Here is a 55,683-nt window from a genome sequence, read left to right as displayed (position 1 = left end):
ACCGCTGTGGCGGGATTGACGCCGAACCACAGCAGGATAGGAGTCATCAACGACCCGCCACCGACGCCGGTCATGCCGACAATAAAACCGACTACCAAGCCTGCAACGACTAACCCGAGGTTTCCAAAGTCCATAAATCGCCCAAACAAACCGCAGGAAAAAACTGGTCCGCAGCATAGCGATTTTTCTTATAACTACTTATATCAATGCGGACTATGGTTATATCGATTCGGCAATGATGTTGAATGGCGGACCGCTATCGCGAGCAATCTTTGCTCCCACAGGGGTGCGACGCAGGCAGCCGCGGCAGGCAAGCGTTGCGCCCACAGAATGAGTTCGGATCATTGCAGGTCAGTGCGACCGCCGCCCCGGCTTGAAGCTGTATTGGCTATTAACAAAAACCGTAGCAAACGCCACCAGCGACAAAATCAGCAACGCCCAGGGAAACGCCATCGCGCCCACCCGGTCCAGCAGCAGACCACCGAACAGTCCGCCCCCGGCAATGGCCACGTTCCAGGAAGTCGTCAGCATCGCCTGCACCACATCAACGTTCTCGCCCGCAGAATCTGCAGCCGCCGTCAGCAGCAACGTTGCCGACCCGCCAAATGACAGCCCCCACACCGCCATGCAGCCATACACCACCCAGGGCGACGACGCAGCCATGGCCAGCACCAGCGCGGTAAGCGAAAAAACCGCGAGGCTGATCAGTGCCAACCGGCGCAACCAACGGTCCACCAGCAGGCCAATCACCCAGATACCCACCAGCGAACTGACACCGAACACCAGCAGCACCAGGTCCACCCGTTCACCCAGGCCCGCCTGGGTCAGGAACGGATCGATATAGGTGTACAGAATGTTATGCCCCAGCATCCACGTCAGCACCACAAACAACACAGGACGCACGCCCTTCATGCTGAACACCTTGGCCAGGGGCAGGCGCTCGGTGTCGGGCTGGCCGGGACGGTCAGGCACGGCGACCATGATCCAGGCCGCCAGCAGCAACGCCAGGGCCGACATGATGCCGAACGAGGCGCGCCAGCCGATCAGGTTACCCAGCCAGGTCCCGGCAGGTGTGCCGAGCGACAACGCGACCGGGGTGCCAAGCATCGCGATCGCCAGCGCCCGACCTTGCAGGCGCGGGGTGACCAGCCCCCGGGCGTAACCGGCCATGATGCCCCACGCCAGGCCCGCCGCCATGCCCGCCAGGAAGCGCGACACCAGGGTCAGCCCGTAGTGACTGGAGAACGTCGTGACGGTGTTGAACAACAGAAATCCGCACACTGTCATCATCAGCACTCGCCGACGCCGCCAGCCGCGAGTCGCCACAGTCAGCGGAATGGCCGCCACGATCGAGCCCAGGGCATAAAGCGTTACCAACTGGCCGGCCCACACTTCGCTGACCTGCAACCCGGCGCCGATCTGCGTCAGCAACCCGGCCGGCAGGGTTTCGGTGAGCACGGCGATAAAACCGGTCATGGCGAACGCCAGCAGCGCAGCGTAAGGCAGCTTCTCGCTCTGGGCAGAGTGTTCGGTGCGCGTACGTTCGACGGCGGCCTGGTCTGTCATGACGGTTGCAGCTCCCTTTCAAGCGACATCGATTGTATACAACTTAACACTGTAACTGACTCGGATCACTGCACCGGTAAAAAATTCAGAAACAGCAGGCTCTGCGCGTAGTTCAGGCCGATCCGTCGATATCGCTCATCGAGCATCTGGGTCAACAGGTCCAGGCGCGCAACGATCTTGCCGAATTCCACGGCGAAACTCAGGTTGCTGCCTTCCTCCGAGATCTCGTTGGAAAACAGCAAGGGTCCACCCTGGGGGTTCTGCCGCTGACTGAGGATCCAGGTGGCTTTCTCGATGTTGCGCGCGGCGTTGTTGACGAAGGTCGGATTGATCGCATCCGTCATGTAGAACTCCAGCCGGTCACCGTGGGCAGTCACCAGCATGCTGCCGATGGCATAGATGAACGCACCGACCCGGTCGCCGAGGAACTCCGGACTCATGGCATAGCTCAGCGCCGCCAGGTCCTTTCTGCCCCCCAGGGTGGGCAGCGGTTGCTGCTGCTCGATCGCCATGCGCACCTGTTTTTCTGCGATTCGAGCGTCGAGAAAGCCGGACTTTTTCAGCTCGTCGGGGTTGCGCAGGTACAGCTTGTTCATCAGCAGGTAGAGGCTGTCGAGGTTGTCGCGCATGGTCAGGGTGGCCATGCGGTCGACGCTGGTCTGGAGAAATTCCTGGGGTTTGCCTTCGCGAAACTGGCTGATGACGTCCCGTCCCTGCTGCTGGCTGCAACCGGTGACGAACAGCAGCGCCATGCAGGCGAGTAGCCGGCGTTGGCCGCGGATGTGCGCGGTGATGAGGGACAACAATTGGGCCATGAATTTTGCGACTTGGGCATTGGCCGGCGGTGGGGATCGCCGCGGGCAGGCCATGGATAGAGCCGCGAATGCCGAAAAAGTGCAGTGCCGACGGTCCGTAAACCTGCACGAAGGATGCGCCACTCAACAACGTCCACTGGCTGCGGTAGCCTGGAGCCTTGCAGCAATGAACCTCATGCCGTTCATGCTGCCGAACGTACACCAGCGGATTTTTCAGGAGGTTTGAATGCGCACTTTGCAATTGGCCGGCGTCGAGGTACCGGTCATCGGCCAGGGCACCTGGCGCATGGGCGAGGATTCATCGCAATACGCCAGCGAAGTCGCGGCCTTGCGCCAAGGCATCGAGCTGGGCATGACCCTGATCGACAGCGCCGAAATGTACGCCGAAGGCGCAGCAGAGGAAGTGGTGGGCGAGGCGATCGCGGGTCAGCGTGACAAGGTCTTCCTGGTCAGCAAAGTGTACCCGCACAATGCCAGTCGCCAGGGCGTTCCCTTGGCGTGCGAGCGCAGCCTGAAGCGGCTGCGCACCGATTACATCGATCTGTATCTGCTGCATTGGCGCGGCCAGTATCCGCTGGAGGAAACTGTCGACGCCTTCGAGCGCTTGCGCGAGGCCGGCAAGATCGGCCGCTGGGGGGTGTCCAATTTTGATCTGGATGACCTGCACGAACTGGCTGCACCGGCCTGCGCCACCAATCAGGTGCTGTACAACCTGGAAGCGCGCGGCATCGAATTCGACCTGCTACCGTGGTGCCAGCAACAGAGGCTGCCCGTCATGGCCTACTGTCCCATTGGCCAAGGTGGGCATATGCTGGCCCACGCCACCCTCGGACAAGTGGCAGCCCGTCACGCCGCGACACCGGCGCAGGTGGCACTGGCATGGATTCTGCGGCAGGACGGGGTAATCGCCATCCCCAAGGCGGTCCGGCCCGAGCACGTCAAACTCAATGCCCAAGCACACGACATACGGCTTGAACCCGGGGATCTGGAGGCGCTGGACCAAGTGTTTCGTGCGCCACAACGCAAACAGCGACTGGCCATGGTCTAGGCCATCGGTTTCATCAGAGGGCTTCTACATGAGAAGCACCGACCCGCTGGACTCCTTTAACCTGGACCGCTTCCTCCAGGCGCAGGACCCGGTGTTCGACTACGTCCTCGAGGAACTGGCTGCCGGCTGCAAGCGCCGGCACTGGATGTGGTTCATCTTCCCGCAGATCGCCGGACTGGGTGGCAGCGAAATGTCGCGGCGCTTCGCTATCCAGTCGGCCGCAGAAGCGATGGCCTATCTGGATCATGCAGTGCTGGGTGCACGGCTGCGGACCTGTACTCAATTGGTGCTCAACATCAAGCATCGGTCCATCGGTGACATTTTCGGTCACCCCGACAACCTGAAGTTTCACTCCTCCATGACCCTGTTTACGCAGTTCAGCCCCGGGGACAGTCTGTTCCATCAGGCCCTGGACCGTTACTACCACGGCATTCCGGACGAGTGGACCCTGTCGCTACTGGACTCAAAAGAGCCCCAGTTGCCCTCCAATCAGGGTTGAAAAGTCGTCATCTACAAACGGCAGGATGGCGTCCGCGATCGGTTGCAGTTGCCGCGTGACGTAATGGTCATAGTCGACGGGCGCGCTGCGCACCTCCAGCGGCTCAGGCCCGGCTACGGTGATCAGGTAACTGATCCAGCCGCCGTTCTGGTACTGCCGAGGCCGGCCCTGCTGGTCGTTGTAGGCATCGGCGATGCGCGCCGCCCGCACATGTGGAGGCACGTTGCGCTCATAGTCGTCGAGGGTGCGGCGCAGGCGTTTGCGATAGACGAGGCGCTCGTCGAACTCGCCGGCCAGGGTCTTGCGCACGTAGTCGCGCACATAATCCTGATAGGGCTTGCGGTGGAATATCAGCGAATAGAGTTCCTGCTGGAATTGGCGGGCCAGCAGTGACCAGTCGGTACGCACCGCTTCAAGGCCCTTGTAGACCATCTCGTCGGTACCATCGGCACGGCGGACCAATCCTGCATAACGCTTTTTACTGCCCTCCTCCGCACCGCGAATGGTCGGCATCAGGAACCGCGTGTAGTGGGTTTCATATTGCAGTTCAAGCACGCTTTGCAGCCCATACTGCTGCTGCACGTGCCCACGCCACCACTGGTTCACGTGATCGACCAGGGCCCTGCCGATCTGCGCGGCTTCTTCCTGGCCATGGGCCCGACGCAGCCAGACGAAGGTCGAGTCGGTATCGCCGTAAATCACCGTGTGCCCCTGCGCCTCGATCAGCTGACGAGTGCGCAGCATGATCTCGTGCCCGCGCAAGGTGATCGATGAGGCCAGGCGCGTGTCGAAGAACCGGCAGCCGCTGGACCCGAGCACGCCGTAGAACGCGTTCATGATGATCTTCAGGGCCTGGGACAGCGGCGCGTTGTGCTCACGCTTGGCGGTTTCCCGGCCCTCGGCCACCCGCGAGACAATCGCTGGCAGGCAATGCCGGGTCCTGGAAAACCGCGCGCCGCGGAAACCGGGGACCGAGTCGTGGTCGTCCGGGTGCTTGAGGCCTTCGATCAGGCCGACCGGGTCGATCAGGAACGTGCGGATGATCGAGGGGTAGAGGCTCTTGTAGTCGAGCACCAGCACCGATTCGTAGAGCCCCGGCTGTGAGTCCATGACAAAACCGCCAGGACTGGCTTGCGGTGGCCGCCCGCCGAGGTTCGGCGCAACAAAGCCCTGGCGGTGCATCAGCGGCATGTAAAGGTGGGTGAAGGCCGCTACCGAGCCGCCGCTGCGGTCCGCCGGCAAACCTGTAACGCTGGCGCGCTCGAGCAGGAAGGTCAACAGCTCGGTTTTGGCGAAAATCCGCGTGACCAATTCGCAGTCCTTGAGGTTGTATTTGGCCAGGGCCGGCTTGTCCTCGGCGAACATGCGGTTGATTTCGTCCATGCGCTGGTAAGGCGTGCTGATCGCCTTGCCCTCCCCCAACAGGGTCTGGGCGACGTTCTCCAGGCTGAACGAGGGGAAACTCCAGGTCGCTGAGCGCAGGGACTCGATGCCGTCGATGATCAAGCGGCCCGCCGCTGCCGCAAAAAAGTGATTGCGGCTGCCATGTTCACGCCACTGCATCTCTTCGCCACCACGCCCCAGCTTGAGTGGCACCGCCAGGCGCCGGGCATGCTCGTGGAGCACCCGCAGGTCGAACTGCACGACGTTCCAGCCGATGATCGCGTCCGGGTCGAAACGGGCAAACCATTCGTTGAGTTTCTTCAGCAACAGGGTGCGTGACTCGCAGTATTCAAGTTGGAAGTCCACCTCGCTGTCGTCACCGTTGGGCGGACCAAGCATGTACACCTGACGCTCGCCACACCCTTGCAGCGCAATCGAGTAAAGCTCGCCCCGGGCGGTGGTTTCGATATCCAGGGACACCAGCCTGAGCGTGGGCCGGTAAGCCGGATCAGCTTTCATCTGCGCGTCGAGCACCAGTCCTTCGGCATTCGGCGTGCCACCGAAGACCACCGGTGCGGTGATGAAGCGCTCCATCATGTAGCGTTCGGGCGGTCGCACATCGGCTTCGAACATCTCGACGCCGACCTTGCGCAGGGCGGTTTCCAGGCGCATCAACTGGCCGTGCTGCTGACAGTACAGGCCGAGCACCGGGCGATGCTCGAAGTCCAGCAGCGCCAGGGGCCGTAGCTCGACGTTTTTTTCACCCTGTAGCACCTGCTCTGCCTGTTCCCGCTGTTCGGCGGGAATGAACGCCACCGACGGTTGATGGGGCAGGCGAATGCGCCGGGGACCGTTATCGGTCGCCAGCCAGAACTCGACTTCCGTACCGGCCGGGGTGTCACGCCAATGCCGGGTCAGGACAAAACCCTGCTGTAGATCCACCAGTGCAGCCTCGATAACGATTCAGGTGGGGATTCTACGCGTATCCTCGTCACAGCTGCCGAGCCAGCGAGGTTATGTGGAGTTGGAATGGGAAAATGTATAAAAAAACAGCCAAATGACGTTTTTTGCATGATATCCGCCGCTTTGCGTCTTGCCCTCAACGCCCGGGTCTATGATTCTTCTAGAACAACGACAACACCAGAGTACCCACCATGAAAACCGTCGCCCAACTGCTCAAGTTGAAAGATCAGAAGAACCAGGAAGTGCACCAGATCAAGCCCGACCACATGGTGCTAGAAGCGTTGATGAAGATGGCCGAGAAGAACGTCGGCGCCCTGCTCGTGGTGGAAAATGACCAGGTGCTGGGGATCATCAGCGAACGGGATTACGCGCGCAAACTGGTGTTGCATGGTCGTTCCTCGGTGGGTACGCCGGTGCGCGACATCATGGTCTCGCAAGTGATCACCGTGGACACCCACCAGACCGTGGACACCTGTCTGGGCATCATGTCCGATAAACGGCTGCGTCACTTGCCTGTGGTCGAGAACGGCAAGCTGATCGGCCTGCTGTCGATCGGCGACCTGGTCAAGGAAGCCATTGCCGAACAGGCCGAGCTCATTCGGCAGCTGGAGCAGTACATTCGCGGCGAATAGTTTGGGTTCCCACCGTGGGTGATCCTGCTCGCGATGGAGTGTCAGTCGACCTCATTGGATCTGACATTCCATCGCAAGCAGGCGCGCTCCCACAGTATTGTTCACGTTGGCCAATGCCGGGCAAACACCGGTGCCAATGTCGGATGCCGATCGATTCGCTCCAGCCACGCATAAAATCCTGGCCGGGTGATGCGCAGATGTTCGCGGCTACCCGCCCAGCGACTGACCACGGCGGCCAGAACGTCCAGAGCGCCTGGCGCCTCGTCGCCCAGGTACAACTCGCCGGAAAACTGGTCGGCGAACACCTCCCAACTCCAGTGCAGGCGCTGGCGCGCGCCGGCCATGAGGTTCTGTCGGGACTTCTCATCCGACTCGTCCAGCCAGCGCTCGGGGTAGTCGATGATGCCGATCGCCGCATAACAATTGCTGACAATGAACGCCAGGCCGCGAATGGCCTGGTCGCGTTCGGCGACGTCATCCGGCAGCAGGTTCGACTGGGGAAAGGTCAGCCCCAGGTGGATGAGGATCGCGGCGCTCTCGGTCAGGACGCTGCCGTCGGGCAATTGCAGGGTTGGTATCTGCTTCAGCGGATTGAGTTTCTCCAGGGCCTGCGCCGACTCTGGTGAGGCCTCGACATCGATAAAACGATAGGGAATCTCGCAGAGTTCCAACGCCGCCTCAATCGCCGCAGCGCCGGAGTTCCTGTGTCCGTAGAGCTGGTACATACACACCTCCTTTGCAGTTCTCTCTTTGTAGCAGCTGACTCGGCTCCTGCGGAAAAATTTCTTTTTTCGCCTCTGCATCCAAATCGCCCGGTGGCGGGTAGTACCTGTAGCAGCGCTGATGCTGCACAGCGGATTACCCACTTTCGGAGTGCTATCAATGAACGCCAAACAGCTGATGTGCCTTGCCGGTTTGCTTGCCACCACTACCGCCGCCTTCGCCCAGACCGGGTTGCCCGACAGCATCAAGGTGCCGGACGGGCACAAGGTAGCGATGGAGACCACCGGGGTCGGCGAGATCACCTATGAGTGCCGCGACAAGGCCAACGCCGCCGGCATGACCGAGTGGGTTTTCGTGGGGCCCAAAGCGGTGCTTAACGATCGCAGCGGCAAACAGGTCGGCACCTATTTCGGCCCGCCGGCCACCTGGCAGGCGAAGGACGGCTCGAAGGTCACCGGTACCCAACTGGCCGTCGCACCATCGACACCGGGTAACCTGCCGTACCAGTTGGTCAAGGCCAATCCGGCCGAAGGCAAAGGCGCGATGAGCGGCGTGAGCTACATCCAGCGCGTGGCCCTTAAGGGCGGCGTGGCACCGGGTACCGAATGCACCTCCGCCAACAAGGGCAAGCAGGAAGTGGTGAAGTACCAGGCGGATTACATTTTCTGGGCCGCCAGCTGATTCCGGCCCCCATCTCTAATCTCTAATAGACGCCTGGAATACTGCAATATTCTGGAACACATGCATGACCTGTGATCTGGGACACCTGCAATTTCTGTTACCTGGAACAGCTGTAGCAGCTGTAGCAGCTGTAGCAGCTGTAGCAGCTGTAGCAGCTGTAGCAGCTGTGGCAGCTGTGGCAGCTGTGGCAGCAAGGCTTGCCCTCGATGGCTTTCGGTCAGCAGACACAACATTTGCTGACAGAAAACCATCGCGGGCAAGCCTTGCGCCTACAGGGGGTATGTTTGTTTGCTAGATTGCATGCCAGGTCCCAACAATGGCTGAGCACAGTGTCCTTGCCCGAACCCTTATTCGATTACGAAGCACATCTGGCCGCCTGCGGGCGAGGCGATCGGCAGGCCTTGCGCGATTTATACGTGCAGGAGAGTTCGCGCCTGCTGGGCGTGGCCAAGCGCCTGGTACGCGACACCGCGCTGGCCGAAGATATTGTCCACGATGCATTTCTGAAAATCTGGAACGGTGCCGCGCGATTCGATCCCGCGCGAGGTTCGGCGCGGGGCTGGATGTACAGCGTAACGCGGCACCTGGCGTTGAATTTCCTGCGCGACCATCGGCGCGAAAGCCACGACGAGACCGAAGTGCCGGACGTTACCGAAGCTTTCGATGACCAGGCCGATTCCGGACGCATCCATCACTGCCTGGAGCAATTGGAACCGGCACGGCGCACTTGCATCGTGCATGCGTACGTCGACGGTTATTCCCACGCCGAGATATCACACAAGCTCGGCACCCCGCTGGGCACGGTCAAAGCCTGGATCAAGCGCAGCCTGACGGCGTTGCGGGAGTGCATGGGATGATCAGCAGACCTTTGAACGAAACCCCTGAAGAGCGCGACGAACTGGCCAGCGAGTATGTACTGGGCACGCTCTCGGGCGAGTTGCGAGCTCAGGTGCGCCTGCGCCTGGAGGACGACGCCGAGTTGCGCACGGCGGTCGACAGCTGGGAACGTCGCCTGCTCGGCTTGACCGACCTCGTCGAGCCGGTGCTTCCTTCTACCCAATTGTGGCCGCGAATTGAGCGCAGTGTGCAGGTCCTGGAGCCCAAGCACCGGTTACCTGCCGCGCGCGCGCCCTCCTGGTGGAACCTGCTGCCCTTATGGCGCGGGCTGGCCGGTGCCGGGCTGGCGGCCAGCCTGCTGCTCGGTGCATTGCTGTTGACGCAGACCACGGCCAAGCCGACCTACCTGGTGGTGTTGGTCGGCCCTCAGGACAAGGCGCCGGGCTGGGTCGTCCAGGCGAGCAACCCAAGGGAGCTGCAATTGATTCCGCTGGGGGTGGTTGAAGTTCCAGCCGACAAGGCGCTGGAATTCTGGACCAAGGCAGACGGTTGGCAAGGGCCGGTATCCCTGGGTCTGGTCAAACCGGGGCAAACCCTGTCGGTGCCGCTGGATAAACTGCCGCCACTGGTTCCTGATCAACTGTTCGAGCTGACCCTGGAGAACCCCAATGGCTCGCCAATCGGCAAGCCGACCGGGCCGATTCAGTTCATCGGCCGGGCAGTGAAGGTCATTTGATTGAATTTACCCTGGGCCGTCTGATGCAAACAAACGCCCGCTCCCACTGAGGCCTGGGCCCGCTCAGCGGGCTCGGGCCATGCAACGCTGATAGCGCTCATCCACCCGCTTGGCGAACCAGGCGGTGGTGAGTTTTCGGGTAATTTTCGGGCTTTGCAGAACGATTCCCGGCAATACCGCCCGGGGCAATGACCGGCCTTCAGCCTGCTCCGCCAATTCGAACACCCGCTGATACAGTTTCGTTTCCTCGAACTCCAGGCTCTTACCCTTGTCCAGTTGAGCGCGGATGGTCGGATTGCGCATGTCCAGTTGCTTGCCAAGGCTGCGCACGGCCAGCTCGGTGGTGCCCGGCATGATTGCGTCGTAGCGCACCAGATCACCGTCCAGCGCCAGCGGGATGCCAGATGCGCGACTTACGGCATTCTGAAAGGCTGCATTGCGACTGGCGTACCAGCCGGCGTTGAAATCGGCAAAGCGGTACAGGGGCTGTTCGTAGCTCACCGGGTAACCCAGCAGGTGGGCGATGCCGAAATACATGCCGCCGCGACGAGTGAACACTTCACGGCGAATCGTGCCCTCGACCGGATACGGGTACTGTCGCGCATGCTGTTCGGCGAAATCGATGCTGACCTGCATCGGCCCACCGGTATGCACCGGGTTGAATCCGCCGAATAGCGTCTGCCCCATTGGCACCATGCCGATGAAATCATCGAAGATCGCGCTTAGCTCCTTTTCACTGCGTGCGGCATTGAGCCGCGTGCTGTAGCTCTTGCCGTTGGGCGAGTTGACCTGCAGCGCGCCACTGACCAGCAGGCGGGGGATATGCACCTTGGCGGCCCGGCGGTCGATCTCTTCACGGGCGATCTTGCCCAGCCCGGGCACTGGCGGGTCCACTTGGAACGTCGACTCCTGCTCGGTGACGGCGAGCACCGAGCAGAGGTTTTGCGTGCTCGGATAAATGCCCTGCGCGGCGAATGCGGCATAGATGTCCGTGGCCCAGCCCTGGCGATCGGCTGTTTTTGCCGGCAACAGGCGCACCAGTTCAGCCTTTACCTCTGCGGGCTTGCGCGCAGGCGGTTCCGGTGTCCTTTGCGTGGCGCAACCGGCGAGTACCAGTAGCGCGGTGACGCTTGTGATCAATCGATTGGCTTGCATGGTGTTCCATCAGATTCTTCGGGACGGTTAACCATACGATCAATGGCATGGCGCAGGCTATGACTCTTGCCGCCGCTAACTGTTCCCCCGCCTAAACCGGGTGTGATTTGCGCGGGATCTGCATGCAATCCGGGTAGGAGCTGTCGAGAGAAACGAGGCTGCGATCTTTTGATCGGAACGCCGTCCCCAGCAGGCATGCTTTTACCAGAGGGCTTTTTCCGTTGGGCAGGCCGTCTGGACGCGGTTTCGAGCTGGACCATACTTGAGCAACACGGCGAGGAGACCAGCCCCATGAATCGAAGCGATGTGCTGATTGTCGGCGCCGGCCCCACTGGACTGGTACTGGCGCTGTGGTTGAGCAAACTGGGGATTCGGGTGCGGATCATCGACAAGACCTCGGCGCCCGGCACGACCTCCCGGGCGTTGGCGGTGCAGGCGCGCACCCTTGAACTGTATCGCCAGCTCGACCTCGCCGACGCCGTGGTGCAGAACGGTCATCGCGTTGCCGCGGCGAATTTCTGGGTCAAGGGCGGGCCTGTCGCGCGCTTGCCCCTGACGGCCGTCGGCGAAGGCCTCACGCCCTACTCTTTCCTGGAAATATATCCCCAGGACCAGCACGAGCGACTATTGATCACCCGTCTCGAAGCCTTTGGAATAAAGGTTGAACGCAGTACCGAACTTGAAAGTTTCGAGGAAACCGGCGACGGCGTCAGTGCGCAATTGCGCTTGCCGGACGGCCAGCAGGAAATTTGCCAGGCGTGTTACCTGGCCGGGTGTGATGGCGCCCGATCGATCGTGCGCAAGGCCCTCGATACCGATTTTCCCGGCGGCACCTACCAGCAGATTTTCTACGTGGCCGATGTGCATGCCAGCGGCGAGGCCCTCAATGGCGAATTGCACGTGGACCTGGATGAGGCCGACTTCCTTGCGGTGTTTCCCATGGCCGAGCAAGGTCGCGCGCGTCTGATCGGCACAGTGCGCGATGAGCGCGCCGAACAGTCGGAAAACCTGCGGTTCGAGGATGTCAGCAATCACGCGATCCAGAGCATGAACGTGCAGATCGAGCGGGTGAACTGGTTCTCGACCTACCGCGTGCATCATCGGGTGGCGGATCACTTTCGCACCGGTCGCGCGTTTCTGCTGGGGGACGCCGCCCACGTCCACAGTCCGGTCGGCGGCCAGGGCATGAACACCGGGATCGGTGACGCCATCAACCTGGCGTGGAAACTCGCCGCCGTGTTGAGTGGCGGTGCCGAAACGCGGTTGCTCGACAGTTATGAACCGGAACGCATCGCTTTTGCCCGCAAACTGGTCGCCACCACCGACCGGGTATTCAGTTTGGTCACCGCCCAAGGCCCCATGGCCGACCTGCTGCGCACCCGCCTGGCGCCGTTGCTCATTCCGAAAATGGCCGCGTTCGAAACATCCCGCGAATTTCTGTTTCGCACGGTTTCGCAGATCACTCTGAATTACCGGACGATGGCATTGAGTGCAGGCGTAGCCGGGCATGTCCATGGCGGGGATCGACTGCCTTGGGCGCACGATGGCGAAGGCGACAATTATGAATCGCTCAAGCAGCCGGTCTGGCAGGTGCATGTGTATGGCGACACCAGCGACGAAATGATCGCCTGGTGCCTGGAGCATCACCTGCCGTTGCAGGTATTTGCCTGGCGGCCTGCGTTCGAAGCGGCGGGCCTTGGACGTAACGGGTTCTACCTGTTACGACCGGATACCTATGTGGCGATCGCCGAGAACAGCTCGGATCCGAAGGTGATCGAACGCTATTTCCGTGATCACGCGATTCGTACGTTTTTCACCAACCCCTGACACCCCACACAACAAACATGTGGGAGCGGGCTTGCCGCTGCCACAGGCAGGTTGCTGTTGGTTAGATCCCGGCCAGCGCCAGGTCCATCGCGAAGTAAGTGAAAATCAGATCGGCACCGGCGCGTTTGATCGCCCCAAGGCTTTCGCGGACCACCCGGTCTTCGTCAATGGCCCCGGCCTGGGCGCCGAACTTGATCATCGCGTATTCGCCGCTGACCTGGTACGCCGCCAGCGGCAGGCGCGAGGCCTCGCGGATGTCGCGGATGATGTCCAGGTACGCGCCGGCCGGCTTGACCATCAGCGCATCCGCGCCTTCCTGCTCGTCCAGCAACGACTCGCGCACCGCTTCGCGGCGGTTCATCGGGTTCATCTGGTAGCTCTTGCGATCGCCCTTGAGGGCACTGCCACCGGCTTCACGAAACGGGCCATAAAGCGCCGAAGCGAACTTGGTCGAATAGGCCATGATCGGCGTGTGGGTGAAACCGGCGGCATCCAGCGCCCGGCGAATCGCCTGGACCTGCCCGTCCATCGCCGCGGAAGGAGCGATCACATCGGCACCGGCCTGGGCTGCGGCAACGGCCTGCCGGCCGAGGTTGACCAGGGTCTGATCGTTGTCGACTTCATGGTTGTGCATGACCCCGCAGTGGCCGTGGCCGGTGTACTCGCAGAAGCAGGTGTCGGACATCACGATCATGTCCGGCACTGCATCCTTGGCGATGCGCGACATGCGCGACACCAGCCCGTTTTCGTTCCAGGTATCGCTGCCGTTGCTGTCCAGGTGGTGGGACACGCCGAACGTCATCACCGAACGGATGCCGGCACGGGCGTAGCGCTCGATCTCGCCGGCAAGTTTCGATTCGGGAATGCGCATCACGCCCGGCATGCTCTTGATCGGCACGAAGTCGTCGATTTCTTCCTCGACGAAGATCGGCAGCACCAGGTCATCGAGACTGAACTCGGTTTCCTGGAACAGGCTGCGCAGGCTCGCATTGCGGCGCAGACGGCGTGGACGTGCTTCGGGGAACTGACTGGACATGGAGGTTCCTGGGACAAGACAAAAGTCGTAGGGGGCGAAAGCTTATGCGTTGTGCGGCGTACCGCACAAACGCTTGTTGACCAAGAGTGCGTTACCGGTCCGGCAATAATCACCAGACGGCACGGTCGGTCTAGAGCGTCAAAGTGCCGCTGATGCAGGTCACGACGGGGCCGCCGACCCAGATTTCGTCGCCCACTTGCTCGACCTGGATGCGCCCGGCGCGACCCATGGTCACACCCTGGCTGACCACATAGCTCGGCGGTGCCAGCCCTTCCATGAGTAGCCACTGCGCCAGCCCGGCATTCAGGCTGCCGGTGGCCGGGTCTTCAGGCATGCCGTCGCCGCTGATAAATGCACGCACTTCGAACTGCGCGGCATCGCCATCGCGTGCCGGCTGCCAAGGCGCAACGACCCCGACCGCGAGGCCGAGCATTTGCCCATGGTCGGGCTGCAGGTCCAGCACCTGCCGGCGATCCGCCAGCATCACCGCCAGCCAGCCGGCGCCATTATCGACCCACTGACTGCGCAGGATCGCGCCGCGCTCCAGGCCCAATCCCAGACGCACCCGTTCTACAATCCCGGCATCCACCGGCCCGGTCCTGATCAGCGGCGGCGCCAGGAAGGCCAGCTCCGCGCCCTGGCGACGAATGCGCACAAGCCCGACTCCGCACTCCTGAATCACCTCCTCGGCCATGGGCACGCCGCCGGCTTCCAGCCAGGCATGACAAGTCCCCAGGGTCGGATGACCGGCGAATGGCAGCTCCTTGAGCGTGGTGAAGATCCGCACCCGGTAGTCGGCCCGCGGGTCACGGGGCTGGAGGATGAAGGTGGTCTCGCTGAGGTTGGTCCAGGCGGCAAACGCCGCCATCCGCTCGTCGCTCAGTTCATCAGCAGCGAACACCACCGCCAGCGGATTGCCCTTGAGCGGGCTGCGGCTGAACACATCTACCTGCTTGAAATCAAATGAATGCATGGCCTTTCCCTGGTCTTGTTGAATGGACTACTTCGGAATTTCCAGCCCGCGCATGACTGCCGGCCGCGCCAGGAAGCGCTCAAGCACCCGCGTCACGTTTTTGAAGTCGTTGATGCCTACCAGGTCGCCCGCTTCATAGAAGCCGATCAGGTTGCGCACCCAGGGGAACGTGGCGATGTCGGCAATGGTGTAGCGATCGCCCATGATCCAGTCCCGCCCTTGCAGCCGGGTATCGAGCACCTTGAGCAGGCGCTTGCTTTCGTCCACATAACGACCCAGTGGGCGTTTGTCCTCGTAGTCCTTGCCGGCGAATTTATTGAAGAAGCCAAGCTGGCCGAACATCGGCCCGATGCCTCCCATCTGGAACATCAGCCACTGGATCGTCTCGTAGCGTGCCGCCGATTCCTGGGCCAGTAACTGCCCGCTCTTGTCGGCGAGGTAGATCAGAATCGCCCCGGACTCGAACAGCGCCAAGGGTTGATCGGCCGGACCATGGGGATCGAGGATCGCCGGAATCTTGTTGTTAGAGCTCAGCGAAATGAACTCCGGGGACAGTTGGTCATTGGTTTCGAAGCTGACGCGATGGGGCTCGTAGGGCAGTCCGATCTCTTCAAGCATGATCGAGACCTTGACCCCATTGGGTGTCGGCAGGGAATACAGCTGGATCCATTCAGGGTACTGGGCCGGCCATTTTTGCGTGATGGGGAACGCGGACAAATCAGTCATGGGAGCATCCAAAGGAAGATGTAAGCCGATCATAATCCGTAGGGGCTGCCGAAGGCTGCGATCTTTTGATCGTGATCCTGATTTTTCAAGGTTGCTGAACATCAAGAGCAAAAGATCGCAGCCTCCGGCAGCTGCGACGACAAGTTGTAACATCCTGTCGGTAACTTTTCCTACATCCGAGAAAGCATCCCGGTAGAGTGCGGCGCACCTGTCGGGATCGAACCAAATGGGCTTCAGGCACTCTGATCCTTGCCCCTTCGGAAACGGACCGGCTCAACGACATGGAAATCACCCGACGCTGGAAGCTCGCGGTGTAAAGGTTTGTCAGCCTTAACCGAATGCGCTGAAGAACCCCTTATTCGATGAAATTCTTGAAATTTGCCAATCGCTTCAAGCATCGCGCCTATCTTTTTCTGCCGGCACTGCTCGCCACCAGTGCGGTGTTCCTGTCGCTGGAATCCAGTGAAAGCCGCGCCCAGCCCGCTGACGGTACCCAGACCCTGGTGTTCCTGCGCCATGCGGAAAAACCCGAGGGCGGCCTGGGCCAGCTCAACTGCCAGGGCCTCAATCGCGCCATTGACCTGGCGACCCTGCTCCCGGAAAAATTCGGCAAGGCCGACTACGTGTTTGCGGCCAACCCGACCCGCAATGTCGAGGAAGGCGAGCTGGATAACTCCTACAGCTACATCCGTCCCCTGATGACCATCAGCCCGAGTGCGATCAAGCTCGGCCTGCCGGTGAACATCAACTTCTCGGCCAACGATACCAGCGACCTGGCCGACGAACTGCTCCATGACAAGTACCACAACTCGGTCATCTACACCGCCTGGTCCCATGGCTACCTGCCTGAGCTGATCAACAAGGTGGCGGGCGACGCCCTGGGCAAGAAGCAGAAGATTACCGAAGACTGGGAATCGAGCGATTACGACTCGTTGTATGTGCTGACCCTGACCTGGCACAACGGCAAGGCCAGCCTGGAAAGCCACACCTACAAGCAAGGCCTGGATAACGGTCGCGAGACCTGCCCAACGTAAGTGCCTGCGCCGGGAGGAGGAGCTGGGCTATCATGAACCCTTTCCTTCTTGCCCCGGAACCTCCCCATGTCACTCTCATCCACAGTTGCCCCCTCCAGGGGCTGGTCGTTCTGGTGGAAACCTGCGCTTTTTGTCCTGGTCGCCTGTATTGGCCTGTATTACGTCAAATGGTCGCCCTACTACGCCAAGGCTTTCCTCGCCGCTGACAACCACAGCATCGGCGCCTCCATCCTCAACGACGCCCAGACCGCTCCCCTGGCCGCTGCACTGACCTATGCCAAGGTGTATTTCCTGGCGATCTGGAAAGCTGCAGTGCTGGCAGTGATTCTCGGCTCGTTGCTGCAGGTGTTGATCCCCCGCGACTGGCTGCTTCGCCTGTTCGGCCGCGCCGGTTTTGCCTCGACCTTGCGCGGCGGCCTGTTCGCCCTGCCGGGCATGATGTGTTCATGCTGCGCGGCACCGGTAGCGGCCAGCATGCGTCGCTCCAATGTGTCAGTCGGCGCCGCGCTGGCGTTCTGGATCGGCAATCCGGTGCTCAACCCGGCCACGCTGGTGTTCATGGGCTTCGTGCTGGGCTGGGGCTTTACGGCGCTGCGCCTGGTGGCGGGTATCGTGCTGGTGTTTGGCGTGTCCTGGGTGGCGCAGCGCATGTCCGGCCCTCAGGTGCTGCCTGAAGCGGCTGTGGAAGCAGTGAGTGAAGCGAGCACGGTGGATGTGCAACCGTTCCTGGTGCGCTGGGGCCGCACGCTCTGGCAACTGTTCTGGAGCACTATCCCGATTTACATCCTGGCAGTGCTGGTGCTCGGCGCAGTGCGGGTCTGGGTGTTTCCGCACATCGATGGGGCCACGGCCAACAGCATGATGTGGCTGGTGCCGTTGGCGATCATCGGCACTTTGTTCGTGATTCCAACGGCAGCGGAAATCCCCATCGTGCAAACCATGATGACCCTCGGCATGGGCACCGCCCCCGCCGTTGCGCTGCTGATGACCCTGCCGAGCATCAGCCTGCCGTCGCTGCTGATGCTGCGCAAGGATTTCGATGCGAGGGTGCTGGTGAGTGTGGCGCTGATGACCATGGGGATTGGTGTGGTTAGCGGGTTGATTGGGGCTGCTTTGCTGTAGATTTTGTGGCGCCCGTGAGGGCGCCATCGCGGGCAACATCACCCCCGCTGAACAGCACGCTCCAGCAGATACTCGAGCACCGCATCCCGCTCCCCGGCAAACTCGATTCGCGCGCCCTTTTTCTCGCGCTGAAACGCATACATCGGGTCGTAATACTCGCTCAACAAGCCCTCGATCCAGGCCCGGTGCAGGTCCACCGAGCCGCTGCGTGCCTGTTCCGCCAACGCATCCTCCATCAACAGCAGCATGCGCCGGTGCCGTTCGCCACCCAGGCGTTTTTGCACATTATTGAGGCTTTCCAGCAACCGCTCGGAGAACAGCGCAAACCCGACTTCGCCATGCACAGTGATGAATTCCGCGCACAGGTCTACCACGTAATCGCGCAGGATCCGCTCGACCCGCCCTTGCAGGCTGTCTTCCAGCCAGACCATCGGATACTGCTGCATGCCCTGGAACAACGGCAGCGGCAAGGCGCAGCTGCCGACCGTGCGGCTCTCGTCTTCCAATACGAAGCGCTCGATGCCAACCGCACGTTTTTTCAAGATGTCCACGGCCAGGCGGTTTTCAAAATCGATGTTGGAGGGCTGGTCAGTGGCGCGTTTGCCGAAACTGGAGCCGCGGTGATTGGCATGGCCTTCCAGGTCCAGACCGTTGCTCAACTGCGTGAGCACCTCGGTCTTGCCGGTACCGGTCATGCCGCCCAGCAACACGAAATCACACTGCGTCACTGCCTGGTCGACCGTGTCCAGCAGGAACGAGCGCATGGCCTTGTAGCCGCCACCGACTCGTGGGTACTCGATGCCCGCCTCGTCCTTGAGCCACTGCTGCACAAGCTGCGAGCGCAAGCCACCGCGAAAACAGTACAGATAACCTTCAGGATGGGCCTGGGCAAAATCGGCCCAGGCCTGGATACGTTCGGCCTTGATCGCACCGGACACCAGTTGGTGCCCGAGGGTGATCGCTGCCTCCTGCCCGTGCTGCTTGTAGCAGGTGCCGATGCGCTGGCGCTCGTGGTCATTCATCAGCGGCAGGTTGACCACGCCGGGAAACGAGCCCTTGGCGAATTCCACCGGTGCACGAGCATCGAGCATGGGTCGGTCGTTGAGGAAAATGGCGCGGTAGTCGGTGCAGTCGATTGGCATCAGAACACCTCGACCGCGTGGGTCTGTCGCTCAACCAGCTCACCGATGGGCTCAAGGGTCAGTCCCAGTTCGGCGGCCACGCTCAGAAACTGCGGGTTGCCTGCCGGAGTGACCGCTATCAGCAGGCCGCCGCTGGTTTGCGGGTCGCACAGCACACGCTTGTGCAGTTCCTGCAGACGTCCCAGTTTGCTGGCATAGCTGTCGAAATTGCGCAGGGTGCCGCCGGGTACGCAACCTTGTTCGAGGTAGTACTCGACCCCGGCCAGGCGCGGCACGCGGTCGTACTCGATACGCGCGGTCAGGTGGCTGCCGTCGGCCATTTCCACCAGGTGCCCGAGCAGGCCGAACCCGGTGACGTCGGTCATCGCGGTCACGCCCTCAAGCTTGCCGAAACGGCTGCCAGGCTTGTTCAGGGTGCACATCCAGTCACGGGCCAGGCCGATATCGGCATGGCGCAACTTGCCCTTTTTCTCGGCGGTGGTGAGGATGCCGATCCCCAGGGGTTTGGTGAGGTACAACAGGCATCCGGCGGTCGCGGTGTCGTTGCGTTTCATGTGGCGTTTTTCCACCAGCCCGGTCACGGCCAGGCCGAAAATCGGCTCGGGCGCGTCGATGGAGTGCCCGCCGGCCAAGGGAATGCCTGCTTCATCACAGATCGAGCGACCGCCACGAATCACCTCCCGGGCGATTTCCGGGGCCAGCACGTTGACCGGCCAGCCGAGAATGGCGATTGCCATCAGCGGATTGCCGCCCATGGCGTAGATGTCGCTGATGGCGTTGGTGGCGGCGATGCGACCGAAGTCGAACGGGTCATCGACGATCGGCATGAAGAAGTCGGTGGTCGAGACCACCCCACGTTCTTCGTCGATGGCATAGACCGCCGCATCATCACGCGAGGCATTGCCGACCCACAGATTCGGGTCCAGGTTCTGCGCCCCGCTGCCTGCCAGGATCACTTCCAGCACCTGGGGGGAAATCTTGCAGCCGCATCCTGCGCCGTGGCTGTATTGGGTCAGACGAATCGGCTCGCTCATGGGGGGCACCTTGTGAAGTCAGGTCGACAATCGTACAGCAATCACCTGGACGATCAGAGCCGGCCTGTGATCTTTGGGCCTTCAGGCCAAAAAACCACCGTGCAGGTTCCCTCAGCTATAGTGAGTTTCAGGTTGGGAGCCCATCCCAACTCGCTGCCGTCTGACAATCCGACTGAATTTTCCGGCCCGCCCATGATCCTTCTAATACCACAGGGAGAATCACGGGCTTTATGAACAACGCAAAATTATTCGTCATTGAGTACACCCTTCATGGCGCCCCCAAGTCTTTCATTATCCGTCTGGACAAGATGGACAACGCAGAGGCTTGGCATTGGGCAAGCTGTGACGCCGGTGTGGGTCGGATCCCGCGCTTTGGCCGGGAGAAGGTGCAGAAGACCAGCAAACCGATGGCCGAGAAATTCGGCGTCGAGAACGTGACCTGGCGGCCGGCTGGCTGACCCGCGAAGCATGGTTTGCCCAAAACAACAGTGGAGCCTGAAAAGGCTCCACTTTGTTTGAGTGACCGGTTATTGGGTGACCGGTTAACTGTGCGCGCACTTGCAGCCTTTGGATGAACACTCTTCGCCATGCTCGTGGTGCTTGGCGCACGCTTCGCAGCAGTAATGCTTGCCGTGTCGAGCGATCGGGTGCTCACCCAGCTCGCACTTGCATTTGGGGCAGTCGCAGGTATCGGTCCTGGTTACGGTCATGGTCTTGACTCCATCGTTATGGTCGTCCGGATGCAGCGGATGCCCACCCGTGATTACAGTGTAGGACCATCAACCATCGACGTTACGCCTGCCGCGTATTACTGCGATACATGAACACCAGCGCCAGCGCCAGGCACACCATCGCCAGGATCCGGCTGCCCGACAACTCGATTGCCGGGTTGCCCAGCCAGCCGAAATTGTCGATCAGCATGCCCATGCCCAACTGCCCGACGATAACCGCCACAGTGGCGACAGCCGCCCCTACCCGTGGCACTGCGCCGACCATCACCATCATGTAGACCACGCCGAAGAGGGCGCCGCTGAGCTGCCATTTCGGCACGTCGAGCAGACTCACCGCATGGGCCGGTTCGAAGAACAGGATCAGCAGGCCGGTGACCACAGCGCCGACCACGAAGGTCAACAGACTGCTGCGCAACACGCCCACCGTTTCACCCAGGCGTCCATTGATCGCCGCCTGCACACTCAACACCGCACCGGCCGCTACGACCACCGCCAACAAAATAAACAGACTCATCATCAACCCCTGGCAATCAGAACAAGTGCGGCAACAATCAACACCAACGCCAGCCAGCGTTCACCGTTGACCTTTTTGCGCGTTGCGCCGAACCAGCCGAAATGGTCGATCAGCACGCTTTTACCGACCTGCCCTGAAAGAATCGCGATCATCGTCATGGCGATGCCGATATGCGGCGTGGCCAGCGTCAATACGATCACGTACACGGGGCCCAGGAAACCGCCGATCAGTTGCCAGCGCGGCAAGGTGTTCAACGCCGGCCCCTGTTGCGGGCCGCTCATCAACAGCAGCAGAAACAAGATGGCCGAGCCAACGCCAAAGATGCTCAAGGTCGCCCACAGATGCCCGACCTGAACCCCAAGCGGCCCCAGCAACCCGGCCTCCACGGAAAGCCCCATGCCGGCCAGGATCACCAGCGGCAACAGCAGCAGCCGTAGCCCCGGTTTGGTGGCAGGCGTCGCAGCGACCTGTTCGATTGAAGATTGCATAAAGATAACCTGTGGTCAGTTAACACAAACCCATGTCGGCGCGAGCCTGCTCGCGAAAACGCTGCTCGGGTCGGCAACAAGCGGGTGAGCGATGATTTCGCGGGCAGACTTGCGCCCCATGGGCGAAGGAGGCGTGCATTATCGGCTGGCTTCCCTTTGCGATAAATGGGAGCATCCAGACAACACTTTTGCGCATTACGCACAGCAGGATTGATCATGCAGGGTCTAAACGAATTTGGATTCAAGGCGCTCAGGCTGTTTGTCGCGGTGCTGGACCATGGCAGTTTCTCTGAAGTCGCCCGTCGCGAAGGCCTGGCACCCTCCTCCATTTCGCGGCAGATCCAGCTGATGGAACAGGCCCTGAGCCAACAACTGCTGTACCGCCACACGCGCGCCGTCACCCCTACCGAGGCCGGGCGCATGCTGGGGCACCATGCGCGGTTGGTGCTGGTGCAGCTCGAGGAAGCCGAACAGGCGCTGCAGGAGCAGCGAAGCGAGCCGAGTGGACTGGTTCGGATAAACGCCCCGGTGGTCTTCGGGCAACGGCACCTGACGCCCTGGCTTGGCCAGTTGTGCGAGCGCTACCCGAAGCTGCAACTGGATATCCAGCAGACCGACAGCTACGTCGATCCGCTGCAGGAAGGTGCCGACCTGCTGTTCCGCATCGGCCCCCTGCACGACTCGAGCATGCAGGCGCGAATTCTGGCGCCCCATCGTTTCCAGGTGGCGGCCAGCCCGGCGTATCTTAAGCGTCGCGGCACCCCGAGGCGTCCCGACGAGCTCGTCGCCCATCAGTGTCTGGCCTACAAAGGCGTGGCCGGTCAGCAGCGCTGGTTCTTCCGCAAAGATCAGCAGGACTGGGTGGCTTACTCGGTGAAGGGGCCAATCACCGGCAACCATGCCGACACTCTCACTCAAGCGGCGGAACAGGGCCTGGGGCTGGTGATGTTTCCGTCATGGCTGATTGGCGAAGCGGTGCGTAACGGCACGCTGGTGCCCGTGCTGGAGGAGTATCAGGTATCCAATAGCCTGGAACCGCAGCAGATCGCCGTCCTGTGGCCCGGTAGCCGACGGTTGTCGGTAAAGGTCAGGACGGTGATCGATTTTTTTGTCGAATGCTTCGGGGCGGTGCCGTACTGGGACCGACCGTAGCTGGCGAGGCAGGCAGTGCGCTATGGCACCATCCTGGAGCAGGCAAGCTGCCCCCCTCGCCACAGGAGCTCAATTGCCACAGACGTGTAAAGGCCACCAAAAACGTCAGGCGTCAGATACGGAACTGCCCAACCAGTCCGCCCAACCGTTGCCCCAGGTCTGCGAGGCTACGGGTGGTTTGTGCGCCGAGCTGGGTTTCGTCAGCGACGCTGTCCACGGCTGCCGCAATCTGATGCACGCTGCGGTTGATCTCTTCGGCCACGGCCGTCTGCTCTTCGGCGGCGCTGGCGATCTGCGCGTTCATCGAGTTGATCGTGCCAATCAACTGCGCCATCGCATCCAGCGAAGCGCCCGCCTCGTTGGCCTGGGCGCTGGTGCCGTCGCCGGCCTCACTGGAGCGACGCATCGCCTCAACCGCTGACTGCGTGCCCGCCTGCAAACGGTCGATCATGCCCTGGATTTCCTGGGTGCTGATTTGCGTGCGACTGGCCAGCGCCCGCACTTCGTCCGCCACCACAGCAAAGCCGCGGCCCGCCTCGCCGGCGCGAGCCGCTTCGATCGCGGCATTGAGGGCCAGCAGGTTGGTCTGGTCAGCAATCGAGCGAATCACCCCGAGCACGCTGACAATCGACGACACGTCCTGCTGCAAACTGTCCAGCGACACGCCGCTGCTGCGAATGTCGTCCACCAGTGCATGAATCTTCACGATGCTGCCAGCCACTACCCGCTTGGCCGCCTGGCCCTCTTCATCCGTCTGCTGAGCCGCTACCGCAGCGTTCTGCGCGCTTTTGGCAACTTCCTGGGCCGCCGCCGACATTTCATTGATAGCCGTGGCCACCTGATCGGTCTCGTGACGCTGGCGCTCCATCGCCTGGTCCGAACGCTGGGCCTGAGCGGATACCTGAGTCACCAGGCCGGTCAGCTGCGAAGTCATTTCAGTGATCTGGCGCACCAGCCCATGGATCTTGTCGACAAAACGATTGAACGAGCCCGCCAGTTCGCCAAGTTCATCCTGGCTGGTAATGGTCAGGCGGCGAGTCAGGTCACCCTCGCCTGCCGCGATGTCATCGAGGTTGGCCTTCATCAGGTGCAGTGGACGCAAGATCGTGTTGGACAGCAACACGCCAGCAGCGGCGATCACCAGCAAGACCACGGCAGCGATGCCGACAATGCTCCACACCACCCCTTCCATGCGCGCCTGTACCTTGGCCTCGACCAGCGCCACCTGCGCCTCAATGCCGTCGAGATTCACCGACGTACCCACCGCCATGTCCCATTTGGCCAGGTACTCGGTGTAACCAAGCTTGGGCACCAGCACCTGGGTGTTGCCCGGCAACGGTGAACTGTATTGCAGGTAATGGGTGCCGTCCTTCGCGACTTTCACCAGGTCGCGGTTGACGTACACGCCGTTCGGGTCGCGGTTGTCCTTGAAGCTCTGGCCGACGCCTTCCGGGCTGTTGGCCTTGAACAGGCGCACGGTGTTGGAGTCATAGCCGAAGAAATAGCCGTCCTTGCCATAGCTGATGCTCGACAGCAATTTGATCGCCTGGGCCCGCGCGCCATCGTCGCCGGGGGCGGCGGCTTCGTAGAGAGGTTTGATCGTGGACACGGCCACGGCCACGTAGCTTTGCAAGGTGGCCTTGGCGTCAGAGAGCAGGCGTTGCCGGGTTTCCTCCACTTCGTTGCGCGCCTGTTGCTGCAGGATAAACAGCGTGGTCAGACTGATGACCAGCGCAAAGAGCAGCACCGGGAGGACGGCGAGGGACAGGACTTTAGCCTTGAGGCTCATGCGCATGACATTCACTCTTTTGATTTATTGGCGTGCCTGGAAGCTTTAACGGCACGCCGGAGCAAAAGTTGAATATCACCCACTGTAGGCGTGAGCCTGCTCGCGATAGCGGAGTGTCAGCCAACATCAATGGAAAGTCAGGCCGTCATCGCGAGCAGGCTCACTCCCACAGGGGAGATCAGTGAGGCGTGGGGATCACAACACCATCGCCGCCACCCAGCCGAAGGCCAGCAGCGGCAGGTTGTAGTGCAGGAAAGTCGGCACCACAGTGTCCCAGATATGGTGATGCTGGCCATCGACGTTCAAGCCGGAGGTCGGGCCGAGGGTCGAATCGGAGGCTGGGGAGCCCGCATCCCCGAGTGCACCTGCAGTGCCGACGATGCACACGATCGCCAGCGGGCTGAAGCCCAGCTGCACGCACAGTGGCACGAAAATCACCGCCAGGATCGGCACCGTCGAGAACGACGACCCGATGCCCATGGTCACCAGCAACCCCACCAGTAACATCAACAAGGCACCAATGGCCTTGCTGTGACCGATCCAGGAAGCGGCGGTTACGACCAGCGACTGCACATCGCCAGTGGCCTTGATCACTTCGCCAAACCCCGAGGCGGCGATCATGATGAAGCCGATCATCGCCATCATCTTCATGCCTTCGGTGAACAGATCGTCGGTATCACGCCACTTCACAATTCCCGACACCGAGAAAATCAGAAACCCTGCCAGGGCGCCAATGATCATCGAGTCGAGCAGCAGCTGGATCACGAACGCGGCGATGATCGCCAGGCCCGCGACCATCAGGCTCAGCGGGTTGTATTGCACCGCCACCTGCTCGACCTGCTCGATCTTGCCCAGGTCGTAGACGCGCTTCTTGCGGTAGCTGAAAAACGCAATCGCCAGGCCAAACACCATGCCCAGCGCCGGGATACCCATCGCGTGGGTGACATTGATGCCGCTGATATCAACGCCGCTGCGGGCGACGTTGGCCAGCAGGATCTCGTTGAGGAAGATGTTGCCAAAGCCCACCGGCAGGAACATGTACGGCGTGATCAGCCCGAAGGTCATGACGCAGGCGATCAACCGTCGATCCAGTTGCAACTTGGTCAGCACGTACAAAAGCGGCGGCACCAGCAACGGAATAAAGGCGATATGTATCGGCAAGATGTTTTGCGAGGCGATGGCCACGACCCCCAGCAGGCCGATCAGCAACCATTTGACCCGGCCGCCACTGCTGGCGTGCTGGCGATCAACCATGGCCAGCGCCTTGTCTGCCAGGGCATGGGCCATCCCCGACTTGGCAATCGCCACCGCGAACGCCCCCAGCAAGGCATAGGACAGCGCAACGGTAGCCCCGCCCCCAAGGCCGCTGTTGAACGCTTTAAGCGTGGCGTCGATGCCCAGGCCGCCGGTCAGGCCACCGACCAGCGCGCCCACGATCAGCGCGATCACTACGTGTACGCGGGACAGGCTGAGTATCAGCATGACGCCGACCGCAGCAATTACTGCATTAATCATCGTTACCTCAAGGCAAGCAGAATGAGCTCAGCCGGCAGTCTGCGAAGAGCCGCCAGCGGATTTTAGAATGGGTTTTATTAGAGGGCGCGCACTGTGCCGCAGCACTGCCAGCTTGTCAAAGCCAACACGATCCCGTACGAGCTGCCGCAGGCTGCGATCTTTTGAGCTTCTGGCGTCATCAAGAACATTGAAAATCAAAAGATCGCAGCCTTCGGCAGCTCCTACCGGGTGAAATTCGATATTCGGTAAACACCATCAAGAATCCCGAGTAACGGCCGCTACAGTACCAAGCCGCAGATATTTATCGAATAAGGACGTCTCCATGTCGCTCAGACAACTTTCCATTCAATGGAAAATCACCCTGCTGGCCGGGCTTTGCCTGGCGGGTATCGTGACCCTGCTGGTGGGTCTTTCGCTGTATCGCATGGAGCACAGTTCCGCCTTGGTGAAGGCCTCGAGCACGGAGATGCTCAATGAAGCCGCCCAGGCACGTATTCAATCCCAGGGTGAAAACCAGGCGCTGGTCATTCGCCAGCAGTTCATGGACGCCTACCAATACGGCCATGGCTTCTCGCGCCAGGTGCTGTTCCTGCGCGACCAGGCGGAAAAGCGCTTCCTCGACGCCTTCGACCTGCGCGAAGACCTGACCCGCCAGGTCAAGTCGGCACTGCAGGCCAACCCGGAACTGCTCGGCCTGTCACTGGTGTTCGAAGTCAATGCCCTGGACGGCAAAGACGAACTGTTCGCCGGCCAGGCCGAGCTGGGCAGCAACGACAAGGGCCGCTTCGCCCTGTACTGGTCGCAGCCCACTCCGGGCCAGGTAACGTCCATGGCGTTGCCGGAAAGCGACATGGCCGACACCAATGCCGGCCCCAGCGGCGAACCGGCCAACGCCTGGTTCACCTGCCCGCGCACCTCGCTCAAGCCGTGCGTCATCGAGCCGTACTTCTACAAGATCGACGGCCAGGACGTGTTGATGACCAGCATCGTCTTTCCGCTGATGGTCAACGGCAAGGTCATCGCTTCGCTGTCGGTGGACATCAACCTCAACAGCCTGCAATCGATCAGCCAGGCGGCGAGCAAGAAGCTCTACGACGGCCAGACCCACGTCAGCATCATCAGCCCGGTCGGCCTGCTGGCCGGCTACAGCCCGGACTCGAGCAAACTCAGCCAGCGCCTGGACAGTGTCGACAAGAGCAGCGGCGCCGAGCTGATTCGTTTGCTGGCGACCAGCGACAAGACAGCCAGCCTGCACAGCGACCAACAGCTCAAGGTGCTCGCACCCTTCGAGCCGATCCCCGGTGGCAAATCCTGGGGCGTGCTGCTGCAAGTGCCGGAAAAAGTCCTGGTCGGTCCTGCCGAAGCCCTGGAACGACAACTCGATGAGAGCAACACCACTGGCACCCTGGTTGAACTGGGCCTGGGCGTGCTGGCCGCGTTGATCGGCCTGCTGCTGGTGTGGCTGATGGCCCGCAGTGTGACCAAACCGATCCTCGGGGTGGCGCGCATGCTCGAAGACATCGCCAGCGGCGAAGGCGACCTGACCCGCCGACTGGCCTACGACAAGCAGGACGAACTGGGCCAGTTGGCCGGCTGGTTCAACCGCTTCCTGGACAAGCTGCAGCCAATCATCGCCGAAGTGAAACGCTCGGTGCAGGATGCGCGCAGCACGGCTGACCAATCCTCCGCGATCGCCACTCAGACCAGCGCCGGCATGGAGCAGCAGTATCGCCAGGTGGACCAGGTTGCCACCGCGTCCCACGAAATGAGCGCCACCGCCCAGGACGTCGCCCGCAGTGCAGCGCAAGCCGCCCAGGCCGCCCGCGACGCGGACCATGCGACTCGCCGTGGCCTGACCGTGATCGACCAGACCACCACCAGCATCGACAACCTTGCCGCCGACATGAGTGCGGCGATGGTGCAGGTCGAAGGCCTGGCAGCCAACAGCGAGAAAATCGGCTCGGTGCTGGAAGTGATTCGCGCCATCGCCGAACAAACCAACCTGCTGGCCTTGAACGCCGCCATCGAAGCCGCTCGCGCGGGTGAAGCCGGTCGCGGCTTTGCCGTAGTGGCCGATGAGGTGCGCAACCTGGCGCGACGTACCCAGGAGTCGGTCGAGGAAACCCGCCTGGTGATCGAGCAGCTGCAAAGCGGTACACAGGAGGTGGTGGGCTCGATGAGCAACAGCCATCGCCAGGCCCAGGGCAGCGTCGAGCAGGTTGGCCAGGCCGTGACCGCCCTGCGCCAGATCGGCGAAGCGGTGACGGTGATCAGCGACATGAACCTGCAGATCGCCAGTGCGGCGGAAGAACAGAGCGCCGTGGCTGAAGAGATCAACAACAACGTGGCGACGATTCGCGACGTCACGGAGTCGCTGTCGGGGCAGGCGAATGAGTCGGCGCGGGTCAGCCAGTCACTCAACAGCCTGGCGAATCAGCAGCAGAGCCTGATGGATCAGTTTCGCGTGTGAGCCACTCCACAGCGCACGGGTGAGCCAATGTGCAAGAGCCAATGTGGGAGCGAGCCTGCTCGCGATAGCAGAGTGTCAGGCAACTAGATGTCGACTGACACACCGCTATGGCGAGCAGGCTGGCTCCCGCAGGGACTTTGGGGCAGTTTCAGGTCTCAGCGCCTGGGCAGTTCAATCACCACCCGCAACCCGCCCCACTCACTCTCTTCCAGGCGCAACACCCCGCCCCACGTGTCGACGATATCGCGCACGATCCCCAGCCCCAGGCCGTGCCCATCGGTTTGCTCATCCAAACGGGTGCCGCGGCTGAAGACCTGGGTCCGTTGATCCTCGGGTATTCCCGGCCCGTCATCCTCCACATCCAACTCAAACCCTGCCGTCGTCTCCACCACGCTCAAGCGCACCTCGGCATCCGCCCATTTGCAGGCGTTGTCCAGCAGGTTGCCGAGCAGTTCCAGCAGGTCTTCACGATCCCAGGGCAGTTGCAGCCCCTGGGGCGCGCGGTAGCTCAGGTGCAAATGTTCACCGTGGATCATGTTCAGCGTCGCCAGCAACCCCGGTAACTCGCCAGCGCAATCGAACAAGGCGCCCGGCAGCGCATCGCCGGACAACCTTGCGCGATTGAGCTCTCGATTGAGCCTTTGCCGGACCTGCTCCAGCTGCTCCTTGAAGATCCTGCGCAATTCGGGGTGGTCATCGAGTTTTTCACTCGAGGCCAGGCTCACCAACACCGCCAGCGGGGTTTTCAAGGAGTGACCAAGATTGCCCAGGGCATTGCGCGAGCGCTTGAGGCTGTCCTCGGTGTGCGCCAGCAGATGGTTGATCTGCGCCACCAACGGCTCCAGCTCTACCGGGACCTGATCGTCCAGCTGCGAGCGCTGCCCCTGTTGCAACTGGGCGATCTGCTCGCGGGCCTTTTCCAGGGGACGCAATGCTCGACGTACGGTGACCCGTTGCAGCACCAGAATCAGCAGCAGCCCCGCCAGTCCCAGCCCGAGGCCGACCTGTTGCATGCGCAGGAAACTGTCGCGCACCGGGGTGTAGTCCTGCGCCACGCTGATGGAAATCGACTGCCCCAGCCGCCGATAGTCAGAACGCAACACCAGCAACTGCTGGCCCTCGGGCCCCAGTTGCAGGTTGCTGTGCAGCCCCGATTCAGTGAGTTGGGGAAACTCCTGGTCCCACAGGGATCGCGAGCGCCAATGTTTGTCGGCGAAGTCGATGCGGAAGTAGTGCCCGGAGAACGGCCGCTGATAGGCCGGCGCCAGGTGCCGCTCCTCCAGTTGCAAACCCTGGGGCCCACGTACCAGTGCCACCAGCAGGTTCTCGCTGTCGTTGCGCAGGCCCGCCTCAAGGTAGCGCTGCAAGCCCATTTCGAACAGCCACAGGCTGGTCTGCGCCAATACCAGGCCGACAATCACCATCACGCTGATCAGGCCCAGGCTCAAGCGGCGCTGGATCGACCTCACTTGGCTTGCCCGCCGAACAGGTAACCCTGGCCGCGACGGGTTTCGATCACGCTGCGGCCCAGCTTGCGTCGCAGATGATTGACGTGGACCTCCAGCACGTTGGAATCACGCTCTGTTTCACCGTCGTAGAGGTGCTCTGCCAGGTGGCTCTTGGACAGGATCTGTTCGGGGTGCAGCATGAAATAGCGCAGCAGGCGAAATTCCGCAGCGGTGAGCAAGATGTCGGCACCGTCCCGCGTCACACATTGGCGGCCTTCATCCAGATGCAGGCCCGCCGCCTTGAGCGTCGGCTGGTTGGCCTGGCCGTGGGAGCGGCGCAACAGCGCCTGGACGCGCAAATGCAGCTCTTCGGGGTGAAAGGGTTTGGTCAGGTAATCGTCGGCGCCGGCCTTGAGGCCTTCGATGCGTTCGGACCAGGAACCGCGCGCGGTCAGGATCAGCACGGGTGTCGACAGACCACCGGCGCGCCATTGCGCCAGCACCTCAAGCCCGGGCAAACCAGGCAGGCCAAGGTCGAGGATGATCAGGTCATAAGGCTCGCTGCTGCCCTGGTACACCGCATCGCGGCCGTCGGCCAGCCAGTCCACGGCATACCCCTGGCGGTTCAGACCGGCCATCAATTCGTCGGCCAGGGGCACGTGGTCTTCCACGAGAAGCAAGCGCATCGGTCAATCTTCCTTGTCTTTCAGTAACTGGCCAGTGGTGGCGTCGAGGTCCAGCTCGCGGACTACGCCTTCGGCGGTCAACAGTTCGACTTCATAAATGTAGACGTCGTGTTTTTCTTCAAGCTCGGCTTCCAGCAATTTGGCCCCTGGATAGCGATCCAGGGCCTGCTGCAGCAGCTGCTCCAGGGGCATGATCACCCCTTGCTGGCGCAGGCGCAGGGCTTCGTCCTGATCCAGGTCGCGGGCCATCACCACAGAGCAGAAGACCAGCAGCGCCAGCCCCACTCGGAGGCTGGCGCGCGTGCCGGACAAAAAATGCACCTTCATTACGTATCCTGTTGATCCTTGAGAACCTGCCCGCTGACAGCGTCCAATTCCATGTCCCAATCGAGACCCTGTGGGTCACGCATCTCCACCTGGTAGACGAACTTGCCGTACTCTTCTTCCAGCTCGGTCTCGGTGATGGTGGAGCCCGGGTGTTTGGACAGAGCTGTAGCATTGAGCTTCTCGAAAGACACAATGGTACCAGCGTCGCGCAGCCGCAGGGCTTCATCAGGGCCCAGGTCCCGGGCATGGGCTAGGCTGGCGGTCATGGCGACGAGGGAAGCAGTGAACAGGGCAGTCAGGGTTTTCATCGGTGTCTCCGAATTTTTTGGGTGTTGCTTTACGGGAGCTACCTTAACGATTCGAACTTAACTGAAACTGAATGGCCATCATGCATTGCGCAAGGGTTTGCCTTTGAAATCTCTTATAATCGCTCCCGCTTGCCAGAATCGAGATCCGGTATGACCGCCATCCACATCAAGTTCCCCGCCCTGACCCTCAAAGCCGGCCCCCGCGCCTTTGCGCGCATCCGTGAACAAGGGCTGAGCGCCGCCGATGTCGGCACGCTGCCCGGCGCCGCCGGTGGCCCCAAAGCCCTGGGGATTCAGGGACTGGACCTGGCGTTGTTCGGTGAGTGGCTACCGGCCGCCCCGCGGGAGCGCTCGCTGATCGGCGCCTCGGTGGGCTCCTGGCGTTTCGCCAGCGCCTGCCTGCCGGACGCCGCCGAGGGCATCCGGCGTCTCGGCCGGCTGTACACCGAGCAGGATTTCAACAAGGGCGTGACCATGGCACAGATCAGCCAGAGCTCGCGGCGCATGCTCGAGGAGCTGCTCGACGGCCGCGACTCGGCGATTCTCGATAATGCGCATTATCGGCTGAACATCATGGTGGTCAAAAGCCACGGCCGGCTTGCGCAAGACCATCGTGGTCACCTGGGCCTGGGGTTGTCGACGGTGATCGCCGACAACCTGCGCAACCGCTCGCGCCTGTCGCGGCATTTCGAACGGCTGATCATCCACGATCCACGTCTCGCCCCGCCGGTGCACCCACTGACCGATTTCCCCTCGCGCTTCGTCGCATTGAACGCCGCCAACCTGCGCCAGGCACTGCTCGCATCCGGCTCGATCCCCATGGTCATGGAAGGTGTTCGGGACCTGCCGGGCGCTGGCGCCGGAACCTTTCGCGACGGCGGCCTGCTCGACTACCACCTCGACCTGCCCTACAGCGGCAATGACATCGTGCTGTACCCGCACTTCACCGACCGGATCATTCCCGGCTGGTTCGACAAGACCCTGCCCTGGCGCCGCGCCTGTTCGACGCGGCTGCAGGACGTGCTGTTGCTGGCACCGTCAAGGCAATATCTGGCGCGCCTGCCCTTCGGCAAGCTGCCCGACCGCAATGACTTCAAGCGCTTCATGGGCGATGCGCCAAGCCGGCAGAAGTACTGGCGCGCGTCGATGGACGAAAGCCGTCGCCTGGGCGACGAGTTCCTCGAACTGGCCGCCAACGGTCGCCTCGGCGAACGCTTGCTGACCCTTTAGTCAGGACAAGCTGTTAAACTCGCCGCCTGCCCCTATCGCTGCGGCGATCGCCACCTGACAGAGCTCAAGACACTGTGGAAATCTTCAAAGAGTTTACGTTCGAATCCGCCCACCGCCTGCCCCATGTCCCGGACGGCCACAAATGCGGCCGCCTGCACGGTCACTCGTTCAAGGTGGCGATTCACCTCAGTGGCGACCTTGATCCGCATACCGGCTGGATTCGCGATTTCTCCGAGATCAAGGCGATCTTCAAGCCGCTGTATGAGCGACTGGATCACAACTACCTCAATGACATTCCTGGCCTGGAGAATCCGACCAGTGAAGTGCTGGCCAAGTGGATCTGGGGTGAGTTGAAGCCATTGCTGCCGGAACTCAGCGCGATCCGCATCCATGAAACCTGTACCAGTGGCTGCATCTATCGCGGCGAATAACCCAGACAAACACATCCCCTACTGTAGGAGCGAGCTTGCTCGCGAAAAACCTGAGAGCGCCGCTGGATGCCAGGCTTCCAGCGTTATCGTTGAAGACCATCGCGAGCAAGCTCGCTCCTACAGATTGACGACATGCGTTTCGTCAGTGAAACACCCGAACAGCCCCCTGGGCTGTTTTTTTATGCCTATGCTTTTGGCCTCTTTCCCACCAAGAGGACATGGGCATGACTGACTGGCCGCTGCCCCAAACCTATCGCTTCAACGGACACGCCATCCGCTTCGCCGTACGCGGCGACGGCCCGCCGCTGGTGTTCGTGCATGGCACGCCCTTCTCGTCCCATGTCTGGCACCGCATCGCGCCGCATTTCATTGCCTCCCACCGTGTGCACTACTTCGACCTTATGGGCTACGGGCAGTCGGAGAAGATCGACGGCGATGTGTCACTGGGCATTCAGAACGAGCTGCTGGCGCGACTGCTGGAACATTGGGGGCTGGACCGCCCGGATGTGGTTGCCCATGACTTCGGCGGCGCCACCGCGTTGCGCGCGCACTTGCTCAACGGCAAGGATTACCGCAGCTTGACGCTGATCGACCCGGTGGCGCTCACGCCCTGGGGCTCACCTTTCGTGCAGCACGTGCGCCAGCATGAAGCAGCGTTCAGTGGCTTGCCCGATTACATCCAGCGCGCCATCGTGCCGGCTTATATCCGTGGAGCGATCAAGCGTGATATCCCCGATGAGGAACTCGCGCCCTATGTAAAGCCGTGGCTGGGCGATCCGGGGCAGGCAGCGTTCTATCGACAAATAGCGCAGATGGACGAGCGTTATACCCAAGAAGTCGAAAACCAGTACCCGAACGTTCGGTGTCCCGTGCAGATCCTGTGGGGCGAGGACGATCAGTGGATCCCCATCGACCGCGGGCGTGCGCTGCACCAGATGATTCCAGGGTCGCAGTTTCATCCGATCGCCGATGCCGGGCACCTAATGCAGGAAGATGCCCCGGAGGCCATCGTCGCGGCGCTATTACGTTTCCTGCCATTACTCCCCTGAGCCCAGACCCGCGACATTGGCACGACCACTGCAACCCTCCTCGCGTCCTCCCTCCAGCAAAGGAACGCCTCATGACGCAAAACGCCCCCGGCAACGACTATCCCCTCAGCGAAGTCCCCCTGCACGCGCGCAAAGGCCTGGCCTCCACCGCCATGGTGTTACTGGGCTTCACCTTTTTCACCGCTACCATGTTCGCCGGCGGCAAGCTTGGCGTGGCGTTCAGTTTCGGCGAGATGATGGCGGTGATTCTTGTCGGTAACCTGCTGTTGGGGCTATACGCCGCAGCCCTGGGATACATCGCCTTCAAGAGCGGTCTCAATTCGGTGCTGATGGGGCGTTTCTGTTTTGGCGAAGTGGGCAGCAAGCTCAGCGACCTGATCCTGGGATTTACCCAGATCGGCTGGTACGCCTGGGGCACCGCGACCGCCGCCGTGGTGCTGGGCAAATACTTCGGTCTGGGCGACGGCCCCGTGCTGGGCTTGATGGTGCTGTTCGGCCTGGCCTTTTGCGCCACCGCGTATGTGGGTTATCGCGGCCTGGAAATTCTTTCCTACATCGCCGTGCCCGCCATGATGCTGCTTCTGATGCTGTCGATGTGGGTGGCCACGGTGGAAGTTGGCGGCATCGACGGCCTGCTGGCCGTCGTGCCCACGGGCACGCTGGATTGGTCGACCGCCATCACGCTGGTGTTCGGCACCTTCGTCAGCGGCGCTACCCAGGCGACCAACTGGACACGCTTCTCGCGCTCGGCGCGAGTGGCGGTGCTGGCGAGCCTGATCGGTTTTTTCATCGGCAATGGTCTAATGGTGTTGATCGGCGCCTACGGGGCCATCGTCTACCAGCAACCGGACGTGGTCGAAGTGCTGTTGCTGCAAGGTTTTGCCATGGCCGCAATGGCGATGCTGCTGCTCAACATCTGGAGCACCCAGGACAACACCATCTACAACTTCGCGGTTGCCGGCTGCAACCTGCTGCGCACCGGTCGACGCAAGAGCGTGACCCTGGCCGGCGCAGTGATCGGTACGGCGCTGGCCCTGCTGGGCATGTACGACATGCTGGTGCCCTACCTCATCCTGCTCGGCACGGTGATTCCGCCGATAGGCGGGGTGATCATGGCGGACTTCTTCTTCCGCTATCGCGGTCAATATCCACGACTGGCTGAAGCGCGCCTGCCGGCGTTCAACTGGCCCGGGCTGGGCGCTTATGCGGTCGGCACCGTGGCTGCTTTCAGTTCGCCGTGGGTCGCGCCTCTGGTAGGGATTGCCGCTGCCGCGCTAACGTATGTGCTAATGACCAGTGTACTTGGCGCCCGAGTCGCCAACGCACCACTACAAGATCTCTAGAAGGATTCGCCTGATGCATATCATCAATGCCCGCCTGCGCAACCAAGAAGGCCTGCATGAGCTGCACCTGGAAAACGGCCTGATCAGCAATATCGCCCGGCAGACCGAAGCCCCGACCCTGGGCCCCGAAGACCTGGACGCTGGCGGCAACCTGGTGATCCCGCCCTTTGTCGAACCGCACATTCACCTCGACGCCACCCTCACCGCCGGCGAACCGCGCTGGAACATGAGTGGCACGCTGTTCGAAGGCATCGAGTGCTGGAGCGAGCGCAAGGTCACCATTACCGAAGAAGATACCAAGACCCGCACCCGCAAAACCCTGCAGGCCCTCGCAGCCCATGGCATGCAGCATGTGCGCACCCACGTCGATGTCACCGATCCGCAGCTCACTGCGCTGAAGGCGATGCTCGAAGTGCGCGAGGAAAGCCGGCACCTGGTGGACATGCAAATCGTCGCGTTCCCCCAGGAAGGCATCGAGTCCTATCGCAACGGTCGCGAGTTGATGGAAGAAGCCATTCGCATGGGCGCCGACGTGGTGGGCGGCATTCCGCATTTCGAGTACACCCGGGACCAGGGTGTAAGCTCGGTGAAGTACCTGATGGACCTGGCCGAGCGCACCGGCTGCCTGGTGGATGTGCACTGCGACGAAACCGACGACCCGCATTCGCGCTTCCTTGAAGTGCTGGCCGAAGAGGCCCGTAGCCGCGACATGGGGTCGCGCGTCACGGCCAGTCACACCACGGCCATGGGCTCCTACGACAATGCCTACTGCGCCAAGCTGTTCCGCCTGCTGGGCCATTCGGGGATCAGTTTTGTTTCCTGCCCGACCGAAAGCATTCACCTGCAAGGCCGCTACGACAACTTCCCGAAACGTCGCGGGGTGACACGGGTCAACGAACTGCTCGAAGCGGGCATGAACGTGTGCTTCGGCCAGGACTCGATCGTCGACCCCTGGTATCCGCTGGGTAATGGCAACATCCTGCGGGTACTGGAGGCCGGGCTGCACATCTGTCACATGCTCGGCTACCGCAACCTGCAAAGCGCCCTGGACCTGGTGACCGACAACAGTGCTAAAGCGATGGCCCTGGGTGACCGCTACGGCCTGGAACGCGGGAGGCCGGCGAACCTGCTGATCCTGTCGTCAGACAGCGACTACGAGGTGATTCGCAGCCAGGGTTTGCCTTTGTATTCGGTGCGCAATGGCAAGGTGCTGATGAAGCGGACGATGCCGCAGGTTGAGTTGTTTGGTCCGCGTTGAGTGATGGGTTGACTGCAACGCCTGCGCCACGATGTGCCCCTGCCTGACCGAACCTCACAGGACAGTCGCTGTCCCTTGGGGACGCGACGTTTTAACCAAGGATTGCAATGAGTAACCTCAACACCCCCACCACCTTCATCCCCGGACGCCTGGAGCAGATGTCCACGCGGGTCGCTTTTTTCATCGCCGGTTTTGGCATCGCCGCCTGGGCGCCCCTGGTGCCCTATGCCAAGGCCAGGGCCGGGCTGGATGAGGGCACGCTGGGGCTGCTGCTGTTGTGCCTGGGGGTGGGCTCGATCCTGGCGATGCCAATGGCCGGGATCCTGGCCACGCGCTTCGGCTGTCGGCGAGTGGCGGTCGGCGGCACGCTGCTGATTTGTGCGGCGCTGCCATTGCTGGCAACGGTGACGTCGATACCGGCGCTGATCGCCGCCCTGTTCATGTTTGGCGCAGGCCTGGGCACGGTGGATTCGACGGTCAACTTGCAAGCGGTGATCGTCGAACGCGCCAGCGGCAAGACCATGATGTCGGGGTTCCATGGGTTGTTCAGTCTGGGCGGGATCGTCGGCGCAGCAGGGGTCAGTGCCCTGCTCGGCTTTGGCCTTACGCCGCTGACGGCGATGCTGGTGGTGGTGGTGATGCTGCTGGTCGCGCTGTGCAAGGCTGCCCCTCACATGCTGCCTTACGGCAGCGAAAGCTCCGGTCCGGCGTTCGCCATTCCTCATGGCATCGTGCTGTTCATTGGCGGGATGTGCTTCATCGTGTTCCTCGCCGAGGGCGCGGCGCTGGACTGGAGCGCGGTGTTCCTGGCGCAGGAGCGCGGCATCGACACGGCCTATGCCGGGTTGGGTTACGCGGCGTTTGCCTTGACCATGACCGTGGGCCGCTTGACCGGTGACCGAATTGTCCGGCATCTGGGCGCCACCCGGGTGATTGTGTTTGGCGGGCTGACGGCGGCAGCGGGGTTGTTCCTGGCGACCTTTGCACCCAACTGGGAGTTTGCCCTGGTGGGGTATGCGCTGCTGGGCGCGGGTTGTTCGAACATTGTGCCGGTGCTTTACACCGCGGTCGGTAAGCAGACAGTGATGCCCGAGAGCGTCGCGGTGCCGGCTATCACTACCCTGGGTTACGCAGGGATCCTTGCGGGGCCGGCGGTGATCGGGTTTATCGCCCATGGCAGCAGTTTGAGCTTTGCGTTTGGGTTGATGGCGATGTTGCTGGTGGCGGTGGCTATTGGCGGGAAGGTGTTGAAGGTTTGACTGCTGTTTTCAGGTTGGGCCCATATCCGTTTCTGCGGTATCGGCGTTCATGGCTCCGCGCCTACGGCATCTGATGTTTCCTGTAGGAGCTGTCGTAGGAGCTGTCGAGGGAAACGAGGCTGCGATCCTTTGATCTTGCTTTTGTGTACATATCCATGACTGCGGTCAGGGCTTCTATCGGTTCCGCTCTTACAGCGGGTTACTTGGAAAAGCGCCAAGTAACCAAGCGCTTTCTGCCCCACCACTCGGCACCTCGCCTAGGCTCGGTGTGCCCTCACTCCGGCATTGCTCCGCGGGTCGCCGCGATGGGCCATCCCTGGCCCAGCGCGGCTAAACCGGCATCCTTGCCGGTTTCCCCGCTACGCAATGCCTGCGTTCGGCCAGCGTGGTTAACGGGGCGCCTGCGATCAAGAACTTCGCCGTGGCGGCCTTCGGGCCGACCAAGGCATCAAGCCGGCGCGCTGCGCGCGTTTGTGCGCACATCCCGAATTGAAATGAACACCTATGGGCGGTGATAACATTGGGAGCAAAGCTTGATCCGGACGGCGTTCCGACGATGCAGGTCAACGATAACGCCCAATTCTTGGCTAAACCCAACACATTAATTTGATCTCAAAACCCAACACTACCCTGCACAAAAAACGTCCGCGGTGCCCCCACATACATGCCCGCATTATTGTCGCTGGAACGGGTGAAGTACTGCTTGTCGAAGACGTTCTTCACCCCCGCCCCCAGCTTCAGGTTAGACAGCGTCGCGCCAAAGTCATAGCCGCCACGCACGTTCCAGGTGACGTACCCCGGAATGTCGCCGTACTGACCATCCGCGGTGCCTTCGGTGATGTAATTGCCGCTGAAACTGCCATCGGCGTTCACTGCCGTACCCGGTGAGCGCTGTTTTGACTGGGCGAACGCGTCCACGTTCCAGGTCCAGCGATCGACGTCGTAGCGCAGCCCGGCGGTGGCTACCTGACGCGAATAGAACGGCAAGTCGCGCCCCTTGAAGCCTGGAATTTCTCCTTCATACACCGCCCGGGTGTAGGTGAAGCCGGCGTTGGCCGTCAGGCCATCGAGTCGTGGGTCCAGCGCGGCAAGGTCGTAATGCACCGAGGCTTCGAGGCCCTGGTGAGTGGTCGCACCGAGGTTGGTCCAGCCCGCGTCATTGCTGATGTACTGCAGTTCTTTATCGAAGTCGATGTAGAACAGCGTCACCTCCCCGCCCCACACGTCATCGTTGTAGCGAGTGCCGATCTCATAGGTCTTGGCCTTTTCCGGGTTCAGGCCGTTGGCCGTCTCGTCACCGGTGCCGCCCTGGCCGAGCTGGAAATATTGCAGGCTGCCAAAGGACGTTTCGTAGTTGGCGAACAGCTTCCAGGCGTCGGAAAGGTGGTACATCACACTCAGCGCCGGCAGCGGTTCGTTGCTTTCGATGCTGCGGTTTTTTTCCGCTACCGGCCTGCCCGCCGTGTCCAGTACCGGGCGATCGTGCCAGTCGGTGCTGATGTGTTCGAAGCGGATGCCCGGCGTTACGGTCCACTTGCCGACGTCGATCTTGTTGTCCACGTAGACCGAGTTGGCCTCGGTGCCACCCGTGCGGTCCTGGTACACATGCCCGTCGGCGCCCGGACTCACCACCGGCTCGTTGCTGTCGTTCAGCCCCAACCGGCTGGCCGATTCGTGCATGCCCTCCTTGAGGTAGCGATAACCGACACTGACTTCCTGGGTGGTCTGGCCGAGGTCGAACACATGAGACACCCGCGGCTCGATGCCGAAGGTGTAGTAGGTGCGCGGGAAGGAACCGAGGGTTTTCTGATCGCGCGCGGCGATTTTGCTGCCACGAAAGCTGTCGTAATAGTAAGTCAGCATTTCAGCCTGGGTGCGGTCATCGATCTGCCGCGCCCACTTGAACGACACCTCCTTGCGACGTCCAGTGAAGCTGTCGTTGTTGCGGTCGGACTGGAAAGGATTGGCGTCGTACTGCGCCTGGGTCAGACCGCCGGGCATATCGGCACTGGCGTCGTAGTAATGCAGATTGAGGCTGAAATCATCCACATCGGTGGGCGCCCAGTGGGTCTTGAGCATCACGTCATCGATGTCGTTGCCATTGTTGCGCTCACGGTAACCGTTGCCGTTGACGCCCGAATACAACAGCGCCACGCCCATGCCGTTGTCCGCCGTACCGCCGACGAACGCCGTATCGATGTGCTTCCAGCCACCGTGCCGGGAGGTTTCCAGGGTGGTGCCTATCTCGGCGGACGCTTGTTCAGGGATCGCCCGGGTGACGAAGTTGATCACCCCGCCCACGTTCTGCGGTCCATAACGCACCGAGCCGGCGCCACGCACCACGTCGATGCTGTCGAGGTTGCCGGAGGAGATCGGCGCCATCGACAGTTGCGGCTGGCCATAGGGCGCGAAGGCCGCCGGTACGCCGTCAATCAACACGGTGGAGCGTGGCGACAGGCGCGACGTCAGGCCGCGCACGCCGACGTTCAGGGAAATATCGCTGCCACCGGTGCCGTTGGCATCCTGTACCTGCACGCCCGGTACCCGCTTCAACACGTCGCCGACCGTCATTGCGCCTTGCTCGACCATGGCCTCGCGACGGATCACCGTGCGTGCGCCGGCGTGGTTCTGCACCACGGCTGCATCGGCATCGCCGAGCCAATTGCCGACCACCTTGATATCCGTCACGCCGAGCTCCAGCGGCCCTTCCTGGGCGGAAGTCGGTGTGGGGGTCAGGGTCACCGAGCCTGCATCGATCTGATAATCCAGGCCGCTGCCCTGCAGCAGCTGGCGCAAGGCCTGCTCGGGGGAAAGGTTACCGTCTACGGCCGGTGCCCGTTTGCCGGCGACCAGCTCCGGGCTGAAAAAAACCTGCAGCGAAGTCTGCTGGCCCAGCTGACTCAAGGCCTGCCCCAACGGCTGCGCCTCGATGTGGATGGCGTCCGCAGCAAATGCCTGGGGCAGCGCGCAGTTGACGGCCAAGGCCAGGGCCAGCGGCAACCAGGGTGATTTTTTGTTATGGGCGATGGTTTTTTTCACGTCGAAACTTGTCCTGTGAATCGCAAGAGCATGCGTTTGTTAATGCAAACCAGTTGCAGTTGGACAAGAAGACGAAGAACTCGAAAAAAACCTGAATCTATTTTGAAATTATTTCCTGACTGCCGTCATCGAGGGTGCGCACGGCTACCGGGAGAATGCTTGGCAAGGCCTTCAACAGGGCATCGGTGTTGTCAGATTTGAACACGCTGGTCAGGCGTAGATTGGCCACTTTGTCGTTGGCGACCGTGATCGGCTTGTCACGATAACGGGAGGCTTCGGCGGCCACTTCGCTCAGGCTCGCGTTATTGAACACCAGCTTGCCGCTGCGCCAGGCGGTCAGCTGCGCTGCATCCACCGCATACGCCGTGGCGACCTTGCCCTGGAGATCGACACGGGTGCCCATGCCGGCGACGAGGTCGATGGAGGGGCTATCGGCAACGTCCCGTCCCTGGACCTTGACGGTGCCCTGCTCGACCACCACGCGGGTTTCGCCGGCGTCGCGGCGCACATCAAAACGGGTGCCTGTCACCGTGACTCTGCCACTGCCCGACTCCACCACGAACGGACGATCGGCGTCGTGCTCGACGCTGAACATCGCCTCGCCTTCGGTCAGCTCGACGGCGCGACGGTGCTGCGCAAAATGCACTTGAATACGGCTGCGACTGTTGAGGTCGATCGTCGAACCGTCCGGCAACGCCACTTGCTGACGCTCGCCCAGCGCCGTGGAGAACTCGCCAGTGTATGTAGCCGGCTGATCCATCGTGGTGAACCAGCCCAGCCCCAGAGCCACGGCCAGCACGCTGGCGGCCACGGCATAACGCAAGATTGGCCGACGTGTGCTGCGCGCTGGCGGCACGTCACACAAGGCCTGCAGACGCGCCGCCGGCAGCAGGTCAGCCGCCGACCACATGCCTTCAAGTACCTGGAATTCATAATGGTGCTGCGGGTGCTCGGCCAACCAGGCTGCAAACTGCTGACGCTCCAGGACATCCACCACCGGCTCCTGCAAAACCACGAACCAGCGCGCCGCCTCATCGCGAACCGCCGTGGGTCCACACGCGCAATCACGAGTATCCATCATGGAAGTTCCTGTTTGGCGGAGAATGGAAAGACGCGACCGATCATGATTGCAACCCATCCAGGCGATCGCGCAGATGCCGCAGCGTGCGGATCATATACTTTTCCACCATGTTCTTGGACAGTCCCAGGCGTTCGGCGATCTCGGCCTGGGTCAGACCTTCGATCTTCTGCCACACGAACACCTTGCGGCAATTGACCGGCAACTCGGCCAGCGCGAGTTCGATGGAATCGGCCAACTGGATCGCCTGCACGAAATGCTCCGGGTCGCCGCACGAGGACACACTGTGATCGATCGCCCCCGACTCCATGGCGCCTCGTCGATCCTCGCGACGATAGCCGTCCACTGCAATATTGCGCGCTGTCTGATGCAGATATGCACGAGGCTGCTCCACCGCCGCCGAATCCGACTCAAGCACCCGCACGAAGGTATCGTGGGCCAGATCCTCGGCCTGCTGACGATTTCTCAGGCGACGGGTCCAGGTGCCAACCAACTCTTCGTAATGCTCGAAAAAGCCGGGCCTGCGGGGCAGCTTGGGGGTCATTGCGGCGTGCTGTGGAGACGGGGCGTGAATAGTAATGCTTCCTATTAAACCTAAGCAATGGATTCCCGACCATTGCCCACGGCGGGCATGGCGAAATGGTGCCGTTGCAGGCGGGCCGTGAGGCGTTTGGCGCGACGGTGAAATGGGGCGATCGTGCAGGGTTAGCCGATCATGTTGGCGGCTGCGATCTTTTGACTTTCAATGCTGGCGCAACCACTCGATAAACAACGCAAACAGCTCTGACTGCGAACCGACCTCCAGCTTCAGATACAAATTCTTGCGATGCATGCGCACTGTCTCCGGCGATATGCCAAGTTCGCTCGCCGTGGACTTCACCGAGTGCCCCCTGAGCACCATGTGCGCCACTTCGCGCTCGCGTTCGGTCAGCACGTTGCCGCCGAAATGCTCGAAGGCCCACTGCACGCGTTGCTTGAGATTGTCTCCTGCTGCAGCATCCTGCGGCCTCTGGACGGCCATAATCCGCTGCATGCCACGCTGGCTGAACTCACTGATGAACTCACACACCAGCGGCTCGACCGCGCGCAGCAAATTCAACTGTTCGCCCCGCAGGCATTCGCCACCGAACCCCTGGAACAGGCTCACAGAAATCTTCGTGTCATTGCCGGTATCGACAATGTAATAACTGTCTTCCGAGCACCCCGCCTTCAGGTAATAGGTGCGGTAATACTCACTGTCGAAAAAGTCATCCGGTGCGATTTCCTCCAAGTGGTAAAAGCCCTGCGCCAGGCCTTGCTCCACTGCCAGGCAGAAAGGATCAAGCAAATAACCGCCGGAGAAATAGCGATCGAGAATCGACACCTGGTACTGCTGGGCGATGCCGCGCTGATACAACAGCTGCGGTGGCCGATCGCGGTGCTCCAGGCTGATCATCACCGACTCGATACCCACCAGATGCTCCAGGGCAGACGCCAGGTCAGCCAGTGCATCAGGTGCGTCCACATGGGCAAACGCCTCGCGCATTTGCCCGTGCCATTTGTGCAGGGCCCCGAAGGGCAGTGCGATCAGCGTATCGTCGTCTGGTTTGCTCATGCCCCGCAGTCTAGCGGGTGAGCGGGTTCCTGGTAACAGCCTGTTCGACGCAATCATTGGCCCTGGTACTGCCCGCTCGCCTGGAGCTCGGCCGCCACCTCAAGAATACACTCGCGCAGGGTCTCGACGATTTCATCGACCTGGGCGCAGGTCAGGATCAACGGCGGCGACATGACATTGAGGTGCATGATCGGGCGTACCAGCAAGCCCTTCGACTGCGCCCGGGAATGAATCCTCTCGCCAATGTTGATCTCGTCGGCAAACAACGCCTTGCTGCGTTTGTCAGCCACGAACTCGACGCAGGCCATGAACTTCTGGCAGCGCACATCCCCAACCAGCGGCAGGTCGCCGAGGGTCGCCAGGCGTTCTTCCAGATACGCGCCGACTGCATCGACGTGCTCCAGCAGCTGTTCGCGCTCGATGATTTCGATGTTCTTCAGCGCTGCCGTACAGCACACCGGATGCCCGCTGTAAGTAAAACCGTGACTGAAGCAACGGCCCTTGCCCGGTTCGGCGATCACCTTCCAGATGCGCTCGGAAAAAATGCAGGCGCCCAGCGGCAGGTAAGCCGACGTCAGGCCCTTGGCGGTGGTGATGATGTCTGGTTGCACGTCGAACAGATCCCACGAGGCGAAAAACTTGCCCAGCCGTCCGAACGAGGTCACCACTTCGTCGGCGACGAACAGGATGTCGTAGCGTTGGCAGACTTCCCACATACGCTTGAGGTAGCCCTTGGGCGGAATGATCACCCCGCCCGAGCCCATGATGGGCTCGGCGAAAAACCCCGCCACCTGGTCGGCGCCGATGGCGAGGATCTTGTCTTCGAACTCCTTGACCAGGAACTCGAGGAACTGTGCCTCGTCCATGCCGTCAGGTGCGCGGTACGGATTGGGGTTGGACACGTGGTGAATACGCTCGTGGGCGTAGTCGAATTCCGGGACGCGGTCGGCGGCCTTGTTACCGATCGACATGGTCAGGGTGGTCGAGCCGTGATAAGCGTTGTAGCGAGCAATGATGTGCTTTTTTTCCGGCTTGCCACGGCAGTTCTGGTAGTACTGGATCAGCCGGTAGGCGGTGTCCACGGCGGTGGAGCCGCCCGTGGTCAGGAACACGTGGTCGAGATCGCCCGGGGCCAGGCTGGCGAGTTTCTCGCAGAGCTGGATTGCCACGTTGTTGGACATGTCGCAGAACGGGTTTGAATAGGCCAGCTGGCGCACCTGGTCGGCTATTGCCAGGGCCATTTCTTCGCGTCCCAGGCCAATGTTGGTGCACCACATGCCGCCCACGGCATCGAGAAAACGGTTGCCCTGGGTGTCGTAGATATAAGCACCATCACCGGCGACGATGTTCAGCGAGCCCTGCTCGGCGTGTTCGTCGAACATGTGATAACCGTGCATGTAGTGGGCTTTGTCGGCCTTGACCAGCCGGGACTCTTCAGCAGCGGAAAAAATGTGTTGAGTTGGGGTAGCCATAGGAAAAACCTCGAACCGAATAGTTGAACGCTCAAATCCCGCTTTTCACCGTGCTCCAGACTCGCGTCATCGCGCGCATGTCCTTGGCGTCCTGGGTCTTCTGTGGAAACAGCCGCGCGCGGGTCTCGTCATCGGGATAAATCGCCAGGTTGTTGCGCACTTCGGCGTTCACCAGGGGCGTGGCAGCCGCGTTGCTGTTGGCGTAGTGGATGTAATCGGTGACATCGGCCATCACCTGAGGCTGCATCAGGTAGTCGAGGAACTTGTGCGCATTGGCGACATGCGGCGCATCGGCCGGGATGTACAGGTTGTCGAACCATATCAGCGAACCTTCCCTGGGGATGAAGTACGCCAGGTTGATCTTCAGCTTGGCCTCCTCGGCGCGCGCCATGGCCGTGGCATAGTCGCCGGACCAGGTCATGGCCATGCACACATCGCCATTGGGCAGGCTGGTCAGGTAGTTGACCGAGTCGAACTTGCGAATGAAGGGGCGCACCGACAACAGCAGTTCCTGCGCGGCCTTCAGGTCCGCCGGCGCGGCACTGCGCGGGTCGCGGCCGAGGTACTTCAGGGCCAGGGGAATCACTTCGGTCGGGGCATCCACCAGGGTCACGCCGCAGTCGGCGAAGCGCGAGACAATCTTGGGATCGAAGATCATTGCCAGCGAGCCGATCGGCGCATCCGGCATGCGCTCCCTGATCTTGTCGACGTTGTAGGTGATGCCGTTGCTGCCCCAGGTGTAGGGCGCGGAATACTGCGTGCCGGCGTCGAATCCCTGCAGGTCCTGCAGCACCTTGGGGTCAAGGTTGTTCCAGCCCGGCAATAATTTCTTGTCCAGCGGCTGGAATACTTTCGCCTGGATCAGGGGCGGCGCGAGGGACGCGTTGAGCACCACCAGGTCATAGCCGGAGTGCCCGGTGAGCAGCTTTGCCTGGACCGTTTCGTAGGCATCGAAGGTGTCGTAGATGACCTTGATGCCGCTGGCTTTTTCGAAGTCGGAAAGGGTTTTCTCGCCAATGTAATCCGCCCAGTTGTACAACCGCAGCGTTTTCGCACCGTCGACTTCGGCGGCGTGCACATTGAGTGACAAAGGAACCAGGATCACACTGAACATCAACTTGAAAGCCTTGCGCATGGCAAATTCACCTTCTCAAGCGTTCTAAATGAGCGGATGCAGCCACTATTGAGCGATCAGGGCGGCGGCACCATACCCCGAATGGGTGTGTCGCCAATCTCACGGCCTTGCAACATGGCAAAAAGAAGCAGGTGCGTTGACCCGTTTTGTCATAGATCCGGTGCAGGTCCCGCGCTTAGAGTGGCCGATGCATCGAACAACAGAGTCGCTTATGAACGATCTGATCAAACAGGACCGCGACGCCGGCGTACTGACGCTGACGTTTGACCGTCCCGACAAGCTCAACGCGCTGAACAACGCCATGTACACGCAGCTCGCCGACCTGTTGCAGGCCGTAGACGAGGACCCGGCCATCGGCGTGGTCATCATCACCGGTGGCGACAACTGTTTCACCAGCGGCAATGACCTGGTGGATTTCCTGCAGTACCCGCCCACTCACCTGGACAGCCCGGCATTTCACCTGATGAAGGTGGTGACCCAGTTGCAAACGCCATTGATCGCGGCGGTGTGTGGCGCGGCCATTGGCATTGGCACGACCTTGCTGCTGCACTGCGATCAGGTGGTCGTCAGCCGTAATGCCAAGTTGCGCATGCCGTTCGTGAACATCGGCCTGTGCCCGGAATTCGGCGCCACCCTGCTGTTGCCGCGGTTGCTTGGCCACGCCCGCGCTGCTCGTTTGCTGCTGCTGGGAGAAACCCTGGGCGGCGCCGACGCCGTGCAGTGGGGCCTGGCCAACGAACTGTGCGAGGACGGCCCGCAATGCCTGACCGCCGCGCGGCAACTGGCCCGACTTCTGCTTGCGTTGCCGCAAGGTGCATTGCGCCAGTCCCGGCAATTGCTCAAGCAGGCCTCGCTGGCGGAACTGCAAGCCACGATCCGCCAGGAAAACCTGCTGTTTATCGAACGCCTGAACACCCAGGAAGCGCAAACAGCGCTGAGCGCCCTGCTCAATCGCAGCACTGAAAAGAATCCGTCGAAAGGAACACCCCCATGAACACTCCAGAAGTTTTTGTCGTCAGCGCCGCCCGCACCGCCATTGGTACTTTTGGCGGTTCGCTCAAGGACGTGCCACCGGCCGATCTGGCGACCACTGCGGTCAAGGCCGCCCTGCAACGCTCCGGCGTCGATCCGGCGCAGGTCGGCCATCTGGTGATGGGTAACGTGATCCCCACCGAAACCCGCGACGCCTACATTTCCCGTGTAGCGGCAATGAACGCCGGCATCCCGAAGGAGACGCCCGCCTACAACGTCAATCGCCTGTGCGGCTCTGGCTTGCAAGCCATCATCAGCGCGGCCCAGACGCTGCTGCTCGGCGATGCCGAAATCGCCATCGGCGCCGGTGCCGAGTCCATGAGCCGCGGGCCATACCTGCTGCCGTCAGCGCGCTGGGGTGCGCGTATGGGCAACGTGCAGGCCGTCGACTACATGCTGGGTATCCTGCATGACCCGTTCCACGGCATTCATATGGGCATCACCGCCGAGAACGTCGCGGCGCGCAACGGCATTACCCGCGAAATGCAGGACGCCCTCGCCCTGGAGGATCAAAAGCGCGCAGCCTTTGCCATTGCCAACGGGTATTTCAACGAACAGATCGCGACAGTAGAAATCCACGGGCGCAAGGAAACCGTTCTGTTCAACGTCGACGAACATCCTCGGGCGACAACCCTGGAACAGCTGGCACAGATGAAGCCGGCGTTCAAGAAGGACGGTTCGGTAACGGCGGGCAACGCTTCGGGGTTGAACGATGGCGCTGCGGCATTGGTGATGGCCACCGGGGACGCGGTGCAGCGCAACAGCCTGCGCCCGCTGGCGCGCCTGGTCACCTATGCCCATGCGGGTGTCGAGCCCGAACTCATGGGCCTGGGCCCCATCCCCGCAACGCGCCTGGCGCTCAAGCGTGCGGGGCTCTCAGTGCAGGATATGGATGTGGTCGAGGCCAACATCGCCTTCGCCGCCCAGGCTTGCGCAGTCAGTCAGGAGCTTGGCCTTGATCCGGCCAAGGTCAATCCAAATGGCTCGGGCATTGCGCTGGGGCACCCTGTAGGCGCGACGGGGGCAATTATTGCGACCAAGGCCATTCATGAGCTGCACCGCATCAACGGCCGGTATGCGCTGGTGACGATGTGAATTGGCGGCGGCCAGGGCATTGCAGCGATATTTGAGCGGGTCTAAGCACCTCTTGCACCGCTCCCACACTGCGCCCGAGCCGGGCGAATATCCAATGTGGGAGCCACTTTCTTCCCCAGTCACATCAATGTTGAATGTGCAGACGCCATCGCGGGCAAGCCCGGCTCCCACAGAGACGCGCGCCGTACGCAAATGCTGCATCCACCACCAATACCCTGTGGGAGCGAGCCTGCTCGCGATGGCAATCTCCCTGCCACATCAATGTCGAATCCGCAGACGCCATCGCGGGCAAGCCCGGCTCCCACAGTGATCTGCGCCGAACACAAATGCTGCGCCCACCACCAATCCCCTGTAGGAGCGAGCTTGCTCGCGATGGTCGTTAACGATGACACTGGTCACCTGACACCCCGCAGCGCCCTCCGGTCTTTCGCGAGCAAGCTCGCTCCTACAAAAGTCCTGACTGCCTGCTTAAGGCGTTGCTCAGTCCTGCGGCATCTTGCGAAAGCCTACCGCCAGGCGGTTCCAGCTGTTGATTGTGGTAATCGCCACAGTCAGGTCGACCATTTCCTTGGCGCTGAACTCGGCGGCCAGTTGTTCGTAGTCTTCATCCGGCGCATGGGTCTGGCTGAGCAGGGTCAGGGACTCGGTCCAGGCCAGTGCGGCGCGTTCGCGCGGGGTGAAGAACGGGGTTTCACGCCAGGCCGACAGCGTGTACAGGCGACGCTCGGCTTCGCCGCCTTTGCGCGCATCGGCGCTGTGCATGTCCAGGCAGAAGGCGCAGCCGTTGATTTGCGAGGTACGTAGCTTGACGAGTTCGATCAGGGTCTTTTCCAGCGGCAGTTTCGAGACGGCGGTTTCCAGCGCGATCATGGCTTTGAGTGCGTCTGGGGAAGCGGTGTAGAAATCGATGCGAGGTTTCATGACGGGCTCCGGGAACAAGTGAAGGTGGAGCTACGTTAAACCCGTCGGTGGGTTGCTCAAATAGCCAATATTTCAGAAGTTGGGTAGGCCATTGGTGAGTGTGCCGTGGCGGTGATGGCCTCATCGCGAGCAGGCTCGCTCCCACAGGAGGGACGGGGTGACGGGAGAAACGCGGTCAACTGTGGGAGTTAGCATCAGTACAGGCACTGAGAGCGCCAGCTAGCTTTCGCTACGGCGCCGCAGCCATTGCAGGAACCCTTTTTTCTCCACCGCCTTGGGCGTTTCCATGGTCAGGGTTCGGGCTTTGTTCAGGCGGTAATCCAGCAGCGCCGTCATGGCCTCGCTGATGTCATGGCGCGCGTCGAGGCAGGGTTTCAGGTAGTCCTTTTCGATGCGGTACAGGCTGCAGAAGGTCTTGGCGGTGAAGTCCGCCGGCAGCGCGGTATCGGAGAGTATCCCGCCTTCGCCGATTACTTCACCCGGCCCCATGCGCCCGGACTCGAACCTGACGCCATCACGGCTCAGCTCGACCGACACCACGCCGGATTCGATGATGAACAGATGATCGCTGACCTCACCCGCCGGAAGGATCAGTTCGCCGGCGCGGAAGTTCTGCAGCTTCATGTTCTGGCTGAAGGTCTCCTTTTCGTCCTGACGCAGGGTCGAGAAGATGCTCGAGCTGTCCAGCAATGCCAGTGGCCGTGACAGGCCGGCAGGCGCATTGGATTCGACGCTCGACAGCAGGCTTACACCCGAGGCCTGCAAATGGCGGAACGCCAGGTCGAACAGCAGATTGCGCACCATGCGCTTGTGCTCCATCGACGCCACGAAGCCGCTGATCTCGTACTCCACGCCGGCGGCACTGGAAACTTTGAGCGCGACGCACGGTGCCGGTTTGGCCAACAAATAGCGGCAGCCCTGCATGGCTCGCTCCAGGGCATCGATGATTTTCTGCGGGCGCGCGTGCGGGCTCAATTGCAGGCTGATGGAGACGCCAAACATGTCAGTGGGCCGGCTGAAATTGATGATCTTGGCCTTGGCCGCCAGCGAATTGGGAATCACCGCCATGCTGCCCTGGGAGGTCTGCAGGCGGGTGGCGCGCCAGTCGATGTCGGTCACCCGGCCTTCGGTGCCGTCAATGGATATCCAGTCATCGAGTTGATAGGGTTTGGTGGTGTTGAGGACGATCCCGGAGAACACGTCGCTCAAGGTGCTTTGCAGCGCCAGGCCGACGATGATCGCCAGGGCGCCGGAGGTGGCCAGTACACCCTTGACCGGCAAATCCAGCACGTAGGCCAGGGCGGCGATGATGGCGATGAGAAAAATCACTGCCCCAAGCAGATCCTGAAGCAGGCGCCCGGTGTGCCCGACCCGCTGCATCATCACCGCGCCAATCAATACCGTGAGCGTGCGTGCGCCGAACAGCCACCAACCGATTTGCAAGCCGGTTGCGGCCAGGTGCAAAGGCACATTGTCGGCCCAGGGCGCCGGTTCCAGCGGGTTCAAGCCTTCGTTGAACAGCAGGACGCTGAACAGCGAAAAGATCACCAGCCGCGCCACGAGTTTCCACTGGCTGCCATTGGCACTGATCAGGCGCCACAACCCCAAATCGATGAGGATCAGGGCCAGCGCACAGAACAACGGGTGATCGGTGAGCAATGACAGCATCGAGCGGCTCCGGCAGGGACTCATTTACGCAACCATCGCACGCATTGCAGGAGCTGGCGAAGCTTGCGATCTTTGGGATCTCGAAAGATCAAAAGATCGCAGCCTTCGCCAGCTCCTGCAAGGGGCTATGGGCGCGCTTACTTGCTGTTGGTCAGTGTGTTGTAGCTGGTCATGAGGTTGCGGTAGTCCGGGATGTGGTTGGAGAACAGAGTGGCAAGGCCTTCCACGTCGTTGCGCCAGTCGCGATGCAGCTCGCAGGCCAGGCCGAACCAGGTCATCAACTGCGCCCCGGAGGACGACATGCGATCCCAGGCCGATTGCCGGGTCAGTTCGTTGAACGTGCCGGAAGCGTCGGTCACTACGAAAACTTCAAAGCCTTCAGCCAGGGCCGACAGCGCCGGGAACGCCACGCAGACTTCGGTCACCACACCGGCGATGATCAACTGCTTCTTGCCGGTCGCCTTGATCGCCTTGACGAAATCTTCATTGTCCCAAGCGTTGATCTGGCCAGGACGAGCGATGTAGGGCGCGTCGGGGAACAGTGCCTTGAGCTCTGGCACCAGCGGGCCGTTCGGGCCGGTTTCAAAGCTGGTGGTCAGGATGGTCGGCAGCTTGAAGTACTTGGCCAGGTCGGCCAGGGCCAGCACGTTGTTCTTGAAACGATCCGGATCAATGTCGCGCACCAGCGACAGCAAGCCTGCTTGATGGTCGACCAACAGAACCGCGGCGTTATCCTTGTCGAGACGTTTGTAGGAAGTAGTCATGGGGTAATCCTCGCTATTTATCGATGCCGATCAAGCCGGCGCAGTGATTTCGGTTTTTTTGTTTACATCGCGGTCAGGCAAGCGTAGTCACACGACCCGGCCGCGCCACAGCGGTGCAGCATTGAGTTCAACCGCTCATCCGGCCGAAGCGGCCCGATTGAAAATCGGCAAAGGCCTGGTGGATTTCCTGCTCGCTGTTCATCACGAACGGACCATGGCCGACGACGGGTTCGTCGATGGGCTCGCCGCTGAGCAGCAACACCACCGCGTCGCTATTGGCTTCCAGGCTGAGCTGGTGACCATCACGGCCAAACAGAACAAGCTGGCCTTCTCGGACCCGTTCCTGGCCGTTGACCTGAACCGTGCCGCGCAACACCACCAGCGCCGTATTGCGGCCTTCATGCAGGTCCAGGGTCAGCGGCTTGCTCGCCTTGAGGCGCAGGTCCCACACGTCGATCGGGGTGAAGGTGCGCGCCGGGCCGGTGTGGCCGTCGAATTCCCCGGCGATCAGGCGCAGGCTGCCGGCATCGTTCTTCAGCGCAATGGCCGGGATGTCGCCGTCAAGAATCGTCTGATAACCGGCGTCGGCCATTTTGTCCCTGGCCGGCAGGTTGACCCACAGCTGCACCATTTCCAGGGTGCCGCCGCTTTTGGCAAAGGCTTGGGAGTGAAACTCTTCATGGAGAATCCCCGAAGCCGCAGTCATCCATTGCACGTCACCCGGGCCGATTTTGCCGCCACTGCCCGTGGAGTCACGGTGTTCCACTTCGCCCTTGTAGACGATCGTCACGGTCTCGAAGCCGCGGTGCGGATGCTGACCAACGCCACGGCGCGCCGTGGTCGGACTGAATTCAGCAGGACCGGCGTGATCCAGCAGCAGAAACGGGCTGATGTGCTTACCCAGGTTGTCGTAAGAAAACAGCGTGCGGACCGGAAAACCGTCACCGACCCAATGACCGCGCGGGCTGGTGTAAATACCGATGATGTTTTTCATGTGGCCTCCGAATCTGTGGTTTGCTGCGATGGATAAAGCTTAAAACCGAAGCCTTTGGTGCGCTAGACTGCAAAAATCAGTCATAGCGTTCTATTTGGAGAACGATGGTGGAAGATCTCAACACCCTTTATTACTTCACCCAGGTGGTGGAGCATGGTGGGTTCGCTGCGGCCGGACGTGCGCTGGACATGCCCAAGTCCAAGCTCAGCCGGCGCATCGCCGAGCTTGAAGAGCGCCTGGGTGTGCGCCTGCTGCATCGCACCAGCCGGCATTATTCGCTGACCGAAATCGGCCAGGCCTATTACCAGCGTTGCCTGGCCATGCGGGTGGAAGCGGAAAGTGCTGCTGAACTGATCGAGCGCAACCGCTCCGAACCCCAGGGCCTGGTGCGCATCAGCTGCCCTACCGCCCTGCTCAATTCCTGGGTCGGGCCGATGCTGACCCGCTACATGCTCAAGTACCCGCTGGTCGAGCTGTTCATCGAGAGCACCAACCGCCGGGTCGACCTGATTCACGAGGGCTTCGACATCGCCCTGCGCGTGCGCTTCCCGCCACTGGAAAACACCGACATGGTGATGAAGGTGCTGGGCAACAGCACTCAGTGCCTGGTGGGCAGCCCGGCCTTCGCCGAACGCCTGTCATCCCCTGCCACCCCGGCGGACCTCAGCGGCTTGCCGAGCGTGCACTGGGGCGCGGCGCAGCGTGATTACCAGTGGGAGCTGTTTGGCGCAGAGGGCGCCAGCGCGTTGATCCGGCATGCGCCGCGCATGGTCACTGACGACTTGTTGGCCTTGCGCCATGCGGTGCTGGCAGGCGTCGGCGTGGCGCATTTGCCCAGCGTGGTGGTGCGCGACGACATTGCTGCCGGGCACCTGATGGAGCTGGTGCCGGGATGGGCGCCGAAGTGCGGAATCGTCCACGCGATTTTTCCGTCACGTCGCGGTTTGCTGCCGTCGGTGCGGGCGTTGATTGATTTTCTTGGGGAGGAGTTCAGTCATGCGGATATTGCTTAGGGGAAAGGCCTTCAAACCTGAGCGAGGCTGATGTCCAGGCGCTGTATGCCTGTTGCCAGGCGACGCCCATGCAGGAAGACGTTCACTCAGATCAGGCGGTTGCGCAAGGCGAAATCCCGCAGGTGGACCGCCGATTTGACGTCGAGTTTTTTAATCAGCCGCGTCTTGTAGGTGCTCACGGTCTTGTGGCTCAGGTGCAGGTTTTCGGCGATCTGCTTGTTTGATATGCCCATGGCCAGGTAGCGACAGATGGTCAGTTCACGACTGGACAGGCCATCTATCCGCTGCTTTTCACTGCATTGCGATGCACTGAGCGAAACCGAGGTCGAGAGCTGGGCAAAATAGGTGTAGCCGACCGTAACCGCGTGTATGGCCTTGTGCAAATGCTGCAGGTCATTCGACTTGGCGACGTAGGCCGCAGCACCGGCGCGAATGCATCGGTCCTGGAAGAGCATCGCCTCGTGGGCGGAAAAGACCACCACCGGGCATCGCTCGCCACTGTCGTGAAGCCTTGCCAGTACTTCCAGCCCGTCGAGCTTGGGCAGGGAAATATCCAGCACCACCACGTCCGGTTGGTGCTCGCGGACCATCGCCATGACCTCGCTACCGCAATTGGCCTCGTAAATCCGCTGAAAACCTTCCTGTTGGAGCACGATTTTGACTGCGGCGCGAACCACCGGATGATCGTCCACAATCAGTGCTGACTTCATCACAACTCCATGTACAAAACACGACGATTGAAACTACCTGACAGAAATGCCTGTCCCGACGGACGGTAGGCGACGATCGATCAGCGACATCAGGCGGCTGATCGAAGCCAGATCCGGCAGGGATGTGTGGCTGACCTGGATGTTCTGCTGATCACCGTCGGAAGTCGGCGGAAGCTCTGCACGCTGGCCTTCATAGATGAAGGCGTGGCGAACCTGGGCATTGTCACGAAAGAAATCCAGCAGGTCCAAGGCATCACCTGCCATCGAAGCGTTGATCACCACCAGGTCGAACGGCTCGCAACCGTACTCGACCAGCGTCAGCAGTTCCTCAAGGCTGTGAACCGGTGCGACCCGGTAATAGTTGAGCTGATTGAACAGCCGTTCGATTCTCATGCGCTGAAAATGCTGCTCGTCGGCAATCAGGATACGCAAGGCTTTGTTCGACAAAGTAGGCCCCCAGCAGGGTGTCAAATTCGAGATGACGCAAGGCTACGCATGCGAGACGGAGCTTTATGTAGGACTTTTCCGAAACTCCCACTCCATTTGTCAGCGCATCGCCATCAGCGACCGCCCGGGAGTTGGCCGCGCAGCTGCAACCAGGCCAGCAAATCCTCGCCACTCATGGGACGGGCAAACCAGTAGCCCTGCCCCTGAACGCAGCCGAGCGACATCAGGTGCAGGCGCTGCGCATCGGTCTCGATGCCTTCGATGACCACCGACATGCCCAGACTGTCCCCCAGCGCCAGGGTGCTGATGATGGCCGCCCGACAGCGCGGCTCGTGCGCCAGGCCGCGGACGAATTCGGCGTCGAGCTTGATCTCGTTGAAAGGCATCTGGCACAGGCGCTGCAATGAAGAGAACCCGGCACCGAAGTCGTCGATGGACAGCCGGCAACCCATCATTCGCAGGCGCACCAGGTTCTCCAGGCTGGTGGCAGGGGCCTGCAGCAAACCGCTTTCGGTGAGTTCGAAGGTCAATCCGGAGCCCGGCAGGCCATGGCGGAGCAAGAGACGCCGGATGCTGGCCGTCAGTTCGCTGTCGGCCAGTTGCGTGCTTTGCAGGTTGAACGCCATGTTCAGGGTAAAACCGCGGCTTGCTGCGGCCCGCTGCAGCATCAGCGCCTGTTCCAGCTGGGCGAACAGCAGCCGGTCCATCTGCCCGTTCCGCTCCAGTATCGGCAGGTACACCGCCGGCGACAGTACGCCCCTTTGCGGGTGCAACCAGCGGCTGAGCACCTC

The 55,683-nt window shown here is 61.5% G+C and carries 54 protein-coding genes and 2 pseudogenes (2 of these 56 running past the window's edge); 22 read left to right on the top strand and 34 right to left on the bottom strand.

What is annotated here, in order from left to right; translation table 11 throughout:
- The 3 genes from IMW75_RS09695 to IMW75_RS09685 all read right to left on the bottom strand — a co-directional run.
- Positions 1 to 134, bottom strand: the 5' portion of a protein-coding gene (locus tag IMW75_RS09695; protein WP_205892478.1) for a sulfite exporter TauE/SafE family protein. 652 nt of this gene lie to the left of the window's left edge; the window shows 134 of its 786 coding nt (coding positions 1-134); the start codon lies at positions 132 to 134; its stop codon lies beyond the left edge, outside the window.
- A 217-nt stretch (positions 135 to 351) separates the two neighbouring features.
- Positions 352 to 1,566, bottom strand: coding sequence for an MFS transporter (locus IMW75_RS09690; protein ID WP_205892477.1), 1,215 nt, complete (start codon positions 1,564 to 1,566; stop codon positions 352 to 354).
- Positions 1,567 to 1,631: 65 nt separating this feature from the next.
- Positions 1,632 to 2,318, bottom strand: a complete 687-nt coding sequence (locus IMW75_RS09685) for a hypothetical protein (RefSeq protein ID WP_414704645.1) — start codon at positions 2,316 to 2,318, stop codon at positions 1,632 to 1,634.
- 289 nt (positions 2,319 to 2,607) lie between these two features.
- On the opposite strand from IMW75_RS09685, the gene IMW75_RS09680 reads away from it, so the two are divergent.
- The gene (locus IMW75_RS09680) at positions 2,608 to 3,429 is read left to right on the top strand and encodes an aldo/keto reductase (RefSeq protein ID WP_205892476.1); all 822 of its coding nucleotides are present in this window, start codon (positions 2,608 to 2,610) and stop codon (positions 3,427 to 3,429) included.
- Positions 3,430 to 3,457: 28 nt separating this feature from the next.
- Positions 3,458 to 3,928 carry a DUF1810 domain-containing protein gene (locus IMW75_RS09675; RefSeq protein ID WP_205892475.1) on the top strand — a complete coding sequence of 157 codons (471 nt, stop codon included), beginning with the start codon at positions 3,458 to 3,460 and terminating at the stop codon, positions 3,926 to 3,928.
- On the opposite strand, the gene IMW75_RS09670 is transcribed toward IMW75_RS09675, so the two are convergent.
- On the bottom strand, positions 3,893 to 6,253 hold the full coding sequence (locus tag IMW75_RS09670; RefSeq protein ID WP_205892474.1) for a DNA polymerase II: 2,361 nt from the start codon (positions 6,251 to 6,253) through the stop codon (positions 3,893 to 3,895). The two genes, IMW75_RS09675 and IMW75_RS09670, sit on opposite strands and share 36 nt — an antisense overlap.
- Positions 6,254 to 6,465: 212 nt before the next feature.
- Here IMW75_RS09670 and IMW75_RS09665 point away from each other — a divergent pair, with 212 nt between their 5' ends.
- Positions 6,466 to 6,906, top strand: coding sequence for a CBS domain-containing protein (locus IMW75_RS09665; RefSeq protein ID WP_045060957.1), 441 nt, complete (start codon positions 6,466 to 6,468; stop codon positions 6,904 to 6,906).
- A gap of 101 nt (positions 6,907 to 7,007) precedes the next feature.
- Here the strand turns inward: IMW75_RS09665 and IMW75_RS09660 are convergent, their stop codons facing one another.
- A complete protein-coding gene (locus IMW75_RS09660) occupies positions 7,008 to 7,631 on the bottom strand; it encodes a glutathione S-transferase (RefSeq protein ID WP_045060956.1) in 624 nt (207 codons plus the stop codon).
- Positions 7,632 to 7,788: 157 nt separating this feature from the next.
- On the opposite strand from IMW75_RS09660, the gene IMW75_RS09655 reads away from it, so the two are divergent.
- The 3 genes from IMW75_RS09655 (at position 7,789) to IMW75_RS09645 (ending at position 9,883) form a co-directional block, all read left to right on the top strand.
- Entirely contained in the window at positions 7,789 to 8,310 is a 522-nt protein-coding gene (locus IMW75_RS09655; RefSeq protein ID WP_045060955.1) for a DUF3455 domain-containing protein, read from the top strand.
- 329 nt (positions 8,311 to 8,639) lie between these two features.
- The gene (locus IMW75_RS09650) at positions 8,640 to 9,167 is read left to right on the top strand and encodes a sigma-70 family RNA polymerase sigma factor (RefSeq protein WP_045060954.1); all 528 of its coding nucleotides are present in this window, start codon (positions 8,640 to 8,642) and stop codon (positions 9,165 to 9,167) included.
- Positions 9,164 to 9,883 (top strand): anti-sigma factor, encoded by a 720-nt coding sequence (locus tag IMW75_RS09645; RefSeq protein ID WP_045060953.1) that lies wholly within the window; start codon positions 9,164 to 9,166, stop codon positions 9,881 to 9,883. The genes IMW75_RS09650 and IMW75_RS09645 overlap by 4 nt, the downstream gene beginning before the upstream one ends.
- A 63-nt stretch (positions 9,884 to 9,946) precedes the next feature.
- Here IMW75_RS09645 and IMW75_RS09640 read toward each other — a convergent pair whose 3' ends face one another.
- Positions 9,947 to 11,038 (bottom strand): DUF1615 domain-containing protein, encoded by a 1,092-nt coding sequence (locus IMW75_RS09640; RefSeq protein WP_045060952.1) that lies wholly within the window; start codon positions 11,036 to 11,038, stop codon positions 9,947 to 9,949.
- 291 nt (positions 11,039 to 11,329) lie between these two features.
- On the opposite strand from IMW75_RS09640, the gene IMW75_RS09635 reads away from it, so the two are divergent.
- Complete coding sequence (locus tag IMW75_RS09635) at positions 11,330 to 12,865, top strand: FAD-dependent oxidoreductase (RefSeq protein WP_205892473.1); 1,536 nt, start codon at positions 11,330 to 11,332, stop codon at positions 12,863 to 12,865.
- Positions 12,866 to 12,926: 61 nt separating this feature from the next.
- Here IMW75_RS09635 and hemB read toward each other — a convergent pair whose 3' ends face one another.
- The 3 genes from hemB to IMW75_RS09620 all read right to left on the bottom strand — a co-directional run bounded on the left by hemB (position 12,927) and on the right by IMW75_RS09620 (position 15,600).
- Positions 12,927 to 13,901: a porphobilinogen synthase gene (hemB, locus tag IMW75_RS09630; protein WP_205892472.1), complete on the bottom strand. Its 975-nt coding sequence runs from the start codon at positions 13,899 to 13,901 to the stop codon at positions 12,927 to 12,929.
- Positions 13,902 to 14,031: 130 nt separating this feature from the next.
- The gene (locus tag IMW75_RS09625; protein WP_045060949.1) at positions 14,032 to 14,874 is read right to left on the bottom strand and encodes a PhzF family phenazine biosynthesis protein; all 843 of its coding nucleotides are present in this window, start codon (positions 14,872 to 14,874) and stop codon (positions 14,032 to 14,034) included.
- A 27-nt stretch (positions 14,875 to 14,901) separates the two neighbouring features.
- Positions 14,902 to 15,600 (bottom strand): glutathione binding-like protein, encoded by a 699-nt coding sequence (locus IMW75_RS09620; protein WP_045060948.1) that lies wholly within the window; start codon positions 15,598 to 15,600, stop codon positions 14,902 to 14,904.
- 362 nt (positions 15,601 to 15,962) lie between these two features.
- Here IMW75_RS09620 and IMW75_RS09615 point away from each other — a divergent pair, with 362 nt between their 5' ends.
- Both IMW75_RS09615 and IMW75_RS09610 read left to right on the top strand, forming a co-directional pair.
- A complete protein-coding gene (locus IMW75_RS09615; protein ID WP_045060947.1) occupies positions 15,963 to 16,634 on the top strand; it encodes a hypothetical protein in 672 nt (223 codons plus the stop codon).
- Positions 16,635 to 16,700: 66 nt separating this feature from the next.
- Positions 16,701 to 17,756: a permease gene (locus IMW75_RS09610; protein WP_205892471.1), complete on the top strand. Its 1,056-nt coding sequence runs from the start codon at positions 16,701 to 16,703 to the stop codon at positions 17,754 to 17,756.
- Between the two features lie 38 nt (positions 17,757 to 17,794).
- On the opposite strand, the gene mnmH is transcribed toward IMW75_RS09610, so the two are convergent.
- Together mnmH and selD are read right to left on the bottom strand one after the other, a co-directional pair.
- Positions 17,795 to 18,898: a tRNA 2-selenouridine(34) synthase MnmH gene (gene mnmH, locus IMW75_RS09605; protein ID WP_205892470.1), complete on the bottom strand. Its 1,104-nt coding sequence runs from the start codon at positions 18,896 to 18,898 to the stop codon at positions 17,795 to 17,797.
- Positions 18,898 to 19,932, bottom strand: coding sequence for a selenide, water dikinase SelD (gene selD, locus IMW75_RS09600; protein ID WP_205892469.1), 1,035 nt, complete (start codon positions 19,930 to 19,932; stop codon positions 18,898 to 18,900). The genes mnmH and selD overlap by 1 nt, the downstream gene beginning before the upstream one ends.
- Positions 19,933 to 20,162: 230 nt before the next feature.
- Between selD and IMW75_RS09595 the strand changes: the two genes are divergently transcribed.
- Positions 20,163 to 20,390, top strand: a complete 228-nt coding sequence (locus IMW75_RS09595; protein WP_045060943.1) for a DUF6555 family protein — start codon at positions 20,163 to 20,165, stop codon at positions 20,388 to 20,390.
- Positions 20,391 to 20,474: 84 nt separating this feature from the next.
- On the opposite strand, the gene IMW75_RS09590 is transcribed toward IMW75_RS09595, so the two are convergent.
- The 3 genes from IMW75_RS09590 to IMW75_RS09580 form a co-directional block, all read right to left on the bottom strand.
- Positions 20,475 to 20,642: a metallothionein gene (locus IMW75_RS09590; protein ID WP_205892468.1), complete on the bottom strand. Its 168-nt coding sequence runs from the start codon at positions 20,640 to 20,642 to the stop codon at positions 20,475 to 20,477.
- Between the two features lie 82 nt (positions 20,643 to 20,724).
- On the bottom strand, positions 20,725 to 21,177 hold the full coding sequence (locus tag IMW75_RS09585) for a DMT family transporter (RefSeq protein WP_045060942.1): 453 nt from the start codon (positions 21,175 to 21,177) through the stop codon (positions 20,725 to 20,727).
- A gap of 2 nt (positions 21,178 to 21,179) precedes the next feature.
- Positions 21,180 to 21,665, bottom strand: coding sequence for a DMT family transporter (locus tag IMW75_RS09580; protein WP_045060941.1), 486 nt, complete (start codon positions 21,663 to 21,665; stop codon positions 21,180 to 21,182).
- A 216-nt stretch (positions 21,666 to 21,881) separates the two neighbouring features.
- Here IMW75_RS09580 and IMW75_RS09575 point away from each other — a divergent pair, with 216 nt between their 5' ends.
- On the top strand, positions 21,882 to 22,817 hold the full coding sequence (locus IMW75_RS09575; protein ID WP_045060940.1) for a LysR family transcriptional regulator: 936 nt from the start codon (positions 21,882 to 21,884) through the stop codon (positions 22,815 to 22,817).
- Positions 22,818 to 22,929: 112 nt separating this feature from the next.
- Here the strand turns inward: IMW75_RS09575 and IMW75_RS09570 are convergent, their stop codons facing one another.
- Together IMW75_RS09570 and IMW75_RS09565 are read right to left on the bottom strand one after the other, a co-directional pair.
- A complete protein-coding gene (locus IMW75_RS09570; protein WP_045060939.1) occupies positions 22,930 to 24,612 on the bottom strand; it encodes a methyl-accepting chemotaxis protein in 1,683 nt (560 codons plus the stop codon).
- Between the two features lie 189 nt (positions 24,613 to 24,801).
- On the bottom strand, positions 24,802 to 26,118 hold the full coding sequence (locus IMW75_RS09565) for a Na+/H+ antiporter family protein (protein WP_177328578.1): 1,317 nt from the start codon (positions 26,116 to 26,118) through the stop codon (positions 24,802 to 24,804).
- 325 nt (positions 26,119 to 26,443) lie between these two features.
- Here IMW75_RS09565 and IMW75_RS27345 point away from each other — a divergent pair.
- Positions 26,444 to 27,733, top strand: a pseudogene (locus IMW75_RS27345) (methyl-accepting chemotaxis protein); the annotation flags it as partial.
- A gap of 102 nt (positions 27,734 to 27,835) precedes the next feature.
- Positions 27,836 to 28,591 carry a methyl-accepting chemotaxis protein gene (locus IMW75_RS27340; RefSeq protein WP_412072549.1) on the top strand — a complete coding sequence of 252 codons (756 nt, stop codon included), beginning with the start codon at positions 27,836 to 27,838 and terminating at the stop codon, positions 28,589 to 28,591.
- A gap of 155 nt (positions 28,592 to 28,746) precedes the next feature.
- On the opposite strand, the gene IMW75_RS09555 is transcribed toward IMW75_RS27340, so the two are convergent.
- Genes IMW75_RS09555 through IMW75_RS09540 form a run of 4 tightly spaced genes read right to left on the bottom strand, consistent with a single transcriptional unit; the run spans position 28,747 to position 31,360 of the window.
- Positions 28,747 to 30,060, bottom strand: a complete 1,314-nt coding sequence (locus IMW75_RS09555) for an ATP-binding protein (protein ID WP_205892467.1) — start codon at positions 30,058 to 30,060, stop codon at positions 28,747 to 28,749.
- Positions 30,057 to 30,725, bottom strand: a complete 669-nt coding sequence (locus IMW75_RS09550; protein ID WP_045060935.1) for a response regulator transcription factor — start codon at positions 30,723 to 30,725, stop codon at positions 30,057 to 30,059. The genes IMW75_RS09555 and IMW75_RS09550 overlap by 4 nt, the downstream gene beginning before the upstream one ends.
- Positions 30,726 to 30,728: 3 nt before the next feature.
- Positions 30,729 to 31,052, bottom strand: a complete 324-nt coding sequence (locus IMW75_RS09545; protein ID WP_045060934.1) for a PepSY domain-containing protein — start codon at positions 31,050 to 31,052, stop codon at positions 30,729 to 30,731.
- Positions 31,052 to 31,360, bottom strand: coding sequence for a PepSY domain-containing protein (locus IMW75_RS09540; RefSeq protein ID WP_045060933.1), 309 nt, complete (start codon positions 31,358 to 31,360; stop codon positions 31,052 to 31,054). Before IMW75_RS09540 ends, IMW75_RS09545 begins: the two co-directional genes overlap by 1 nt.
- A 150-nt stretch (positions 31,361 to 31,510) precedes the next feature.
- Between IMW75_RS09540 and IMW75_RS09535 the strand changes: the two genes are divergently transcribed.
- Positions 31,511 to 32,590, top strand: a complete 1,080-nt coding sequence (locus IMW75_RS09535) for a patatin-like phospholipase family protein (protein WP_205892466.1) — start codon at positions 31,511 to 31,513, stop codon at positions 32,588 to 32,590.
- Between the two features lie 74 nt (positions 32,591 to 32,664).
- Positions 32,665 to 33,021 (top strand): 6-carboxytetrahydropterin synthase QueD, encoded by a 357-nt coding sequence (queD, locus tag IMW75_RS09530; RefSeq protein WP_028621713.1) that lies wholly within the window; start codon positions 32,665 to 32,667, stop codon positions 33,019 to 33,021.
- 19 nt (positions 33,022 to 33,040) lie between these two features.
- On the opposite strand, the pseudogene IMW75_RS26900 reads toward queD, so the two are convergent.
- A pseudogene (locus IMW75_RS26900) lies at positions 33,041 to 33,121 on the bottom strand (outer membrane lipoprotein carrier protein LolA); the annotation flags it as partial.
- Between the two features lie 124 nt (positions 33,122 to 33,245).
- On the opposite strand from IMW75_RS26900, the gene IMW75_RS09525 reads away from it, so the two are divergent.
- The 4 genes from IMW75_RS09525 to IMW75_RS09510 all read left to right on the top strand — a co-directional run bounded on the left by IMW75_RS09525 (position 33,246) and on the right by IMW75_RS09510 (position 37,930).
- Complete coding sequence (locus tag IMW75_RS09525) at positions 33,246 to 34,070, top strand: alpha/beta fold hydrolase (protein ID WP_045060875.1); 825 nt, start codon at positions 33,246 to 33,248, stop codon at positions 34,068 to 34,070.
- A gap of 71 nt (positions 34,071 to 34,141) precedes the next feature.
- A complete protein-coding gene (gene codB / locus IMW75_RS09520; RefSeq protein WP_045060874.1) occupies positions 34,142 to 35,413 on the top strand; it encodes a cytosine permease in 1,272 nt (423 codons plus the stop codon).
- Between the two features lie 13 nt (positions 35,414 to 35,426).
- Positions 35,427 to 36,671, top strand: a complete 1,245-nt coding sequence (gene codA / locus IMW75_RS09515; RefSeq protein WP_205892465.1) for a cytosine deaminase — start codon at positions 35,427 to 35,429, stop codon at positions 36,669 to 36,671.
- 107 nt (positions 36,672 to 36,778) lie between these two features.
- A complete protein-coding gene (locus IMW75_RS09510; RefSeq protein WP_205892464.1) occupies positions 36,779 to 37,930 on the top strand; it encodes an MFS transporter in 1,152 nt (383 codons plus the stop codon).
- A gap of 612 nt (positions 37,931 to 38,542) precedes the next feature.
- Here the strand turns inward: IMW75_RS09510 and IMW75_RS09505 are convergent.
- From IMW75_RS09505 to IMW75_RS09480, 6 genes are all read right to left on the bottom strand, one after another.
- Positions 38,543 to 40,969, bottom strand: a complete 2,427-nt coding sequence (locus IMW75_RS09505) for a TonB-dependent siderophore receptor (RefSeq protein WP_205892463.1) — start codon at positions 40,967 to 40,969, stop codon at positions 38,543 to 38,545.
- A 97-nt stretch (positions 40,970 to 41,066) separates the two neighbouring features.
- A complete protein-coding gene (locus tag IMW75_RS09500; protein ID WP_205892462.1) occupies positions 41,067 to 42,050 on the bottom strand; it encodes a FecR family protein in 984 nt (327 codons plus the stop codon).
- A 40-nt stretch (positions 42,051 to 42,090) separates the two neighbouring features.
- On the bottom strand, positions 42,091 to 42,591 hold the full coding sequence (locus IMW75_RS09495; protein ID WP_205892461.1) for a sigma-70 family RNA polymerase sigma factor: 501 nt from the start codon (positions 42,589 to 42,591) through the stop codon (positions 42,091 to 42,093).
- Positions 42,592 to 42,789: 198 nt separating this feature from the next.
- Complete coding sequence (locus tag IMW75_RS09490) at positions 42,790 to 43,698, bottom strand: helix-turn-helix domain-containing protein (protein ID WP_205892460.1); 909 nt, start codon at positions 43,696 to 43,698, stop codon at positions 42,790 to 42,792.
- On the bottom strand, positions 43,695 to 45,113 hold the full coding sequence (locus IMW75_RS09485) for an aminotransferase (RefSeq protein ID WP_205892459.1): 1,419 nt from the start codon (positions 45,111 to 45,113) through the stop codon (positions 43,695 to 43,697). Before IMW75_RS09485 ends, IMW75_RS09490 begins: the two co-directional genes overlap by 4 nt.
- A gap of 31 nt (positions 45,114 to 45,144) precedes the next feature.
- Complete coding sequence (locus IMW75_RS09480; RefSeq protein ID WP_045062637.1) at positions 45,145 to 46,248, bottom strand: polyamine ABC transporter substrate-binding protein; 1,104 nt, start codon at positions 46,246 to 46,248, stop codon at positions 45,145 to 45,147.
- A gap of 211 nt (positions 46,249 to 46,459) precedes the next feature.
- On the opposite strand from IMW75_RS09480, the gene IMW75_RS09475 reads away from it, so the two are divergent.
- Together IMW75_RS09475 and IMW75_RS09470 are read left to right on the top strand one after the other, a co-directional pair.
- On the top strand, positions 46,460 to 47,242 hold the full coding sequence (locus IMW75_RS09475) for an enoyl-CoA hydratase-related protein (RefSeq protein WP_205892458.1): 783 nt from the start codon (positions 46,460 to 46,462) through the stop codon (positions 47,240 to 47,242).
- The gene (locus IMW75_RS09470; RefSeq protein WP_205892457.1) at positions 47,239 to 48,375 is read left to right on the top strand and encodes an acetyl-CoA C-acyltransferase family protein; all 1,137 of its coding nucleotides are present in this window, start codon (positions 47,239 to 47,241) and stop codon (positions 48,373 to 48,375) included. The genes IMW75_RS09475 and IMW75_RS09470 overlap by 4 nt, the downstream gene beginning before the upstream one ends.
- Positions 48,376 to 48,855: 480 nt before the next feature.
- Here IMW75_RS09470 and IMW75_RS09465 read toward each other — a convergent pair whose 3' ends face one another.
- From IMW75_RS09465 to IMW75_RS09450, 4 genes are all read right to left on the bottom strand, one after another.
- Positions 48,856 to 49,296, bottom strand: a complete 441-nt coding sequence (locus tag IMW75_RS09465) for a carboxymuconolactone decarboxylase family protein (RefSeq protein WP_122838694.1) — start codon at positions 49,294 to 49,296, stop codon at positions 48,856 to 48,858.
- Between the two features lie 219 nt (positions 49,297 to 49,515).
- On the bottom strand, positions 49,516 to 50,964 hold the full coding sequence (locus IMW75_RS09460; protein ID WP_045062629.1) for a mechanosensitive ion channel domain-containing protein: 1,449 nt from the start codon (positions 50,962 to 50,964) through the stop codon (positions 49,516 to 49,518).
- Between the two features lie 137 nt (positions 50,965 to 51,101).
- The gene (gene ycaC, locus IMW75_RS09455) at positions 51,102 to 51,728 is read right to left on the bottom strand and encodes an isochorismate family cysteine hydrolase YcaC (RefSeq protein ID WP_008011497.1); all 627 of its coding nucleotides are present in this window, start codon (positions 51,726 to 51,728) and stop codon (positions 51,102 to 51,104) included.
- Between the two features lie 127 nt (positions 51,729 to 51,855).
- Positions 51,856 to 52,722 (bottom strand): pirin family protein, encoded by an 867-nt coding sequence (locus IMW75_RS09450; protein ID WP_122838691.1) that lies wholly within the window; start codon positions 52,720 to 52,722, stop codon positions 51,856 to 51,858.
- Positions 52,723 to 52,826: 104 nt separating this feature from the next.
- Between IMW75_RS09450 and IMW75_RS09445 the strand changes: the two genes are divergently transcribed.
- Positions 52,827 to 53,735, top strand: a complete 909-nt coding sequence (locus IMW75_RS09445) for a LysR family transcriptional regulator (protein WP_205892456.1) — start codon at positions 52,827 to 52,829, stop codon at positions 53,733 to 53,735.
- An 86-nt stretch (positions 53,736 to 53,821) separates the two neighbouring features.
- Here the strand turns inward: IMW75_RS09445 and IMW75_RS09440 are convergent, their stop codons facing one another.
- The 3 genes from IMW75_RS09440 to IMW75_RS09430 form a co-directional block, all read right to left on the bottom strand.
- Positions 53,822 to 54,445 carry a response regulator transcription factor gene (locus tag IMW75_RS09440; protein WP_205892455.1) on the bottom strand — a complete coding sequence of 208 codons (624 nt, stop codon included), beginning with the start codon at positions 54,443 to 54,445 and terminating at the stop codon, positions 53,822 to 53,824.
- A gap of 33 nt (positions 54,446 to 54,478) precedes the next feature.
- Positions 54,479 to 54,892 (bottom strand): PleD family two-component system response regulator, encoded by a 414-nt coding sequence (locus IMW75_RS09435; protein WP_045062618.1) that lies wholly within the window; start codon positions 54,890 to 54,892, stop codon positions 54,479 to 54,481.
- Positions 54,893 to 55,005: 113 nt separating this feature from the next.
- Positions 55,006 to 55,683: the 3' portion of an EAL domain-containing response regulator gene (locus IMW75_RS09430; protein WP_045062615.1), read on the bottom strand. 528 nt of this gene lie beyond the right edge of the window; only the last 678 of its 1,206 coding nucleotides appear in the window; its start codon lies off the right edge, out of view — the gene reads right to left on this strand; the stop codon is at positions 55,006 to 55,008.

The sequence above is a fragment of the Pseudomonas gregormendelii genome (genome assembly GCF_017114825.1).
Taxonomy (GTDB): Bacteria; Pseudomonadota; Gammaproteobacteria; order Pseudomonadales; family Pseudomonadaceae; genus Aquipseudomonas; species Aquipseudomonas gregormendelii.
Note: the sequence above shows the minus strand (reverse complement) of the source record. Positions and strands in the feature narration are given on the sequence as shown.

What these genes read in the sequence shown, in the direction of transcription:
- IMW75_RS09585 (WP_045060942.1), bottom strand. Translation starts at nt 21,177, where the DNA reads ATGAGTCTGTTTATTTTGTTGGCGGTGGTCGTAGCGGCCGGTGCGGTG.
- IMW75_RS09460 (WP_045062629.1), bottom strand. Translation starts at nt 50,964, where the DNA reads ATGCTGTCATTGCTCACCGATCACCCGTTGTTCTGTGCGCTGGCCCTG.
- IMW75_RS09635 (WP_205892473.1), top strand. Translation starts at nt 11,330, where the DNA reads ATGAATCGAAGCGATGTGCTGATTGTCGGCGCCGGCCCCACTGGACTG.
- codB (WP_045060874.1), top strand. Translation starts at nt 34,142, where the DNA reads ATGACGCAAAACGCCCCCGGCAACGACTATCCCCTCAGCGAAGTCCCC.
- IMW75_RS09480 (WP_045062637.1), bottom strand. Translation starts at nt 46,248, where the DNA reads ATGCGCAAGGCTTTCAAGTTGATGTTCAGTGTGATCCTGGTTCCTTTG.
- IMW75_RS09510 (WP_205892464.1), top strand. Translation starts at nt 36,779, where the DNA reads ATGAGTAACCTCAACACCCCCACCACCTTCATCCCCGGACGCCTGGAG.
- IMW75_RS09690 (WP_205892477.1), bottom strand. Translation starts at nt 1,566, where the DNA reads ATGACAGACCAGGCCGCCGTCGAACGTACGCGCACCGAACACTCTGCC.
- IMW75_RS09490 (WP_205892460.1), bottom strand. Translation starts at nt 43,698, where the DNA reads ATGATTGCGTCGAACAGGCTGTTACCAGGAACCCGCTCACCCGCTAGA.
- IMW75_RS09475 (WP_205892458.1), top strand. Translation starts at nt 46,460, where the DNA reads ATGAACGATCTGATCAAACAGGACCGCGACGCCGGCGTACTGACGCTG.
- IMW75_RS09580 (WP_045060941.1), bottom strand. Translation starts at nt 21,665, where the DNA reads ATGCAATCTTCAATCGAACAGGTCGCTGCGACGCCTGCCACCAAACCG.
- ycaC (WP_008011497.1), bottom strand. Translation starts at nt 51,728, where the DNA reads ATGACTACTTCCTACAAACGTCTCGACAAGGATAACGCCGCGGTTCTG.
- selD (WP_205892469.1), bottom strand. Translation starts at nt 19,932, where the DNA reads ATGAGCGAGCCGATTCGTCTGACCCAATACAGCCACGGCGCAGGATGC.
- IMW75_RS09665 (WP_045060957.1), top strand. Translation starts at nt 6,466, where the DNA reads ATGAAAACCGTCGCCCAACTGCTCAAGTTGAAAGATCAGAAGAACCAG.
- IMW75_RS09450 (WP_122838691.1), bottom strand. Translation starts at nt 52,722, where the DNA reads ATGAAAAACATCATCGGTATTTACACCAGCCCGCGCGGTCATTGGGTC.
- IMW75_RS09500 (WP_205892462.1), bottom strand. Translation starts at nt 42,050, where the DNA reads ATGATGGATACTCGTGATTGCGCGTGTGGACCCACGGCGGTTCGCGAT.
- IMW75_RS09470 (WP_205892457.1), top strand. Translation starts at nt 47,239, where the DNA reads ATGAACACTCCAGAAGTTTTTGTCGTCAGCGCCGCCCGCACCGCCATT.
- IMW75_RS09485 (WP_205892459.1), bottom strand. Translation starts at nt 45,113, where the DNA reads ATGGCTACCCCAACTCAACACATTTTTTCCGCTGCTGAAGAGTCCCGG.
- IMW75_RS09645 (WP_045060953.1), top strand. Translation starts at nt 9,164, where the DNA reads ATGATCAGCAGACCTTTGAACGAAACCCCTGAAGAGCGCGACGAACTG.
- IMW75_RS09535 (WP_205892466.1), top strand. Translation starts at nt 31,511, where the DNA reads ATGACCGCCATCCACATCAAGTTCCCCGCCCTGACCCTCAAAGCCGGC.
- IMW75_RS09465 (WP_122838694.1), bottom strand. Translation starts at nt 49,296, where the DNA reads ATGAAACCTCGCATCGATTTCTACACCGCTTCCCCAGACGCACTCAAA.
- IMW75_RS09680 (WP_205892476.1), top strand. Translation starts at nt 2,608, where the DNA reads ATGCGCACTTTGCAATTGGCCGGCGTCGAGGTACCGGTCATCGGCCAG.
- IMW75_RS09540 (WP_045060933.1), bottom strand. Translation starts at nt 31,360, where the DNA reads ATGAAAACCCTGACTGCCCTGTTCACTGCTTCCCTCGTCGCCATGACC.
- IMW75_RS09685 (WP_414704645.1), bottom strand. Translation starts at nt 2,318, where the DNA reads ATGGCGCTGCTGTTCGTCACCGGTTGCAGCCAGCAGCAGGGACGGGAC.
- IMW75_RS09660 (WP_045060956.1), bottom strand. Translation starts at nt 7,631, where the DNA reads ATGTACCAGCTCTACGGACACAGGAACTCCGGCGCTGCGGCGATTGAG.
- IMW75_RS27340 (WP_412072549.1), top strand. Translation starts at nt 27,836, where the DNA reads ATGGAGCAGCAGTATCGCCAGGTGGACCAGGTTGCCACCGCGTCCCAC.
- IMW75_RS09575 (WP_045060940.1), top strand. Translation starts at nt 21,882, where the DNA reads ATGCAGGGTCTAAACGAATTTGGATTCAAGGCGCTCAGGCTGTTTGTC.
- IMW75_RS09550 (WP_045060935.1), bottom strand. Translation starts at nt 30,725, where the DNA reads ATGCGCTTGCTTCTCGTGGAAGACCACGTGCCCCTGGCCGACGAATTG.
- IMW75_RS09525 (WP_045060875.1), top strand. Translation starts at nt 33,246, where the DNA reads ATGACTGACTGGCCGCTGCCCCAAACCTATCGCTTCAACGGACACGCC.
- IMW75_RS09615 (WP_045060947.1), top strand. Translation starts at nt 15,963, where the DNA reads ATGAAATTCTTGAAATTTGCCAATCGCTTCAAGCATCGCGCCTATCTT.
- mnmH (WP_205892470.1), bottom strand. Translation starts at nt 18,898, where the DNA reads ATGCCAATCGACTGCACCGACTACCGCGCCATTTTCCTCAACGACCGA.
- IMW75_RS09655 (WP_045060955.1), top strand. Translation starts at nt 7,789, where the DNA reads ATGAACGCCAAACAGCTGATGTGCCTTGCCGGTTTGCTTGCCACCACT.
- IMW75_RS09495 (WP_205892461.1), bottom strand. Translation starts at nt 42,591, where the DNA reads ATGACCCCCAAGCTGCCCCGCAGGCCCGGCTTTTTCGAGCATTACGAA.
- IMW75_RS09640 (WP_045060952.1), bottom strand. Translation starts at nt 11,038, where the DNA reads ATGCAAGCCAATCGATTGATCACAAGCGTCACCGCGCTACTGGTACTC.
- IMW75_RS09610 (WP_205892471.1), top strand. Translation starts at nt 16,701, where the DNA reads ATGTCACTCTCATCCACAGTTGCCCCCTCCAGGGGCTGGTCGTTCTGG.
- IMW75_RS09590 (WP_205892468.1), bottom strand. Translation starts at nt 20,642, where the DNA reads ATGACCGTAACCAGGACCGATACCTGCGACTGCCCCAAATGCAAGTGC.
- IMW75_RS09620 (WP_045060948.1), bottom strand. Translation starts at nt 15,600, where the DNA reads ATGACTGATTTGTCCGCGTTCCCCATCACGCAAAAATGGCCGGCCCAG.
- IMW75_RS09570 (WP_045060939.1), bottom strand. Translation starts at nt 24,612, where the DNA reads ATGCGCATGAGCCTCAAGGCTAAAGTCCTGTCCCTCGCCGTCCTCCCG.
- IMW75_RS09595 (WP_045060943.1), top strand. Translation starts at nt 20,163, where the DNA reads ATGAACAACGCAAAATTATTCGTCATTGAGTACACCCTTCATGGCGCC.
- IMW75_RS09440 (WP_205892455.1), bottom strand. Translation starts at nt 54,445, where the DNA reads ATGAAGTCAGCACTGATTGTGGACGATCATCCGGTGGTTCGCGCCGCA.
- hemB (WP_205892472.1), bottom strand. Translation starts at nt 13,901, where the DNA reads ATGTCCAGTCAGTTCCCCGAAGCACGTCCACGCCGTCTGCGCCGCAAT.
- codA (WP_205892465.1), top strand. Translation starts at nt 35,427, where the DNA reads ATGCATATCATCAATGCCCGCCTGCGCAACCAAGAAGGCCTGCATGAG.
- IMW75_RS09445 (WP_205892456.1), top strand. Translation starts at nt 52,827, where the DNA reads ATGGTGGAAGATCTCAACACCCTTTATTACTTCACCCAGGTGGTGGAG.
- IMW75_RS09625 (WP_045060949.1), bottom strand. Translation starts at nt 14,874, where the DNA reads ATGCATTCATTTGATTTCAAGCAGGTAGATGTGTTCAGCCGCAGCCCG.
- IMW75_RS09675 (WP_205892475.1), top strand. Translation starts at nt 3,458, where the DNA reads ATGAGAAGCACCGACCCGCTGGACTCCTTTAACCTGGACCGCTTCCTC.
- IMW75_RS09545 (WP_045060934.1), bottom strand. Translation starts at nt 31,052, where the DNA reads ATGAAGGTGCATTTTTTGTCCGGCACGCGCGCCAGCCTCCGAGTGGGG.